This window comes from Sandaracinaceae bacterium (assembly GCA_020633055.1).
GTDB lineage: Bacteria > Myxococcota_A > Polyangia > Polyangiales > Houyiibacteriaceae > JADJJE01.
Map to the genome: position 1 here is coordinate 1 of JACKEJ010000014.1, position 56,940 is coordinate 56,940.

The 56,940-nt window shown below is 69.4% G+C and carries 49 protein-coding genes, 3 tRNA genes and 1 other RNA gene (1 of these 53 only partly in view); 18 read left to right on the plus strand and 35 right to left on the minus strand.

The window, feature by feature from the left end:
- Positions 1-294: 294 nt before the first annotated feature.
- From H6726_29040 to H6726_29075, 8 genes are all read right to left on the minus strand, one after another.
- Positions 295-900 carry a hypothetical protein gene (locus tag H6726_29040; GenBank protein ID MCB9661726.1) on the minus strand — a complete coding sequence of 202 codons (606 nt, stop codon included), beginning with the start codon at positions 898-900 and terminating at the stop codon, positions 295-297.
- Positions 901-996: 96 nt separating this feature from the next.
- Entirely contained in the window at positions 997-2,478 is a 1,482-nt protein-coding gene (locus H6726_29045) for a TonB family protein (GenBank protein MCB9661727.1), read from the minus strand.
- 147 nt (positions 2,479-2,625) lie between these two features.
- The gene (locus tag H6726_29050; GenBank protein MCB9661728.1) at positions 2,626-3,144 is read right to left on the minus strand and encodes a hypothetical protein; all 519 of its coding nucleotides are present in this window, start codon (positions 3,142-3,144) and stop codon (positions 2,626-2,628) included.
- Positions 3,145-3,149: 5 nt separating this feature from the next.
- Entirely contained in the window at positions 3,150-3,419 is a 270-nt protein-coding gene (locus H6726_29055; GenBank protein ID MCB9661729.1) for a hypothetical protein, read from the minus strand.
- A complete protein-coding gene (locus H6726_29060) occupies positions 3,416-4,927 on the minus strand; it encodes a tetratricopeptide repeat protein (GenBank protein ID MCB9661730.1) in 1,512 nt (503 codons plus the stop codon). The genes H6726_29055 and H6726_29060 overlap by 4 nt, the downstream gene beginning before the upstream one ends.
- Before the next feature lie 5 nt (positions 4,928-4,932).
- Positions 4,933-8,907 carry a tetratricopeptide repeat protein gene (locus H6726_29065; GenBank protein ID MCB9661731.1) on the minus strand — a complete coding sequence of 1,325 codons (3,975 nt, stop codon included), beginning with the start codon at positions 8,905-8,907 and terminating at the stop codon, positions 4,933-4,935.
- Positions 8,904-11,207 carry a tetratricopeptide repeat protein gene (locus H6726_29070; protein ID MCB9661732.1) on the minus strand — a complete coding sequence of 768 codons (2,304 nt, stop codon included), beginning with the start codon at positions 11,205-11,207 and terminating at the stop codon, positions 8,904-8,906. The genes H6726_29065 and H6726_29070 overlap by 4 nt, the downstream gene beginning before the upstream one ends.
- A 119-nt stretch (positions 11,208-11,326) precedes the next feature.
- The gene (locus tag H6726_29075; GenBank protein ID MCB9661733.1) at positions 11,327-12,064 is read right to left on the minus strand and encodes a hypothetical protein; all 738 of its coding nucleotides are present in this window, start codon (positions 12,062-12,064) and stop codon (positions 11,327-11,329) included.
- Positions 12,065-12,463: 399 nt separating this feature from the next.
- Between H6726_29075 and H6726_29080 the strand changes: the two genes are divergently transcribed.
- Both H6726_29080 and H6726_29085 read left to right on the plus strand, forming a co-directional pair.
- Positions 12,464-13,081 (plus strand): RNA polymerase sigma factor, encoded by a 618-nt coding sequence (locus H6726_29080; protein MCB9661734.1) that lies wholly within the window; start codon positions 12,464-12,466, stop codon positions 13,079-13,081.
- A gap of 4 nt (positions 13,082-13,085) precedes the next feature.
- Complete coding sequence (locus H6726_29085; protein ID MCB9661735.1) at positions 13,086-14,102, plus strand: hypothetical protein; 1,017 nt, start codon at positions 13,086-13,088, stop codon at positions 14,100-14,102.
- A gap of 93 nt (positions 14,103-14,195) precedes the next feature.
- Here H6726_29085 and H6726_29090 read toward each other — a convergent pair whose 3' ends face one another.
- The gene (locus tag H6726_29090; GenBank protein ID MCB9661736.1) at positions 14,196-15,026 is read right to left on the minus strand and encodes a hypothetical protein; all 831 of its coding nucleotides are present in this window, start codon (positions 15,024-15,026) and stop codon (positions 14,196-14,198) included.
- Positions 15,027-15,101: 75 nt separating this feature from the next.
- On the opposite strand from H6726_29090, the gene H6726_29095 reads away from it, so the two are divergent.
- Together H6726_29095 and H6726_29100 are read left to right on the plus strand one after the other, a co-directional pair.
- On the plus strand, positions 15,102-16,286 hold the full coding sequence (locus tag H6726_29095) for an aspartate kinase (GenBank protein MCB9661737.1): 1,185 nt from the start codon (positions 15,102-15,104) through the stop codon (positions 16,284-16,286).
- A 33-nt stretch (positions 16,287-16,319) separates the two neighbouring features.
- The gene (locus H6726_29100) at positions 16,320-16,868 is read left to right on the plus strand and encodes a hypothetical protein (protein ID MCB9661738.1); all 549 of its coding nucleotides are present in this window, start codon (positions 16,320-16,322) and stop codon (positions 16,866-16,868) included.
- Between the two features lie 75 nt (positions 16,869-16,943).
- Here H6726_29100 and H6726_29105 read toward each other — a convergent pair whose 3' ends face one another.
- Together H6726_29105 and tyrA are read right to left on the minus strand one after the other, a co-directional pair.
- A complete protein-coding gene (locus H6726_29105) occupies positions 16,944-18,377 on the minus strand; it encodes a hypothetical protein (GenBank protein ID MCB9661739.1) in 1,434 nt (477 codons plus the stop codon).
- Complete coding sequence (tyrA, locus tag H6726_29110; protein ID MCB9661740.1) at positions 18,374-19,543, minus strand: bifunctional chorismate mutase/prephenate dehydrogenase; 1,170 nt, start codon at positions 19,541-19,543, stop codon at positions 18,374-18,376. Before tyrA ends, H6726_29105 begins: the two co-directional genes overlap by 4 nt.
- On the opposite strand from tyrA, the gene H6726_29115 reads away from it, so the two are divergent.
- Both H6726_29115 and H6726_29120 read left to right on the plus strand, forming a co-directional pair.
- Complete coding sequence (locus H6726_29115; protein MCB9661741.1) at positions 19,532-20,881, plus strand: dicarboxylate/amino acid:cation symporter; 1,350 nt, start codon at positions 19,532-19,534, stop codon at positions 20,879-20,881. The genes tyrA and H6726_29115 overlap by 12 nt on opposite strands.
- Before the next feature lie 63 nt (positions 20,882-20,944).
- Positions 20,945-21,589 (plus strand): ComF family protein, encoded by a 645-nt coding sequence (locus tag H6726_29120; GenBank protein MCB9661742.1) that lies wholly within the window; start codon positions 20,945-20,947, stop codon positions 21,587-21,589.
- A 2-nt stretch (positions 21,590-21,591) separates the two neighbouring features.
- Here H6726_29120 and H6726_29125 read toward each other — a convergent pair.
- The 4 genes from H6726_29125 to H6726_29140 form a co-directional block, all read right to left on the minus strand.
- Positions 21,592-21,668 (minus strand) — tRNA-Arg (locus tag H6726_29125).
- Between the two features lie 120 nt (positions 21,669-21,788).
- On the minus strand, positions 21,789-22,511 hold the full coding sequence (locus H6726_29130; protein MCB9661743.1) for a serine/threonine protein kinase: 723 nt from the start codon (positions 22,509-22,511) through the stop codon (positions 21,789-21,791).
- Positions 22,512-22,543: 32 nt separating this feature from the next.
- Positions 22,544-22,747 (minus strand): dodecin domain-containing protein, encoded by a 204-nt coding sequence (locus tag H6726_29135; protein ID MCB9661744.1) that lies wholly within the window; start codon positions 22,745-22,747, stop codon positions 22,544-22,546.
- Positions 22,748-22,800: 53 nt separating this feature from the next.
- Entirely contained in the window at positions 22,801-23,787 is a 987-nt protein-coding gene (locus H6726_29140) for a hypothetical protein (GenBank protein MCB9661745.1), read from the minus strand.
- Positions 23,788-23,940: 153 nt separating this feature from the next.
- Here H6726_29140 and H6726_29145 point away from each other — a divergent pair.
- Positions 23,941-24,014 (plus strand) — tRNA-Pro (locus H6726_29145).
- 100 nt (positions 24,015-24,114) lie between these two features.
- A tRNA-Arg gene (locus H6726_29150) sits at positions 24,115-24,191 on the plus strand.
- A gap of 7 nt (positions 24,192-24,198) precedes the next feature.
- Here H6726_29150 and H6726_29155 read toward each other — a convergent pair.
- On the minus strand, positions 24,199-24,717 hold the full coding sequence (locus tag H6726_29155) for a cupin domain-containing protein (GenBank protein MCB9661746.1): 519 nt from the start codon (positions 24,715-24,717) through the stop codon (positions 24,199-24,201).
- 170 nt (positions 24,718-24,887) lie between these two features.
- Between H6726_29155 and H6726_29160 the strand changes: the two genes are divergently transcribed.
- Positions 24,888-25,784: a class I SAM-dependent methyltransferase gene (locus tag H6726_29160; GenBank protein MCB9661747.1), complete on the plus strand. Its 897-nt coding sequence runs from the start codon at positions 24,888-24,890 to the stop codon at positions 25,782-25,784.
- Between the two features lie 39 nt (positions 25,785-25,823).
- Positions 25,824-26,771: an alpha/beta fold hydrolase gene (locus H6726_29165; protein ID MCB9661748.1), complete on the plus strand. Its 948-nt coding sequence runs from the start codon at positions 25,824-25,826 to the stop codon at positions 26,769-26,771.
- A 30-nt stretch (positions 26,772-26,801) separates the two neighbouring features.
- On the opposite strand, the gene H6726_29170 is transcribed toward H6726_29165, so the two are convergent.
- Positions 26,802-27,692: a hypothetical protein gene (locus H6726_29170; GenBank protein ID MCB9661749.1), complete on the minus strand. Its 891-nt coding sequence runs from the start codon at positions 27,690-27,692 to the stop codon at positions 26,802-26,804.
- A 39-nt stretch (positions 27,693-27,731) separates the two neighbouring features.
- Here H6726_29170 and H6726_29175 point away from each other — a divergent pair, with 39 nt between their 5' ends.
- Positions 27,732-28,520 carry a crotonase/enoyl-CoA hydratase family protein gene (locus H6726_29175; GenBank protein MCB9661750.1) on the plus strand — a complete coding sequence of 263 codons (789 nt, stop codon included), beginning with the start codon at positions 27,732-27,734 and terminating at the stop codon, positions 28,518-28,520.
- A 113-nt stretch (positions 28,521-28,633) separates the two neighbouring features.
- Here H6726_29175 and H6726_29180 read toward each other — a convergent pair whose 3' ends face one another.
- The 13 genes from H6726_29180 to H6726_29240 all read right to left on the minus strand — a co-directional run bounded on the left by H6726_29180 (position 28,634) and on the right by H6726_29240 (position 42,014).
- Positions 28,634-29,299: a nitroreductase gene (locus tag H6726_29180; protein ID MCB9661751.1), complete on the minus strand. Its 666-nt coding sequence runs from the start codon at positions 29,297-29,299 to the stop codon at positions 28,634-28,636.
- Positions 29,296-30,069 (minus strand): enoyl-CoA hydratase/isomerase family protein, encoded by a 774-nt coding sequence (locus H6726_29185; protein ID MCB9661752.1) that lies wholly within the window; start codon positions 30,067-30,069, stop codon positions 29,296-29,298. Before H6726_29185 ends, H6726_29180 begins: the two co-directional genes overlap by 4 nt.
- A 52-nt stretch (positions 30,070-30,121) precedes the next feature.
- Positions 30,122-30,442, minus strand: coding sequence for a NifU family protein (locus H6726_29190; GenBank protein MCB9661753.1), 321 nt, complete (start codon positions 30,440-30,442; stop codon positions 30,122-30,124).
- A 49-nt stretch (positions 30,443-30,491) separates the two neighbouring features.
- Positions 30,492-33,854, minus strand: a complete 3,363-nt coding sequence (gene carB, locus H6726_29195; GenBank protein ID MCB9661754.1) for a carbamoyl-phosphate synthase large subunit — start codon at positions 33,852-33,854, stop codon at positions 30,492-30,494.
- A 119-nt stretch (positions 33,855-33,973) separates the two neighbouring features.
- Positions 33,974-34,492, minus strand: coding sequence for a TlpA family protein disulfide reductase (locus H6726_29200; protein ID MCB9661755.1), 519 nt, complete (start codon positions 34,490-34,492; stop codon positions 33,974-33,976).
- Positions 34,493-34,536: 44 nt separating this feature from the next.
- Positions 34,537-35,508, minus strand: a complete 972-nt coding sequence (locus tag H6726_29205; protein ID MCB9661756.1) for a thioredoxin domain-containing protein — start codon at positions 35,506-35,508, stop codon at positions 34,537-34,539.
- Between the two features lie 78 nt (positions 35,509-35,586).
- A complete protein-coding gene (locus tag H6726_29210; protein MCB9661757.1) occupies positions 35,587-35,841 on the minus strand; it encodes a hypothetical protein in 255 nt (84 codons plus the stop codon).
- A gap of 158 nt (positions 35,842-35,999) precedes the next feature.
- Positions 36,000-36,764 (minus strand): proteasome-type protease, encoded by a 765-nt coding sequence (locus H6726_29215; GenBank protein MCB9661758.1) that lies wholly within the window; start codon positions 36,762-36,764, stop codon positions 36,000-36,002.
- Between the two features lie 107 nt (positions 36,765-36,871).
- Positions 36,872-37,675, minus strand: a complete 804-nt coding sequence (locus H6726_29220; GenBank protein ID MCB9661759.1) for a transglutaminase family protein — start codon at positions 37,673-37,675, stop codon at positions 36,872-36,874.
- A 4-nt stretch (positions 37,676-37,679) separates the two neighbouring features.
- Positions 37,680-38,621: an alpha-E domain-containing protein gene (locus H6726_29225; protein ID MCB9661760.1), complete on the minus strand. Its 942-nt coding sequence runs from the start codon at positions 38,619-38,621 to the stop codon at positions 37,680-37,682.
- Between the two features lie 5 nt (positions 38,622-38,626).
- Positions 38,627-40,051 (minus strand): circularly permuted type 2 ATP-grasp protein, encoded by a 1,425-nt coding sequence (locus H6726_29230; GenBank protein ID MCB9661761.1) that lies wholly within the window; start codon positions 40,049-40,051, stop codon positions 38,627-38,629.
- 146 nt (positions 40,052-40,197) lie between these two features.
- Positions 40,198-41,196, minus strand: a complete 999-nt coding sequence (locus H6726_29235) for a hypothetical protein (protein ID MCB9661762.1) — start codon at positions 41,194-41,196, stop codon at positions 40,198-40,200.
- Positions 41,196-42,014 (minus strand): hypothetical protein, encoded by an 819-nt coding sequence (locus tag H6726_29240; protein ID MCB9661763.1) that lies wholly within the window; start codon positions 42,012-42,014, stop codon positions 41,196-41,198. Before H6726_29240 ends, H6726_29235 begins: the two co-directional genes overlap by 1 nt.
- Before the next feature lie 131 nt (positions 42,015-42,145).
- On the opposite strand from H6726_29240, the gene H6726_29245 reads away from it, so the two are divergent.
- From H6726_29245 to H6726_29255, 3 genes are all read left to right on the plus strand, one after another.
- Positions 42,146-43,975 (plus strand): hypothetical protein, encoded by a 1,830-nt coding sequence (locus H6726_29245; GenBank protein ID MCB9661764.1) that lies wholly within the window; start codon positions 42,146-42,148, stop codon positions 43,973-43,975.
- Between the two features lie 7 nt (positions 43,976-43,982).
- The gene (locus tag H6726_29250; protein ID MCB9661765.1) at positions 43,983-45,383 is read left to right on the plus strand and encodes a DUF1501 domain-containing protein; all 1,401 of its coding nucleotides are present in this window, start codon (positions 43,983-43,985) and stop codon (positions 45,381-45,383) included.
- Between the two features lie 197 nt (positions 45,384-45,580).
- Positions 45,581-46,789 carry a hypothetical protein gene (locus H6726_29255; protein ID MCB9661766.1) on the plus strand — a complete coding sequence of 403 codons (1,209 nt, stop codon included), beginning with the start codon at positions 45,581-45,583 and terminating at the stop codon, positions 46,787-46,789.
- 73 nt (positions 46,790-46,862) lie between these two features.
- Here the strand turns inward: H6726_29255 and rnpB are convergent.
- Positions 46,863-47,279: RNase P RNA component class A (gene rnpB, locus H6726_29260), an RNA gene on the minus strand.
- 145 nt (positions 47,280-47,424) lie between these two features.
- On the opposite strand from rnpB, the gene H6726_29265 reads away from it, so the two are divergent.
- Positions 47,425-48,705, plus strand: coding sequence for a hypothetical protein (locus H6726_29265; protein ID MCB9661767.1), 1,281 nt, complete (start codon positions 47,425-47,427; stop codon positions 48,703-48,705).
- A 29-nt stretch (positions 48,706-48,734) separates the two neighbouring features.
- On the opposite strand, the gene glpD is transcribed toward H6726_29265, so the two are convergent.
- From glpD to H6726_29285, 4 genes are all read right to left on the minus strand, one after another.
- Positions 48,735-50,432 (minus strand): glycerol-3-phosphate dehydrogenase, encoded by a 1,698-nt coding sequence (gene glpD / locus H6726_29270; GenBank protein ID MCB9661768.1) that lies wholly within the window; start codon positions 50,430-50,432, stop codon positions 48,735-48,737.
- Between the two features lie 69 nt (positions 50,433-50,501).
- On the minus strand, positions 50,502-52,175 hold the full coding sequence (gene lnt, locus H6726_29275) for an apolipoprotein N-acyltransferase (protein MCB9661769.1): 1,674 nt from the start codon (positions 52,173-52,175) through the stop codon (positions 50,502-50,504).
- Between the two features lie 19 nt (positions 52,176-52,194).
- Positions 52,195-52,530, minus strand: coding sequence for a DNA-binding protein (locus H6726_29280; GenBank protein MCB9661770.1), 336 nt, complete (start codon positions 52,528-52,530; stop codon positions 52,195-52,197).
- 330 nt (positions 52,531-52,860) lie between these two features.
- The gene (locus H6726_29285; GenBank protein ID MCB9661771.1) at positions 52,861-53,433 is read right to left on the minus strand and encodes a MerR family transcriptional regulator; all 573 of its coding nucleotides are present in this window, start codon (positions 53,431-53,433) and stop codon (positions 52,861-52,863) included.
- Positions 53,434-53,806: 373 nt separating this feature from the next.
- Between H6726_29285 and H6726_29290 the strand changes: the two genes are divergently transcribed.
- The 3 genes in view from H6726_29290 to H6726_29300 are tightly spaced (each overlapping or abutting the next) and all read left to right on the plus strand, a layout consistent with a single transcriptional unit that may run on beyond the window.
- A complete protein-coding gene (locus H6726_29290) occupies positions 53,807-54,679 on the plus strand; it encodes an ABC transporter permease (GenBank protein ID MCB9661772.1) in 873 nt (290 codons plus the stop codon).
- Positions 54,657-56,423, plus strand: coding sequence for an ABC transporter substrate-binding protein (locus H6726_29295; protein ID MCB9661773.1), 1,767 nt, complete (start codon positions 54,657-54,659; stop codon positions 56,421-56,423). Before H6726_29290 ends, H6726_29295 begins: the two co-directional genes overlap by 23 nt.
- Positions 56,420-56,940: the 5' portion of an ABC transporter permease gene (locus tag H6726_29300; GenBank protein ID MCB9661774.1), read on the plus strand. The gene runs 478 nt beyond the window's last position; 521 of the gene's 999 nt are visible here — the first part of the coding sequence; it begins with the start codon at positions 56,420-56,422; its stop codon lies off the right edge, out of view. Before H6726_29295 ends, H6726_29300 begins: the two co-directional genes overlap by 4 nt.

A 56,940-nucleotide genomic window follows, 5' to 3' on the forward strand; every position in this document is an offset into this window, starting at 1 on the left:
GCTGTCGTTCCGGTTCCGGTCCTCCAGGTAGATGTTGTTGTCGTACCCGAACTCAGCCCCGAAACCCATGTGGAGGGTCAACGGACCGGTCTGGAAGCCGGGACCTTGGCTCACCTGGCGATCACCGAGCCACCCCTGTGCGGCAGCACCGCTGGGCAAACCCGCCAACCCGAGCAACATCGTAAGTAAGGTGATCTTCGCGCTGTGGCGCATAACTCAGCTCTTTTCCCCCGGGGCCACCAAGCGCGACGACCCGGACTGGGCGGCGCGAGCGGTGCGTCGCCCCCTACTCAGTCACATGGTGCCGCTAGCGGGCGGTGGAATATAGGGCACGGGAAGCGCCTGCTCGTCGGGAATGTCGGAGATGTCTTCTTCGGGCGAGCCGTCGTCGATGACGGTCACGACCTGTGTCTGACCCGTGTTGAATGCGTCGGCCCCGATGCACTGGTTGGCATCGCGCTCGTGCTGGCTGACATTCCGGTCCAGCACCACGAGCACCGTGTAGTGGTGATCGCGCTGACCGCGATCGCCCGACTCCGTGGCCTCGCGCAGTTGAACGACGCGAGCCTGGATGGAGCCTTCGGTGGCGTGGGTCTCGGTGAGGCGACCGTTCAGGCAGGTGACACGGATGATGTCCCGGTCCTGACGCGACTCGTCGAGCATCGTCATCATGCGGCGGGAGACCCGAGCGGCCCGAGACTCGATGGTCTCCGCCTGCTCCAGCATCTCCGCGTCGCTGAGCTCGGCGATCCGCCGCACCTCGAGCTCGGCGCTACCTGCCTCTTCTGGCTCGTCGTCAGCCGACTGAGCCAGCGAAACACCGGCGCCGAGACCGACCACGCAGGCCAAGAGCAGGGCTTTTTTCAAGTATTTTTCGCTATGACGCATGGATACCCACATCTGCCCAATCGCCCGTCCGAGTATACAGAGCACTGGGATGGTGTCAATCGAGACCTAGCTGGAGAGTCCGTTGCGCCCAGCTGCGCTGCCGTTCATTCAGCCACCCGGCTCGAACACGAACGGGAAGCGATAGCGCACGCTACCACCAGTGGGTCCCGGCGAGAAGCGCAGACGCCCGATGACGCCCGTCACGCACGACCCCACGGCAGGGCTGACCGAATTTTCCGTGGCGGTGGCACCCGAGACTGCACCGCTGGTCTGGATGGTGAACTCCACGCGCACGGTGCCGCGCAGCGTCGGATTTCGGGCGAGCTCGCGCTCGTAGCAGCGCTTGATGGCGCTTGCCTGTCCGCGGATGCGCGACGCGACGATGCGCGAGTCGAACTCACCCGAGCCACCGACGTCGCCGCCACCCGACATGCGCATGCGACCGACGACGCGCTCTTGGACCGGCCCGCCTTCGCCCGTGGCCATGCCACCGCCGCCCGTCTGGGCGAGACCACCGATACCCTCGCCGCCGCCAGCCCCTCGGCCCCCGCCACCACGCTCTCGGAGGCCGCCAGCCTCGCCCGTGGCCACGCCCACGCCGTTCGCCTGGGCGATGACGTCGGCCGCGTCGCCCGTCGGCGCACCGCCTGCCATGAGGTTCGCGAACGATCCGTCTGCCCCCCCGACGCCACCCAGCGCGAGCGCCATGGCTTGGGCGCGGGCCTCCTCACGCAAGCGAGCGTTGCGATCTGCGGAGGACTCTCCGCCGGCCGAGCTGTTGTCGTTGCTGGCAGAGCGGCCGCCGCTGCTGTTGCTGTTGGACGCCTGACGCGGAGTCTCTGCGGGCGTCTCTTCCGCCGGAGTGTCGCCCTCTTCGACCACCACTTCGCCTTCGGTGACAGGCTCGGGAATGGGCGGCTCCTCGAAGATCATGCGCGCCAGCCCCTCGGGCAGCTGCGCGACCCCTTGGGCGATCTCCCAGTCCGCTTCCTCGAGCCAAATGATGAAACCGAAGAAGAGCATGAACGACAGCGCCACGAACGTGGTGAACAGCCAGTCGATGCTCTTGACGAACCCGCCGCGGGCCGAAGCCGGGAGCTGCGGCTTGGGTGTGACGGGTGGCGCCACCACGAACTGGAACAGGAGCGTGGTCGCGCCGATGACGACCTTGCCACGCGAGTTGTCGGTCAGCTTGACCTGCCAGTACTTGCCCGCGTTGCGCGCGCCGCCCGACGTCCGCAGCACGCTCAGCTCGTGGACGCCGCCCGCCAGACCGACGCGGCCGGTCATGTCGTCCGTGAAGTTCAGGATGTAGTCGTCTCCGACGAGCTGGAAGAGGTCGAAACGCGACGCCAGCCCCTCGGCCGAAATGATGAAGTGGTTCTTCTCTGCCGTGCCCACCGACACCGTCTCGCGGCGGCGGATGATGCGCTCCTCGACGATCTTTCCGTTTTGGATGAGACCGATGCGGAGGACCTTCGGCCCAGCGCTGGGCACGTTGACGGCCTGCATGGCCTGGGTCATCGCGCCTGCGCGGCCACCGGACTGGGGGTTACCGCCTTGATTCGGGCCTTGTGGAGAAGTGCTCATGGGGTTTCGTCTCTCTCGAAGCAGCGCGCCGCTGCGGCTCAGGCAACCCCGCGGGCGCAAGAGTCCCGCAGGTCTGAACGTTGGAGGCCAGCGGAACGCGGAAGTTCCCAGGCCTCCCCAGTCTCGTCAATGGTCTTCGGCAGGGTATCACTCTTCGGTTCCGGTGGTCCACTGCTCCGGCCGCCTGGCGGCAGCTTCCAGCTGGTCCCCGAACGACGCGATCTCGTCGAGCCGAATCAGCACCTTGCGCCTGATTACCCGCGACACGGCGAACAGGCTCAACGCGGTGCTCAGGCCGATCGCCATGCTGACGAGCGCCCCTTGGTTCGCGTCGTCCTCCGCCACTGCCAACGATGCGGCGCTCCGCCCAGCGTCCCCGTGGAGGAGTACGAAGTAGTGGAGCATCGCGGCCAGGAGACCGACCGCACCGGCGACGCTGGCCATACCCCGGATCACGCGCACCCCCGCCACGGCGTGGTGCCTCGCATCGAGCGCCGCGGTATCCACGAAAGCCCCGACATCCCCTCCCCCTTGGAGCGCGTCGTCCGCCGCATCCACCATCTGGGTCTGATAGTCCGCGACAGCCAGTTGACGGAGCTTGCGCACCACCAAGCGTGCGCAGAGCAGCGCGAACAGGATCTGCGCGGCGTGTACCGCCAGGAGCATTCGCTCTAGAACGGTTCGCGACGAACGCTCTCGACGATCTCACGCACGAAACTCGTGCGGAGATCCAACACCTCGTACCCCAGGTTGCTGCGGTTCAAGATGTAGAAGGCGTTGGGCTTCTGGACACGCCCCTCGATCTCGATCTCTTCGAGCTCGATGACCGCTGGCTGTCGTCGGGGGGGCTGCGCCTGCGCCGCATCGGCCAGCGCGGCGTCCAACGCCCACAGAGAGAGGGCGCCGAGGGACAGCTTCATGAACGTCTTGAACGGGGTCATAGCCACTCCTCCTCTTCGGGCGGTGTCTCCGCTTCCTCGGGAGGCGGGTTGGCGGCACGCTCGGCCTCGCGCGCAGCCTCTTCGGCGGCGCGCTGCGCGCGACCGATGAGTCGGTCGAGCTCGCTCAGGTACTGCTCGGACGGGTCGTCGCGCGTGAGCCGTGGACCCATCAGGTTGCGGTAGCGGGCGAACGACTCGCGGGCGCGCTGCAGCGCCTGGATCTGGTCGAGGCCCGGGAAGTCCGCCTGCGCCGTCCGGTACATCAGACCGAGGTTGAAGTACACCTCGGGCATGTTGGGCGAAGACGCCAGCACCCGGTCGTAGGCAGCCTTCGCCTCCTGCCAGCGCCGCAGCGAACGATAGGCGTCGCCGAGGTTCAGATGCACCGCGGGGAGCGTGGGGTTCAGGCGCGACACCGCCTCGAACTGGGCCAACGCTCCAGCGTAGTTGCCGCTGCGGAGCAGGAGCGTCCCAAGCTGCATGCGTGCTTCCGAATAGCTGGGCCGCAGCTCGACCGCGCGTTCGAGCTCAGAGACGACCTCACGTGCACGCCCGGTCTCGCGACCCAGGACCTGGGCGTTCAGGTAGTGCAGCTCCGCGTCGTTGGGGGCAGCGCTGAGCGCGTTGGTCAAGATGGACTGCGCCAGCTCTTTGCGGTCCTGGGCCAGGCTGGCCTTGATGAGCGCACGCAGCGCGGGCACGTACCGCTCGTCACAGCGGAGCGCACGACGCGCGGCGTCCCACGCCTGCTCGTAGCGTTGGTTGTCCACCAAGACCTCGGCGTGGATCGCCTGGAGCTCGAGGTTGGATGGGAAGCGCCGCGCGAGAGGCTCGACGACGGCGAGCGCACCCGTGCGATCGTTGCGTCGCATGGCGATGGCGATCAGGCCGCGAACGGCTGGCTCGTAGTCCTCCTGGATGCGGAGGGCCTGCCGGTAATACTCGGTGGCCTGCGTCTCGTTGCCCGCGCGGTCGGCGAGGACTCCCAGGTTGAACGCTGCATGGTAGGAGCGCGGATCCTGCGCGAGAGCGGCCATGAACGCCGTCCGAGCGCCCTCCGGGTTGTTGTTGGCGGCCGCCGACACCCCCTGACGGATGTGGGACTGCGCGGCCGCGCTCATCGGCGGTCGGGCTGGCGGGCGACACGCCTCGCTGTCACGCGCCCCCCAACGGTTGGCCGCTGGCGCAGCCTGTGTGCCGGACCCTCCCGCAGTGGCGGTCCCGCCCGGCGCTGGTGCCGGCTGCGGGTTCGGGTCCGACATCGGATCGTCTGGGTCGACGGGCTGTTCCTGGGGCCCGACGCTCCCAGGAGGCCGCTCGAGGTCGGTCGCGGTGCCGCCGGCGGTCTCGCCGCCAGCGGTTCCCTCGCCAGAGCCGGCGGTTTCTTCGGACTCGCCCTTGTTGCAGCCAGTGGAGACGCACGCGGGGCCGAGCAGGAGCGCGACCAGCGCGCTGCTGCGCAGCCACCGAGGGCAGCGCGAGGACACAGCGATTACCTGGGTTGCCATGGTCATCAATCCTCCGAGACCAGCGCGGGGGGCGAAACGCCCGGCGGGATGGACTGCACCTGCCCGGCGGGCGACCGTGCGAACTCGCCGGGGCGCGCTGCCTCGAGGTCGGGAATGTTCGCCTGCTCCGAGACCAGACACTCCGCGATACGCTCCTCACCGTACGCCTGGAGGCGATCGGCGGCGATGCGCGTGAACTCGTTGTCGATGTTTCCTGCGAGACCGGCGCGCGCGGCGAGCGCGTAGTTCGCGATGGCCTTGCACTCGAACGGACGCACGCGCTCGGCGAGGACCCCGCGCACCGTGCCCTCGAACTCCAGCTGCACCGACTCGCGGTCGTAACGGTCGAGCTGACGCCAGACGCGCTGCACGTCCGCAGGCGCGACGATCTCGGCCTCGAGGATGCCGCGCGTGAGCAGCTCGTACAGGCGCCCGTTGCGCACCAGCGCGCCGATGGTCCACGTCGGGCGACGGTACGGCGGCACCGTGTCGTAGCCGTCGCGCAGACCCGTCACGAGGTCGGCGCCACGCGTGATCTCGCTCTGCATCCGGGCTTGGAACTCGGCGCCCGTGGCGGGACGGCCGAAGGTCATGGTGTAGCGCTCCATCTGGGCCATGCCGCGGTCCACGATGAGGAAGCGCGCGTTGGCCGCGTACTCGGCGGCGATCGAGCCCGGCTCCTGACCGGATGCCGAGAACGCTCGAACGACGTCGGCCAGCGCCGTCTGGTATTCGTTCTGCTGGTTCAGGGCCAGGCGAATCTGCGCGATGCGCCAGTACGCCTGCACCACCAGCTCGCCCGCCGCTGCATCCCGCTGGTACGTCGAGATGAACGCCCGGTACTCGCGCACCGCGTCGTTGTAGGACCGCTGGTTGTAGGCCATCTCGGCGATGGCGTAGCGCGCGTTGCGGCGCACCTCTTCGTCGGACGTCGATTGCGCCACGCGCGTGTAGTACGCGACGGCCTCGCGGTAGCGACCGAGCTGCTGGAGCAGGATGGCCGAGTTGACCAGCCCGTCCTCGCGCCACTGACGCACGTCGTCGTTGTTGGTGTTCGCGAAGCGCGGCGAGTCCGCCAAGATGCGGAAGTTCTCGAGGGCGGCCTCGAACTCGAACGCGGCCTTCGCGGCGATGGCCAACCGGAAGAACGCCTCGGCCATGATCTTGTCGAGCTCCACCTGCTCGTCGTCATCGGCGCCGCGACGGTCCCCGACGTCTCGGATCACGCGGCGGTAGAGGTCCTGCGCGCTGCTGGGACGGCCAGCGCGCGCGAGGGCGGTGGCGGCGAAGATCAGCGCCTTGGGGGCCTCGGGGTTGGCCGGGTTGCGGTCGACGGCGTCGACGAGCATTCCGGCGGCCTCCTCGTACAGGGTGATCTGCTGGGCACCCGCGGGGGCCCGCTCCGCCTCACGGAATTTCGCGATGGCCCGACGGTACTCGATGGCCGTGAGGTCGTTGTCCGCGGTACACGCGGGCTCCTCGCGGTTCTCGGGATCCTCACAGTCGACCGGCTCGTCCGCGCCGAAGGTGCAGCGACGCTCCTGGAAGTCGCGTGCGAGGCGCTCCACCTCGTCCGTGTTGTTCAGCTGCAGCGCCATGTTGCGCAGGCTCTGATAGGCGATGCGTCCCTCGGGAGCCCCGAGCGCTCCGGTGCAGCGCTCGTCGTAGATGCGCTGGAAGCGCTCGCCCGCTTGGCGCCAGTACCCGTACTGGTAGAGCAACACGGCGTTGTTGTAGTCGTAGGCCGGGCGCAGACGCTCCGCGTCGTGGTCTTCATCGACGCGCGCCAAGAAGAGCTCACGCGCCTGCGCCATGCGCTGTAGCAGCATGGGCATCTGGAGCGGTCGCACTTGCGGGGGCTCCCCCGTCGCCTCGGGAGGCTCGTCGCGCACGGACAGTCGTCCCGCCCTGACCTCCTCGTCGATCAGGCGCTTGATGGACTCCACCACCATCCGAGCCGCTTCGTGAAGGTGGCGATCGTCGAGGTTGGAGTCGCGCACCTCGGCGTACGTGGTGGCCGCCTGCTCGTACGAGCCAGACCAGAACAGCGCGTCCGCCAGATTGAAGTGCAGCTCGTAGGCTTCCTGAGTGTTCGGATACCGCTCCAGGTAGGAGCCGTAGGCCTCCGCAGCCGCCTGGTACTGACGGGTGGCCTCGTTGCAGAGTTCCATGTCGCGATTGACGACGCACTCCTGGCGCGTCCGTTGCGCCGTTTGGTGCGTCTCGACCGCCGCGCGAATGAGAGACATCTCCGCCAGACGCTCTGCCTCACGGAGCTCGCTGGGGTGGTCCATGTTCTCGCTGTACCACTCGCTCCCTGGACCGTAGTCACGCAGGGACACCAGCGCGGCCAGCTCCGCGTCACGGCGGGCCATGTCGCGGTTCGCCGTGGCGATGCGGTCGATGTAGTGCGGCACGAGGCGATGGTTCGGCCAGTGCGTGATGGCGTAGCGCCAGATGTCGATGGCGTCCTGATACTTGGCCTCCTCGTAGAAGACCTCACCCGTGGCGAAGTAGACGTCCGGCGTCCACTCACGGTCCTGCGGGAGCAGCTGGGGGTTCTGTAGACGCTGGAACCCGCTCGGCCCGCCCTCCTCGAGATCGGGCACCATGTTGTCGTTCCAGTCACCGTACGCGAACGTGATGCCCAGGTACTGCATCGCCTCCGGACGTAGATCCGAGCCAGCGCGACCGGTCGCGGCCATCTGGTCGTCCGACCATTGCACCAACATGCCGAAGTGACGCACCGCCTGCTCGAAGCGGTTGGCGCGGTAGTACGCCCAAGCGACCTTGTAGAGCGCCAGTCCGTAGTTCCGGTCTTCGGGGTCGCGCAGGATGACGTTGTAGGCCGCGATGGCCTTGTCGACCGCGAACGTGTCGACGTAGTCGTCGAAGTGGTACTCGCCGATGCGGAACCACGTCTCGCTCACGAAGCGAGCGTCGGCCATCACGGGCGTGCACTCGGTGTAGGGGTTGACGAACACCTGCGCCTGGACGTCCTCCACCGCAGCGCCGAGCTGCAATGACGGATGGTCGGCGTCTGCTGCGTCCGCAGGCGCCTCTTCGCCCGCAGCGGCGGCGGCGGCCCGCCGGTACGCGGCCTGGTCGGGGTCGTAGGCGTAACGATTGGCGCACACCAGCGCGAGCCACGCGTCACGCGCCTCCTCCAGACGCCCCATTTCGTTGAGGCAGTACCCGATGAGGTAGTACACGCCATCGATGCGTCGGTAGTCCGGGAACTGGCGCACGATGCGCTGGTACAACTCCACCGTGGGGTTGAGGTCCGGTGTGGTGGGGAGGCGGTCCATCGCTCCCTCGTCACCGTTGGCCCGAGCCAGCGCTGCCTCGTCGTACTGCTCCTGAAACTGCACGGCGCTGCGCTCGAAATACAGCTCGCCAAGGCGGAACATGGCGTCCGGTGTGTAGTTCGGATCGGCCGGATAGCGCCGAATGAAGCGCTCGAAGAGCGCGATGGCGCGCTCCCGAGCCTCGTTCGTCAGCCGCTCTTCCTCGCGAATCTGGCGGGCGAACCACTGATCACGCGAGCGTCGCTGCCGCAGGTACTCGCGACGCACCAGCGACACGACCGTGTCCCGGTACGTCGAACCCGAGTTGGTGAAGCGCCCGACCTCGGCCTCGAGCAGGCGAAGCGCCTCGATCTGTTCTGCTGTCGGGGCCGGACGCGTGTCCTGCACGCGACTGTCCGTGGTGTCGAGGAAGCTCGGCAGCTCGACGTCACTGGCGCTGCCCCACGGCGAATCGGCTGGCGCGCCGTCCTCCCGTGGCGTGTCGCGGTCGCCCGCGGCGTCCGCTGGGGGCGCGGCTCCCGTGTCCGCTTCGGGCGCCGCCCCGGTGTCACCGGTGGGGGCGGGGGCCGCAGTGGGCCCCTGCGCGAGCGCCGTGGAGCCGTGGGCGAGCGCGAGCCAGAGCGCGACGGCCTGAACCGACGACCCCCTCGCAAGCGTGGAGAGGCGACTCATTGCGCGCCCTCCTCTTCGTCCTCGACCGTGTCCATGATGTCCGAGAACTCGTCGTCGAGCACTTGCATCTCCCGCTGCCGCTCCCGCGTCAGCATGTCCACACGCAGGCGGTGCTCTTCGCGTTCCGCCCACGCCACGTCCACGCGCCCGACGTCTGCCCGCAGCACCATGTCGTAGAAGCGATCGCGGACGTCCATGAAGTTCTGATGGGCAATCACGCCGATGACCTCTTCAGTCTCTCCCTCGAGCGCCGCGAGGCTCTCACGGTAGGTGACGACGTGCGCCGCCTCCTCGTCGACCACCACGCGAATCTCGGCGATGCGCTCCGCCGAGATGGCGGCCACCGCGCGCTTACGCTCTACGAGCCGACGCTCGAGATCGCTGATGCGCTGCAGCGCGGCGTCCACGTCGCTGCGTCCACCGCCGGTGAGCTGTCGCTCGCGAGCGACCAGCGCCGCATACTCCGTCCGGAGTTGCTCGTCGCGCTCGTAGCGCGCGTCACCGACGCCCACCTGCAGCTCGGCGATCTCGATGTCGCGGCGCAGCTGGTTGATGCGTGTCCGATAGTCCTCGACGGCGGTCCGCTGCTGCGCGAGCTCCGTCTCGACTCCCTCGGGCTCGGCCTGACGAGAGCCCTCGGTGTCCGCCATGAAGCGCTCGGTGGCCACGATCTGCGCTTCGAGACCCATCACCTGGACCTCGAGCTCGCGCAGCTCCCGGCGCAGGCGGCGGTACCGGTTGTGATAGACGTCATCGGCGGCGATGAAGTCGTCGGCCGAGACGGGCATGCGGCCCAGGTCTTCCTCGATCCGACGCCGCTGCGCGCGCACTTCCTGCACCTCGGGGCTCGCGCTCCCGCTGCGCGCCTCGGCCTCGATCAGCCCCTGGCGAGCACGGGAGAGGCGCGTCTGCAGCGCCGAGATGGCCTGCAGGTGGTCACGCAGATCGCTGAAGATCGCCGCGCCATTGGGGGCCGCGAGCGCCCCGTTCAGACGCACGATGAGGTCTTCGGTCTCGCGGATGAGGCGGCGTGAGGTGTTCAGGTCACTCACGACCGTGATGGCGCGCTCGTATTCGTCACCCAGCTCGACCCACTGCTGGGCGCTTCGTGGGAGGAAGTCCGTCGCGTCGAAGTCGTCCAGGTTCTCACGCACGATTTGCCGGAAGTAGCCCGGGAGATCGGCGTGGGTGGAGCGAATGTCCTCCAACTCGCGGAGCACCGGCGCGAACGTGCCACGGACCTCGAGGAACACGGCGTTGGCGTCATCGAAACGACCGTTGCGAAGCAGGAGGTTGCCTCGCAGGACCTGTGCGTCGGGGATGAGGTGGCTGTTGGGAGCGGCCACGGCGAGCACCTCCAGCGCGCGCTCCGCGCGGATGGAGTCTCCCATGCGGATGTAGGCCCACGCGATCTCGTACAGCGCGTACTCGAAGTGCTCGGACGTTCGCGGCACGGACTGGTACGCCTCGACCGACTGCTGGATCTGGTCCGTCTCGTAGTACAAGCGGCCCAACGCGAGGTAGGTGAGGTCGACCACGGACCGCTGCTCGCGCGTCGTCGCTTCGGAACGCAGCACCTGGCGGAACGCCTCGATGGCCTGCGGGTACTCCGCGCGGAGAGCGTGAATGACGCCGATGAAATACTGGCTCTGGAGGCGGTAGGGGCTGTTCGGCTGGGACTGCGCGAACGCCAGGCGCGCCTCTTCGAGACGCCCCGTGTCCACGCGCGCGCCGCTCCCTTCGACCAGCACCGCGGACGAGGGCACCGCCATGCTGTAAAGGTACTTCGCCCTGAAGTAGAGGGAATGCGCGGCCAGCTCGCTGCTCGGCATCTGGCTCAGGCGTTGGAAGTAGGCATCGACGCCCTCGAAATCCTGGACGTGGATGGCGATCTCGATCAGGCGGCCGAGACTCTGCTGCGTGTACGCTTGGAAGCCCGACTCGTTCGCGCGCGTGAGGACCTCACGGAAGCGCGTGCGTGCCCCGAAGTAGTCTCCGAGGTGAAACAGCGACTCGCCCAGTTGGAACAGCGCGTCTGGATACGCGCGGTGTTGTGGGTAGTTGTCGACGATGTCGGAGAAGATGATGCTGGCTTGGAGGTAGTCCTCCATGCGGAAGTAGAGTTCACCGTTGGTGAGGCGCTCTTCCACGTACGTGGGGCTCCGAAGCGCGCTCCGACGCAATGGTTGCTGGAGCAAGGCCGCCGCGCGGCCCTCGATGTCCCCGATCTCCCGCGTCACGCGCTCGACGGATTGCGCCCCCGCGACGGACGGCGCCCCCTGGGCCGCGATGCAGCTCAAGAGGCTGAGAAGGCGCAGCGCCCGCGCTCCTCGTGACACATGCCCGCGTTTACGCTCTGTTCGCGCGGGGACGGCCAGGAGGACCGAGGACGACGCCGAGCACGTCGCCCCCTGCGGCATCATTCAGCCGCCTCTTCCGCGGCTGCGCGCGCCGCCGCCCGATCCTGGACGCGCTCGATGTAACGAACCGCAGGACGCTCCTCGAGGGGAGCGGTGGGCCCGCCCTTCTCGTATGCGACGACTCGCAGCGCCACCATGCGCCCCTCGGGCGCCGTGAAGGAGTAGCTGGAGCGGACCTTGAAACGATAGCCCTTCAGGTAGGAGAAGATGCCGTATCCGTGACCGCGGTACTCCAGGTTCACGCTGAGGCTGTGCTCACCAGGCACGATGTTTCCGTCGTAGACGGCGAACTCGTCCTGCGACGCGAGGGAGCCCTCTTCGTCGGCGCGGTTGAAGACGGGCGCGCCATCGAGCGCGTATACCGCCTTGACCAGCCGGTAGCTCGACGACATCTCGTTCTCGTGGGTGATGACCACCTGCGAACCTGCGACGACCACGCCAAGGACCGTCTCCGCGAGCAGCGACAGACGCGTCTTGGAGCGGAAGATCTGCTCCTTCAGCTCATTGATACGCTGTTCGAGGTCCCGCAGACGAACCGCGTAGGACCCGGCGTCGAGCGGCCGGTCGGCCTCCGCCGAGGTCGTCGTAGCCGTGACGGCGGACTGATCGACGTCCCCGATGGTGTCGGTCGCGTCCACCCCGGTCGGGGCGGGCTGGGCCAGGGTCTGGGTTACGGGAGCGAGCGTCAGGAGGAGCGCTGCGACAAGGCTTAGGGCACGAATTCCGCGCATGGTCATGAGTCCCCTCATCTAGAGGCGTGGGGCGGGGTATTCCCCCCAGAACTACGTTTCGGGCTTATAGCAATCGGCATTTCTTAGGTCAACGACGGCTAGCACGCGCTTGCGCCACCCACCCACCGATGATTTGTAGGGAACTGTAGCACGCAAGCCCGTTCGGATACCATCCTCCTTCTGAGCGTTTGCCGCTCCCCCCTCCCCCCTCCCGTCCAGACCGTCCCGCCGGCTCGTGCGTCTCCCCCTCCACGCCCCTCGTCCCCCCTCCCTCAGTCTGCCCACCCAGGCAGCCGGACCGGAGGGGCGCAACGCGCACGCTCCCCGTTCATGGCCACTACAGTCCTCGACATCGGCGACGTTCCGTCGTGGCCCAGCGCGCTGCGCCCCGGCCGGAGAGCACCGGTGAGCCCCCTGACGCACGATCCCGCGACCGACGAGCGCCTGCTCGCCGCCTTCCTTGGAGGAGACGCCCAAGCGTTCGAGGAGATCGTCCACCGCTACCGCGGCCCCCTCTACAACTTCCTGCTGCGTTCGGTGCGCGACCCTCAGGTGGCGGCCGATCTGCTCCAGGAGGTCTTCCTGCGTGTCATCCAACGGGCCGACAAGTTCCACGGAGCCGCCAAGTTCTCGACCTGGGTCTACACGATCGCTCGCAACCTGACGATCGACCACGCACGGCGGATGCAGCACCGCCGACATCGCTCGCTGGACGCGCCGGTCGAGATCGACGGCGACGGCCGCAGCACGCTCGGAGAGCGCGTGTCGGGCACCGACCTCGGAGGCGAGCGAGCCGTCGACTCGCTGGCGATCCAGCGCCGCGTAGCGTCCGCCGTCGAGGCGCTCCCCTCCGAACAACGCGAGGTGTTCCTCATGCGCCAGCTCCAGGGGCTGCCCTTCCAGGACATCGCAGACGTCGTGGGCGTCCCTGTGAACACGGTGAAGAGCCGCATGCGCTACGCGCTGGAGCGCCTGCAGGAGGCGCTGTCCGAGTACGAGCACCACCTCGAGGAGACCCGGTGAGGCCATGAGCGCGTGCGATGTGTGCCAGGAGCAGCTGCTCGACTTCGTGACTGGCGAGTTGGACCGCGCAGAGCAGCGGGCCGTGGCCGAGCACCTGGCCGACTGCGACCTCTGCCCCGCGGTGGAAGCAGACCTGCGGCGTGGCTTGGCGCTCGCGTCGGCGCTCCCCCTCGAGGCTCCTCCCGAGGCGGCGATGCGCTCGGTCATGCGCGCCGCGCGCGTCCGCAGCGGTGAGGCGTCCACCTCGACGTCGGCCTCCGCGTCCGCATCGACCTCGATGCTCCCGATGGCGCTGACGGGCCGCTGGGGTCGCGTGCGCGCTTTCCTCGTGCGTCCGCAGTTCGTCATGGCGACGGTCATGCTCCTGGCGGTGGCGTTCGGTGCTTGGTACGTGCCGCGGCGCGCCGAGCAGCGCCGCCTCGCGGATCTCGCCGCACCCTCGACGCCCGTCATCGCCGATACGGGGGATGTCGTGTCGCCCGACGACGAGCTTCCCCCGAGCGAGACCACTCCCGTGACTCCACTGGAGCCGAGCGTCGTCGCCCTCGGCCCGGCCGCGCGCCTCGAGCGCGGGCTCCAAGCGTACGGTCGCAGCGACTACGTCGCCGCCATCGACGAGCTCAACGCGGTCGTCTCCGCGCCCGCGGTGAGCGAGGCCTCGTGGACCACGGCCATGCACCACCTTGCCCGCAGCTACCAACAGAACGGGGACTGCCCCTCGGCCACACGACGCTACGAGCAGCTGTTCCGCCGCAGCCCCGCCTACAACCAGGCAAGCCAAGCGATGCTGGAGGCGGGCACATGCTACCGAGCGCTGGGGAACGAGCTGCGCGCGCGCGAGCTCCTCGAGCTCGCCGCCGAAGACCCGGCCACCCGCGACGCGGCGCGCAGCGAACTCTCGGAGCTCGGGCCTCCCCGAAACCGCAGGCCCACGCGGGCGCCCGCCCCCAATCGACTCGGCGCGCCAGCGAGCGACGAGCCGTCGTCCCACCCGAGCCGCTCCTACGACTCCCCGTACTGAAGCGAGCCGAGCGCCCCGCCACGTCGCGCCGAGCAACACGGTCCGCACACGACCGCGGGGGCGAGCGCGGTCATCCCCGTGCGCACCGGGCCGTCAACGCAAGAGGCCACGCAGGGCGGTCGGGAGGCGACTCGTGGGAGCGATCCGTGAGCCCGCCGCCGCGAGCGCCAGGGCGGTGGCCTCTGCGAAGTTCCCGGCCAGCGTGAGCGCGCTCAGGTCGACACCTGCCAGCTCCGCGCGCCAGCGGGCGTCCAGGCCGGAGTACACACAACGGACTCCGAGCGTGCGGCACACCTCCTCCGCCGCGAGCAGGGCCCGCGCACGCCGGGCGGTCGGGGCGGCGAGCGGATTCACATCGACGACGCACGCTCGCGCCTCGGCGCGGAAGAGCGCCCGACCCAGCTCCTCGATCAGCGCCGTCACGGCGTCGGGCGAGAGGTCCCCGACGAGCCGCAACGCGACCACTCCATCCGCGAGCGCGAACGGCGCGATGGCCTGCTCGTGTCCGCGACGCACGCGCCGCTCGACCGCCTCCTCACGGCCACGGACGAAGCCCTCGAGACACACGGCCTGCAGCGCCTCCTCGAACGCCTGGGTGGGCTCGGCGCCCTCGTCGCGGAACGCGCGTAGGAGAGCCGGGACCACCCGCAGCACGGGCGTCGGCGTGGCACCGGACAGCGCCAGCGCACGTCCGAGCAACGTGACCATCGCGAGGCTCTCGTGGTGCTCGAGGGAGGTCGCGTCTCCTGCGCGGTCCGTTCCGAGACCGAAGAGGAGCGCGTGCACCGCCGGCCGGGCCTCGAGGACGAGCTCTGCCTTGACCTCGGGGCGCAACGAGATGGCCCCCAGTCCCTGGCTCTCGAAGCGGGCGAGGATCCGCTCGGCCAGCGCTTCGGGGTCTTCGTCCGTGGGGAGCGGGCTCACGCCGTCGAGTGTATCGGGCCCCCACGCGAAAGCCGAAAACTTCGACATGGCGAGGCGCTGACGTACACCTCGGGGATGAGCGTGATCGTCCAGAAGTACGGTGGCAGCTCGGTCTCCGACGTCGAGAAGATTGGGCTCGTGGCGGACCGCATCTGCGCCGCGCGGGACGAAGGCTACGGGGTGGTGGTGGTGGTCTCCGCGATGGGCAAGACCACGGACGAGCTGCTCGGACTCGCCCGCAGCATCGACCCCAACCCGCCGCGGCGCGAGCTGGACCTGCTGCTCTCGACCGGCGAGCGGGTGTCGATGACGCTGCTCTCCATGGCACTGCAGCGCCGCGGCTGCGACGCCATCTCCTTCACCGGCAGCCAGAGCGGCATCCTGACGAACGACTGGCACTTCGACGCGAAGATCCTCGAGGTGCGCCCCGTGCGCGTGCTCGACGAGCTCGCGCGCGGACGTGTCGTGATCGTCGCTGGCTACCAGGGCATGAGCTACAAGCGCGAGGTGACCACGCTCGGTCGCGGCGGTAGCGACACCACCGCTTTGGCGATGGCAGCCGCTCTCTCTGCGGAGCGGGCCGAGATCTACTCGGATGTGGACGGCGTGTACTCGGCCGACCCGCGCGTCGTGCCGGACGCACGGCACCTCCCGGAGCTGACCTACGTGGAGATGCAGTCCATGAGTGACGCCGGCGCCAAGGTGCTGCACGCCCCAGCTGTGGAGTTCGCGCGGGGTCGAGAGGTCCCCATCCACTGCCGCGCCACGTTCGCGCCCGGCCGGGAGACCCGCATCTCGAACCACGCGCTGGCCCACCGCCGTCCCTTCGCCGTGGTCGGCCAGCCCGGCATCGCGCGGCTGTGGGTCGCCGGCAGCGACCGGGAGCGGCGCCTGGCGCTGCAGACCACACGGGCGCACTCGGTGCTGCCGTTCTTCGACGAGCGCGGGGAGGACACGACGGAGCTGCGCATCGCCACGGCGCACGTACCCGACTGGGGGCGCACCCGCGACGTCCTGCTCGCGCACCCGCACATCCGTCTCGAGGAGGGCGTGTCGCGTGTCAGCCTGGTGGGCGGCTCGGCCGAGGTGCAGCGCGCGTCGCTGCGGGCGGAGCTGGCGGAGGCAGGTGTAGGCGTGCTGGCCGTCGACGTGGATCCGCACGGCGAGCGCGTCTCCGCGCTGGTGCCGAGCGCCCAGACGGACGTGGCCGTGCGCGCGCTCCACGAGCGCGTGGTGCTCGACCCCGAAGCGAACGATTGAATGCGCGCGCTGGGTGGGTAGTCTGACGGGACCATGCGCCGCCCTGCCCTCGCCCTCCGCGCCGTGATCGCGCTCGCGTCCCTCCTGACCGCTGCGACCGCGGTGTCCCTCGCGCCGGACACCGCGTCCGCCGAGGCTGGCACCAAGATCCGACGTGCCCCGCGCCCGGGAGTGCGCGTGCGCTTCGCATCTCTGGATGGTCAGTCGGGCATGCAGGGCAACGCGTTCCTGCTGTTTTCGTCACGCCGCATCTCGCTGGACTCACCGGCGAGCCCATGTGGAGGGAGCCACGTGGTGCGGGCGGAGGCGCGCGGGTCGAGCGGGCTCATTCGCAAGATCGAGCTGACGCTGCACCTGGGCCGATCCGGGCAGCTGGCGGTCCAGCAGGGAGGCTGCCCACGCGCGGAGCTGCGCGCCGAGCTCGAAGACGGGACCATCCTGACCGGCGGCGAGGGGACCGTGGACGTGCAGCGGGCAGAGCTCCAGAGCGGAGGGCAGGTGATGGGGACCTACTCGTGGACGGCCACCCGAGCGGGCGCGCCTTTCCCCACGCGCGGAGAGTTCAGCTTCACGCTGCCGTGACCCCTGGCCCTCCACGTCTGCGTGGGATCGAACGGCGCAGCAGCGGGTCTGGGCTCCCAGCTGGCGCGGCGGGTCTCAGCTCGCGAGCGAACGCACGAGCGGCGCCAGCTCGGCCGCGCTCGGCGCACGCGTCAGGGTGAACACGACGCAGCAACCGACGGCGCTCAGATCGACGTCGGTATGACTGTGGGGCACGGCCGCGCGCAAGGCGTCCAGCTGCGCTGCCTCCGACGCGCTGGGCGGGCGCTCGACCCGGAACCAACGCCGCAGGCGAGGAAACGACAGCGGCTCGGCTGGCGCGCCGGAGCCCCAGCTGACCTCCAGCTCGTCCGCCGCGGGGGTCGCCCGCACGCGCACGGTCACCCACGGCGCGCTTCCGCCATCTCGAGCTGGCCCACGCATGTGCAGCGTGTCCCCTTCCACGTGGACCCCTGCGCCGTCCGCCCCGCTCGACCGATAGTCCACGCCCCGCAGCTCACCGGCCAGCGCGCGCAGTCGCTCCATGAGCCCTCGCAGGCGCAGCCGCGCGGAGGCGCCCTCTGGCCACACGGAGCAGCTCAGCGTCTGCGCGCCGCCCCCGTCCACGCCCACGGAGCGCAGCTGGAGTGTCGCGTCGTCCGGCGACTCGACGATGCGCGCGAAGTAATAGCGCTGCGCAAAGTACACCGCGTCCAGAGGCCCTGACGCGCCCTCCACCACGATCTCGGGCTCGGCAGACCCGCCGACGGGCAAGACGCGCACGGCGTCGTCGGAGGTGCATGGCACGGCGACCTTGAACCCCCTCTCCGCCCACAGGATACGGGGGGTGAGGCCGTCCCTGCGCTGGCTCAGCACGGCGTAAGGCTTGACGCGCGTCGAGCCCCGCGCATCGAGCACGCACGCCATGGACTCTCCCGTCTCGAGCTGCAGCGCGACTCCCACCTGCTCACCGACCCACTCGACGTCGACGTGGGCCACTGGCGCGGGCAGACGCAGCCGCACGTCGCGTGAGTCGCCAGGCGCCATGAAGAGCACGCCGAGCACGGGATCCGGGAGCGCGTACAGAACCGCCAGACGGTCTCCCGAGAGCGCCGCCTCGAGCGCCCGCACGTCCCCTCGTGTCACCGACGTTCGCTCGAGCGTGGGCCCCTCGGCGCGTTCGTTTCCCCGCGCTGGCGCAGCGGACGGCCAAGCCCCGTGGACGATACCCGTGGCGTCCGCGAGGACCACCCGTGCCCGTGCGCCGTCCACGCCCAACGCGACATGCCGCGCGGGCCCCAGCGGCACGGGCTCGTGGCCGTCGAACGCGAACGCGCCCGCAGCAGCCGTGTACACCGCGCGGCCCTCCCCCGCCGCGAACCGCACGCGCGGCTCGGCGCCGACGTGCCGGTCGTCCGGCCCCACGAAGTCGAGCGTGCGCGCGCGCAACGCGCTGGCGGCAGGCGCCGCGGCCACGACTGGACCGGCCGACAGGCGCGTTCCCAGCACCCACCCCGAGGCCCCGAGCCGAAACGAGCAGCCGGCGCTCATGTCTCGATGGAGCGCCCCGCCGTCAGCTCGATCAAACGGTCGATGAGGAACGAGCTCTGCTCCTGCGCCTCCTCCGTGAACTCACCGAAGAACGCGCGCACCTCGTCGAACACGGCGTCGAAGCGCGGCTGATCACGCTGCGCCAGGATGTCCGCGATCTCACCGGCGCTCGCTTGGAACGCTCGGGTGACCTCGGCCGTGCTCGGGTTCAGCATCTCGATGGCGCCGTACAGCGCCGGGGACTGCGCGAAGTGGCGCGCGGCAACGTAGGTCTCGAGCAGGTACGCCGGCGACGTGAACGCCAACGAGTCCTCGAGCGGGATGCCCAGACGGCTCAGCGTGAGCCCCAGCACCTGCGTCTGATAGTGGTTCAGCACCTGCACCACGGACATCATGCGATCGTGGTGCTCGGCGGTGGCCTCCGAGACCGTGAATCCGCGCGAGCGCAGCGTCTGCGTGAGCCATTCCCACCAGGCGTCGCCGCGGCCACGGCAGACCACCACGCGCTGCCCTTGGAAGGTGTGCACGGCGGGGCCGAACATGGGGTGCGTGCCGATCACGCTGGCAGAGGTCGAGGCCAGCATGACGTCCAGCGGCAGCTGCTTGATGGAGGTGACGTCCATCAGGAGTCCGTCGGGGCGGACGTGCGGGCCGACCGCTCGGATGACCCCCTCGGTCTCGCGGATGGGGACGCTGACGATGACGACGTCCGCGTTGCGGGCTGCGTCCTCGACGGACAGCGCCGTGCCGATGTCGCTGATGAGCACGGTGTGCCCGAGGTCGGCGAACATGCGGTGCAGCAGGCGGCCCATCCCACCGAGCCCACCCAGGATGGCCACGGTCTTCGGCTCGACGTTGAGCGGGACCTCGGCCCGCAAGCTGGCCTGGTGGTCGCGGCTGGCGAGCATCAGCAGCCGCCAGATGGACTCGATGACCGAAGGGGGCAGGCCCAGCTGCGCGGCTCGGTCCTTGACGGATACGAGGATGGCGCGCTCACGAGCGAGGTCCCGGATGCGGACGCCGTGATGGCGCTTGTGCGCGGCGATCTCCGCCACCACACCCATGCGGCGCGAGAGCAGCTGCAGGACGTCGCGGTCGAGGGCGTCCAGCATGGCGCGCAGCACCGAGAGAGGCCGTTCGTTGGAATCGGGAGGATGGTTCGACATGGCGCGCTGGGGGTGACCATAATCCCCCGCGTGCGCCGGCTCAAACTGCATCATCAAATCGCCCTCGCCATGCTGCTCGGGGCGGCGCTCGGCGCCTCCGTGCGTGCCCTCGCGGGCACGGAAGCGCTGGACCCGGACGCCGCGCTGACGGCAGCCGCGGTCGGACAAGGGCTCGGGACGGTGTTCCTGCGGCTGCTGCAGATGCTGGTCGTGCCGCTGATCGTCTCGTCCCTTGTGAGCGGCGTCGCAGGGCTCGGCGATCTGCGCAGGCTGGGGCCCATGGGCGCGCGCACCATCGCGTTCTACCTGGGCAGCAGTGCCATCGCGATCCTCACGGGGATCGCGGCCGTGCAGCTGGTCGAGCCTGGCGTGGGTGTGGACCGCGCGCTGCTGGAGTCGGGCGCCGAGGGGCACGCCCTCCCAGCGGCGGTCTCGGCCCCCGCGCAGAGCGCGCTGGACGTGCTTTACGATCAGCTGCTGCGGATGATCCCGACGAACCCCATCGCGGCCGCCGCGGAGGGGGCGATGCTGCCGCTGATCTTCTTCTCGCTGCTGCTCGGGGTGTTCCTCAACCTGAGCGAGCACGACCCCGACGCAGGGCCCACCCAGAGCGCGGTGGTGCGCCTGCGCGAGCTGTTCGAGGGGCTGTTCGCCGTGATGATGCGCATGACCCTCGCGGTCATCGCGCTCGCGCCCTTGGGGGTGTTCGGGTTCATGTTGAGCAGCACCGCAGCGCATGGGGCCGAGGCCTTCGTCGCGCTCGGAGGCTACGCGGCGACGGTGGCCATCGCCCTGGTCGTTCACGCGGGCTTCACGCTACCGCTGCTGCTGATCGGTCTGACGCGCCGCAACCCCCTCGAGCACGTGCGCGCGATGTTGCCAGCGCTCATGACCGCCTTCGGGACGGCCAGCAGCAACGGCACGCTGCCGCTGACCCTCGAGTGCGCGGAGAAGGCGGGGGTGCCGGGACGGGTTGGCGCGTTCGTGCTGCCCCTCGGCGCGACCATCAACATGGACGGCACCGCGCTCTACGAGGCTGTCGCGGTGCTCTTCATCGCGCAGGTGTACGGACTGGACCTGAGCCTCACGCAGCAAGGGGTGGTCGCGCTCACTGCGCTCCTCGCGAGCGTGGGCGCGGCGGGCATCCCGCACGCGGGGACGGTGATGATGGTGGTCGTGCTGAGCGCGGTCGGACTGCCGACCACCGCCGTGGGACTCATCCTCGCGGTCGACCGGGTGCTCGACATGTGCCGCACCGCCGTCAACGTGTACAGCGACTCGGTCGCCGCCGCGGTCGTGGCCCACTTCGAGGCTCGGCGCGACGCCGACAGCGTCTGACATTCGTCCTGGCGGGCGCTGGCCACGCGCAAGGCAGCGGACGCTCGCGCCGACAACCCCCGCATGACACCGCGCGCCCTAGTCCTCGGTCTGCTCGACCTCCTGGCGCCAGTGCGTTGCCCCGGGTGCGACGAGGCCCTCGACCCCGACCCGAACGACCTCCCACCCATCGACCCGTTCACCGACGGGTTCTGCGTCGTGTGCGCCGCGCTAGTCGAGCCCTTCGAGGGCGAGCAGGCCCTCTATCAGTACGGTGGTCCGCTGGCCGAGGCCATCAAGCGCTTCAAGTACGAGGGACGACTGGACGCGCTGCCCGCCCTGACACGCCTCGTCGCGCGCGCGGCTCCCGACCTCTCGGGCGAGGTCGACGCCGTCGTCCCGGTGCCCCTGTTCCCCCGTCGCCGGCACACGCGTGGCTTCGACCAGGCCGCGCTGCTGGCGCGTCCTCTGGCCCGCGCGCTGGGCGTCCCTCTCTCGCGCGCGGTGCTGCGGCGCGTCCGCGACACGCCCCCACAGGCACGGCTGGATGCGGCCGGGCGGGAGCGGAACGTGCAAGGCGCCTTCCTCGCGCGGCGCATCGAGGGGCAGCGCCTGTTGCTCTTCGACGACGTGCACACCACTGGGGCGACCCTCGTGGCGGCGCAGGACGCGCTCTTCGACGCGGGCGCGTCCACCGTCATCTCGCTGAGCCTGGCGGGACGAAGTTGAAGTGGCGCCCCCGGCACGATTCGAACGTGCGACCTTCGGCTTAGGAAGCCGCTGCTCTATCCTGCTGAGCTACGAAGGCGAGGGCGCGTGTGTACCACGCAGCCAGGACACGTGCACTCGAAGACCGGCATGATGGAAGGCCGCCCGGCGCAGACGACGACTGGGCACGTCGGTCCCGGCGGGGGGATGAGCGCGCCGCTCACGTGGGCCACTCGAAGGACTCGAGGTGATTGCGCAGGGCGCTGATGTCCGGGAAGCGATGCAGGATGAGCGACGCCTGCATCCCCGCGCAGATGTAGCGGATGTGATCGCCTGCGCGCGCGTAGTGCTTGCGACCGCCCACGCACTGATAGAGCACACGCACGGCGTCCACCAGGTCGTTGTTGCGGAGGCGCTTGCTGGGACGGCCACGATCGTAGAAGTCCAGCAAGCGGATGTTCAGGTGGATGCCCGTCGGCTGGACGAGGATGTTCTGGGTGTGGACGTCGCCGTGATACTCGCCCACCGCGTGGATCTTTTCGAGCCCGCGCACGAGGCTGTGCAGCAGCGTCAGGGCCATGAACGGGTGCAGTCGTCGCCCGCGCTGCTCGTAGGTGAAGTCCTCGAGGCGCACGCCATCGAAGAGGTCGGAGATGAGGCAGAGCACGCTCTGCCCACGCACGTCCACCCGCATGGTGTGGTGGTAGTGCAGCACGATGGGACAGTGCTGCAGCTTGTCGAGCTTGCGCGCACTCCACACCACCTGCTTGTCGGCGTCCACCGGCGCCTGGAAGTAGAGCTTGGCCGCGCGGTGCACCCCGGTGGAGCGCTCCTTGATTTGGTAGACCTCGCCCTCGCTCCCGGCGCCCAACTTCTGGACGACGCTGTAGCGGTCTCCGAAGACCCGGCCTGGCGTCAGATCGAACCCTCGGCGCGTCGGCATGGCGTGCGTACCCGGTGGAGGCCCACGAGGGGTCAGTCTTCGAGGACGAACGTCACCTTGAGGTTGACCCGGTAGGAGACGATCTTGCCGTTGTCGATGTGGACCTTTTGGTCCTGGACCCACGCGCTACGCACGTTCTTGAGGGTCTTCACCGCGCGCGCGACCCCCTGCTGGACCGCGTCGTCGAAGCTGGTCTCGGAGGAAGCGATGATTTCGGTGACTCGAGCGACGGACATGCGGGACTCCTCGAAGCGCGGGGTCTCTCCCCGACGAGTGGCGAGTGCGCACCCTACCGGAGTCTCGACGGGTCCTCAATATCCAACGACGTGCAGCCTGGCGGCGCCGTGATCGGGTTGCACCGCGAAGGCGTCCCCCCGGGGATCTCCACGAAGTAGTCCATGTCGGGCCGGGGCGCCGGCACGTCGGTGCTGATCATGTGGGCGCCGGACGCCAGGGCGGCTTCGAGGTCGTTGCTGCCATCGGCGAGCAGGTCGGAGATGCCGTCCGCGAACGTCCGCACCAAGTAACCGGCCTCGACCGCGGCACGGGCGTCGGCGTTCGGCGTGTTCTGGATGCGCACGGCAGACCAGCTGTCCCCCTCCTCGGAGTCTGCGAAGATGAGCCGCCCGTCCAGGCCCGAGCCTTCGTTGGCGTACGCCACGCAGTCCTCGCGCGAGCAGTTGAGGAAGAACAGGACCCGCCCGCGGGTCTGCCCGAGCGTGGGCCAGCCGTCCTCGGTCACAGCTTGGTCGAGCGTGTCGCGCGCCCCCTGGACCTCGTCGGGCGTGATGACCTCCTCGGGCGCGAACACGCTGAGGATCTCCGCATCCAGCGCGGAGAGGGCGGCCAGGCGGTCGGGCGTGTCGGCGGCCGGCAGCGTCTTGGGTTCGATCTGGATGAAGATCGGGTGGTGGCCCGGGTGGTCCCTCGACCAGTCACGCACGCCCGTGATGCAGTCGACGAAGGTTGGACAGGTGGACACCTGGTCGAAGCGCGGCAGATGGTACACCTGGAAGGCGCGCAGGTCCGCGTCCCAGTGTACGTCGATCTCGAGCTTCCGGACGCCCTGCGTGTCCAGCTGCTCGGCCATGGGCGCCATCGTGTAGCTCCACGAGGGCGCGGTCATCTCGTTCGGCTGCACGTGGTAGCTGTTGTGGGTGCCTTCACACTGCAGGTGGTTGAGCCGTAGCGTGTCGTCCAGCGGATGCACCGTGTCCTTGCCTTCCCCGCACGAGCTCAGGAGGACCCCCACGAGCAGAAGACAAAAGGTGCGCATCTTGCCGACGTGAGAACCACCACCGCGCGGCAGATGTGACGAAAGAGTGCGGTTCGTGACCTTCGCGTGAAACGACATGCGCGCACTCTGCCACGAATCCGATGCGAAGTGGTTGAGCGCAGCGACGCGCTCGGCTATGGTGCCGCCTCCTTTCGGGGTGTAGCACAGCCTGGTAGTGCGCTAGCTTTGGGAGCTAGAAGTCGTGGGTTCGAATCCCGCCGCCCCGACCCCACCGAGACCCCCGCCCGTCCGCGGCGCGGAGGTCTCGTCCGAGCCCTCCCCCGGGGCTCCACCAGACCCCGCCGCGCTCGGTCGTGTCGCGGGTTTGGGCCCATAGCTCAGTCGGATAGAGCGGCGGCCTTCTAAGCCGATGGTCGGTGGTTCGATTCCACCTGGGCCCGCCATTGTCAGCTATTTCTTGCCGGGTGTGGCACCGGGCGCCGCTTTCGGGTCGACGATGTGCGCCAGATCCACCAGGTCCCACGCCTCGCCGTTGCGGTAGAGGCGCTTCCCCAGACGCGGGTAGTCGCCCACGTCGTGGGTCAGACGTTGGCCCACCACGAGGCACCGCAGCGGCTCGGGCCCGGGGTTGGAGAACACGTGCGCGGGACCGCCGGCTGGCAGACCGATGAAGTCCCCTTCGCCGACCTCGAAGGTCTCCTCGTCGAGGGTCACGTGGGCTCGACCAGACAGGACGTACACGCACTCGTCCTCGAAGAGGTGTCTGTGGTGCTCCGTGGACTCCGCGCCGACCGGGACCTCGATCAGATGGAACCCGAGGCCGGTCAGGCCCGTGGCGTCGCCCAGCGACTTGTTCAGCCGCCTGCCGTTGGGGTTCAGGAAGTGGACCTTGGCGGTCCCGGGCATGGCCTCGATCGCGTCGCGCGACAAGATGTAGGGACTCTGCGTGGTGGACGGAGTGTGGCTCATGGAGGATCCGTAACGCGTCGCCTGGCCCGTGACGAGGCCGATCGCGCGAGACGCGGCCGCCCGGACCACGCGCGTAGGACCGAGCCCGCCGCTCCGAGAGACGCTCGCCACGCCGCGACCGCTCTACCCCTTGGCCTGTAACGCGGCGGGCGGTGCCACGACCCGGCCACATGCCTCACTTCGCCCTCCGCGCTGCGCGCGCGCTCTCTCTCCTCTTGCTCGTCGGCTGCGGCGGGGCCACGGCCACCGTCGAGGCGCCCGCGGCGGCCCGCTACGATGTCCTCACCGGGGACCTGGACGCCGCGCTGGCAGGCGCGTGGCGCGCTGACGACCGTGCCCGTGACGCCGCACGTCATCCGCGCGAGACGCTCACGTTCTTCGGCGTCACCCCGGACATGACCGTCGTGGAGTGCTGGCCAGGCGGTGGCTGGTACACACGTATCCTCGCGCCGCTGCTACGCGACCATGGCCAGCTCATCAGCGGTGGACTGCCGGTGGACGACGAGCGCCGCGGACAGTACGAGCGCGACTTCCGCGCCATGGTCGCGGCGCACCCCGAGCTCTACGATCAGGTGCGCTTGGCGACGCTGCACCCAGGGGACTTCCTGACGGACATCCCTGACGGAAGCGTGGACGCGGTGCTGACGTTCCGCAGCGTGCACAACTGGATCCGCTCCGAGGGGCACGACCCGAACGACTACTTCCGCGCGGCCGCCAGGGTGCTGCGTCCAGGGGGGGTGCTCGGGGTGGTGCAGCACCGGGCCCCCGAGGGGACCCCGGCCGCCGAGGACCCGAACACGGGCTACGTGACCGAGGCCCGCGTCATCGCGCTCGCCGAGGCCGCTGGCCTGGTGCTGGACGCGCGATCCGAAGTCAACGCGAACGCACGCGACGACCACGACCACCCGGAGGGCGTGTGGTCGCTCCCCCCCGTGCGCCGCGGCGAGGGGATGACCGACCAAGAGCGGGACGCCATCGGCGAGAGCGACCGGATGACGCTGCGCTTCCGCAAGCCCCTCGGCGCGCCCCGCGGGGACGAAGCCGACACCGCCCAGGGCGGCGCCTGAACGTTGAATCCGCGGGCCAGGGCGCGTAGCGTCTGGCCCATGCGACGCTGCCTCAGCCCGTCCGGCACGGACAGGATGCCTCTCCGTTCGACGCCCCGCCACGCACGCCGCCAGGTGGGCCTGTGGCTATCGCTGTGCGCGCTCGGCGCCGTCGGCTGCGGCGACGACACGCTGCCTCCCCTGCCGGATCGTCCGTCGTACGTGCTCACCGAGGCGGAGGGCCGCCCAACCTACGTGTACGTGCCGAGGGACTACGATCCATCCATCTCGTACCCCCTCGTGGTGCTCCTGCATGGCTACGGCGCCGGCGGCGGCGCCCAGAACCTGTACTTCGGGCTGAGCAACCAGACCACGGCCCTGCAGTTCATCTTGTTGTTGCCCAACGGGACGCGCGACGAGCAGGGCAGCACGCACTGGAACTCCGAGGCGGACCCGGACGACGTGGACGACGTGGCCTACCTGCGACGGTTGATCGACGAGGCCAAGGCGAACTTCCGGATCGACGCCCACCGTGTGTATCTCTTCGGCCACAGCAACGGGGGCTTCATGAGCTACCGCATGGCGTGCGACGCTTCGGACGCCATCACCGCCATCGCGAGCCTGAACGGGATGCCTCCAGAGGACCCCGCGGCGTGCGCGCCCGAGCGCGCCGTGAGCGTGTTGCAGATCCACGGCACCGCCGACGAGGACGTGCTCTACGACGGTCGCCCGACGTCCGACGGAAGTGGCTACCCGAGCGCACCGGAGGCGGTCGCCCGCTTTGCCGAGGCTGCCGGGTGCGACACCGAGCGCTCGGAGATGGGCGCCAACCTGGACCTGGACGAGGAGCTCCCCGGGGACGAGACCACGGTGCTGGAGTATCGGCGCGGTTGCCGGCGCGGTCTCGACGCGGCCTTGTGGACCATCGTGGATGGTGAGCACCTACCGGCCCGGTCGGACTCGTTCGTGCCCAACGTGATCACGTGGCTGGTGAGTCACCGACTCTGACGGGGCGCGCCGTCGGCACCGTGGGCGGCGTCACTCGAGCACGAACGCGCGCACACCCCCCAGCTCCATCGCTGCGCTCATGTAGTCGCAGCCGCCGTCTGGGCGCGGCGACAGGTCCGCGATGCCGCGCAGCACGGACCTGACGAGGTTCGTGAGCCCCTCGTCCATCCCCGAGGCGATGTAGATGTCTTCGACCAGCTCGTTCATCGCGCTGATGGGCACATAGCCCCCGAAGCGACCGTCGAGCGTGTACTCACCTTCGTCCAGTCGGAACTCACCTCGCCCGCGCAGCATGGGGAAGTCCAGGTCCACGCCCAGGATCTGGATGGGGAGCGTCACCTCGGCAGCCTCGACGTACAGGACCCCGTCGCGGATGGACGCTTCGCGCGTGGCCTCGAACTGATACCCCGGACGTGGGTCGAAGCTCTGCCCCGGAACCAAGAGCGAGTCGGTGCCCACGTCCACCGGGCCCATGCCCAAGCGGAAGCGCAGCGTGACGTGTGGGTCGTTCCGCCAGTCGTGCAGGTCCCCCACCTCCGCGATGAGCAGCAGCGTGCCGTCGTTCACCATGCTCTGCACGATGGTCGACACGTTCTCGGCCCCGAACACGACGAGCGCCGCGCCCAGACCGGAGAGCTGGTTGTCGACGCCGGACTCGCCCTCGGGGCTGACGAAGTCGGGCTTGAAGCACCCAGAGGCGTCGGAGCCGGCGGTGTGATCCACGTGGTCGAGGTCGAAGCCCCGCACGGTTCCATCGGGCTCTGGCTGGGTGATGAACTCGAGCCGCGCCATGACGAACGTCGCGGTCTCCCCTGGCTCCTGGTCGTCCTCGCACCCTGGCGGCGACGCGAGCCCCACCGCCCCCGCGAGGGTGACGCTGGTCAGCGCTCTCACGAGCGACCGGGGCAAATGCGACGGCATGCCGCACAGCGTACGCCCATTCGGGGGTAAAGTGTCCACGTGACAGATTTCCAACGCCTCACCCTCTCCCGTCAACACGATCACGTGCTCCTCATCGGCCTGAACCGCGCCGAGAAGCGCAACGCGTTCGACCTGCGCATGCTCAACGAGCTGGGCCAGGCCATCACGCTGTACGAAGACGACCCGGCGCTGCGCTGCGCGGTGCTGTATGCCGCCGGCGACCACTTCACGGCGGGCCTCGACCTGGCCGAGGTCGGTCCCGCGGTGGAGGCGGGCGCGGCCCTCTTCCCCGACGGCGGCGTGGACCCCCTCGGGATGCGCGGGCGGGTGCGTAGCAAGCCGCTGGTGATGGCCGTGCAGGGCTACTGCCTGACCATCGGCATCGAGCTGCTGTTGGCCAGCGACATCCGCATCGCGGCATCGGACACGCGCTTCGGACAGATCGAGATCAACCGCGGCATCTTCCCCTTCGGGGGCGCGACGCTGCGCCTGCCGCAGGTCGCGGGCTGGGGCAACGCCATGCGCTGGCTGCTCACGGGCGACATGTTCGACGCCCAGGAGGCGCTGCGGATCGGCCTCGTGCAAGAGGTCGTCCCCCCGGGCGAACAGCTGGCGGCGGCCACCCGTACGGCCAAGACCATCGCCATGCGCGCGCCGCTGGGGGTGCAGGCCACGCTCGAGTCTTCGCGCGTGATGCTGCACCAAGGGCCGGACGCGGCGGCCGAGCTGCTCCTGTCCCAGGCCCGCAAGCTGATGGCCACCGAGGACGCGGCGGAAGGCCTGCGCTCGTTCGTGGAGCGGCGCGAGGGCATCTTCAAGGGCAAGTGAGCAAGGACGCCCGCCACGCGGGTCGGAGGAGCACGGCGCGGTGCCGGATCCGGGTCCGCTCGGGACGTGCCGTCAACGCCACGCGCCACGCCCCGGCCGCCCGCCGAGGGCGCCTACGCGCGCCGCTTGACGTTCACGTCCACCGGGTCACGTGGCTGGCGCGTGGCGTTCACGGGCACGCTCTCGTCCTCGTAGCCGAAGGAGACACCGCACAGCATCAGCTCATCGTCGGGGATGGCGAGCTCCCGCGCGAGCAAGCCCGCGTAGGCCCGCAGCGCCGCCTGCGGGCATGAGCCGACGCCACGCGACGTGAGCGCCAGCATGAAGGTCTGGACCCACATGCCCACGTCGAGCGCCACGCCGAGCCCGAACGAGCGGTGCATGCAGACCACCGCGACGTGCGGCGCGTCGAACAGCGCGAAGTTGCGCGCGTGGGCGTCCAACCGCCCCTGCATGTCGTCGCGCCCGACGCCCATCTTCCCGTACATCTCCACGGCGCACGCCACCTGACGCTTGCGGTAGTCGCCGGGGAACGTGTCGATGGGGTGCTCCATCTGCTCGAAGCGCCCCGCCGCGAACTCCTCCAGCATGGCGCTCCGCACGCGATCGCGGGCAGCGCCGGAGGCCAGGTACACGCGCCAGGGCTGCACGTTGCAGTTGCTGGGTGTGTGCTGCGCCAGCTCGAGGCACGCCGCGATGACCTCCTCCGGGACCGGGTCCGGCTTGAAGCCCCGCACGCTGCGCCGCGCCCTCACCGCCTCGTCGAAGTCCATGCTCATGCGCGCTTCCCCTTGTTCAAGATGGCCGTGACGGCCGACACGTTCTCCGCCGACCCGTAGCAACTGCTCAGCGCTTCGTTCTCCGCGGCCGTCGCAGCCGCGAGCGAGGCCTCTTCCCCGGCTATGAGGAGGCGCTTGCAGGCCGCCGCGGCGCCGGGGGAAACCGACGCCACGTCGCTGGCGATGGCGAGGACCTCCTCGTCCAGCTGCTCGTCCGCGAACACGCGCGTGACGAGGCCCCAGTCGGCGGCGGTGCGTGCGCTGATGGGCTTGCCGCGCAGCACCAGTTCGTTCGCGCGCTGACGCCCGATGAGCCGCGGGAGCGTGAACGAGCTGCCGTACTCGAGCACGAGCCCGAGGTGCACGAAAGGTGTGCTGAAGGTCGCGCGCTCGGCCGCGTAGACCATGTCGAAGTAGGGCAGGATGGTGACGCCCATGCCCACGGTGGGACCCTGCACCGACGCGATCAGCGGCTTCTCGAAGGCACGCAGGTGACGTGCGATGTGCACCAACGCGTCGGGTGGCGCCTTCCCCTCCGCGATCTGCAGGAAGACGTTCACGTCCACCCCGGCGGTCCACATGTCGCCGGTCGACGCGAGCACCACGGCGCCCACGCTCGGGTCGGCGTTGGCCTCGGCGAGGGCGGCAACCAGGGCCCCGGCGAGCTCGCCCGAGAGGGCGTTCTTCTTCGCGGGGCGGTTGAGGATCAGCCGCCGGACGCGACCTTGGTCTTCGCGCGCGAGGACCGGGACAGGGGCATCGTGAGACATCGTGCCGCGCACTGTAGCAGCCTCTCGCTGCGCGGCCCGGCGGGCACGCAGCTCAGGACTGCTGAGCGCGGTCGCGCGCTTCCTGTTCCTCGATCTCGCGCATCACCTCACTGGCGTCCATCTCCATGGAGCGCGGCCGCGAGACCTCGTCCTCGAGCAGCACCTCGAGCGTGGGCACGCCGGTGGCCTTCCGCAGCAAGGGCTCGATGACCAGCGTACGGATGTAGCGGCCTCCTACGCTGTAGGCCGCCTTACCGCTCAGGCGCAGGCTGACGCGCTTGGGTGACACGTCGAGCAGCTCGACGCCGCCGCCGTCCGCTTCGAGGAGCGGACGCAGCACCTGATCGACGGCAGCCTGAACACGCTCCTTCATGACGGGACACAATCACCAAAATCGGACGCAGTCAACGTCTTGCGCGACGTCAGCCCGCCGGGGGCACCAGGGTCTTGGCCCGAGGCGCCGTCTGCTCGTGGTACTCCTGAATGGAGCGCACCGTGATGGGGGTGGTGCGCCGGGCCGCGATGGCGGTCACCACGGCGCTCGCCGCGGCGAGGGTGGTGAAGTACGGCACCTCGCTCATGAGCGTCTGGCGACGCAGCGAGCGGCTGTCCCGGATGGCCTGGGCGCCCTCGGTGGTGTTGAACACCATCGCGATCTCACCGTTGCGCAGGCGGTCCACGCCGTTCGGCCGGGCCTCGCCCACCTTGGCGACCAGCTCGGAGGGCACACCGTCCCGGGTCAGCACCTCACGCGTGCCCGCGGTGGCGAGCACCTCGAAGCCCAGGTCCACCAGCTGACGCGCCAGCTTGCTGGCGGCGGCCTTGTCGGCATCGCGCACGCTGATGAACACCTTGCCGGCGTCGGGGAGCACGGTCTTCGCGCTCATGAGCGCCTTCAGGAAGGCCTCGGGGAAGGTCTTGGCGATGCCCATGACCTCGCCCGTGCTGCGCATCTCGGGGGTGAGGATGGTGTCCACGCCTGGGAACTTCACGAACGGGAAGACCGACTCCTTGACGGCCACGTACTCGGGCACGATCTCGCGGGTGAAGCCCAGCTCGTCCAGCGTGGCCCCGGCCATGACCTTGGCGGCCACCTGCGCGAGGGGCACGCCGATGGCCTTCGAGATGAAGGGCACGGTGCGCGACGCGCGCGGGTTGACCTCGATGATGTAGACCTCCGTTCCCTGCACGGCGAACTGCACGTTCATCAGGCCGACCACGCCGATCTCGAGCGCGAGGGCGCTGGTGGACGCGCGGATGACCGCGAGCACGTCCGCCGGGAGCGAGTGTGCGGGCAGCACCTGCGACGAGTCGCCGGAGTGCACGCCGGCCTCTTCGATGTGCTGCATCACACCGCCGATGACGACGCGCTTGCCGTCGCACACCGCGTCGACGTCCACCTCGATGGCGTCGCGCAGGAAGCGGTCCACCAGGATGGTCTGGGTGTCAGCGTCGCGCACCGCCTCGAGGGCCACCTGGAAGTAGCGCCGCAGCTCGGTGGGCGAGTGGCAGATCTCCATGGCGCGGCCGCCGAGCACGTAGCTGGGGCGCACCACGACCGGGTAGCCGATGCGCTCGGCCACGTCGAAGGCCTCCTGCATGCCGGTCGCGATGCCGCCCTCGGGGCGCTTCAGGTTGAGCTTGGTGAGCAGCTCCTCGAAGCGCTCGCGATCCTCGGCCCGGTCGATGGCGTCCGCCGAGGTGCCGAGGATGGGCACGCCCGCCTTCGAGAGAGGCACGGCGAGCTTGAGCGGCGTCTGGCCGCCGAACTGCACGATGACCCCGTCGGGCTTCTCCTCTTCGATGATGTGCATCACGTCCTCGAACGTGAGCGGCTCGAAGTAGAGGCGGTCGGAGGTGTCGTAGTCGGTCGAGACCGTCTCGGGGTTGCAGTTGACCATGATGGTCTCGCAGCCGACGGACTTCAGCGCGAACGACGCGTGCACGCAGCAGTAGTCGAACTCGATGCCCTGCCCGATGCGGTTGGGTCCGCCACCGAGGATCATGATCTTGCGCTGCGTGGTCGGCGCGGCCTCCGAGTCACGCCCGTACGTGGAGTACAGGTAGGGCGTGAGCGACGCGAACTCGGCCGCGCAGGTGTCGACGCGCGCGAACACCGGGCGAGCGCCGGCGGCCTTGCGCTTCTCACGCACGTCCGGCGTGGCCTCGCCACGCAGCGCCGCGATGCGCGAGTCGGTGAAGCCGAGGGTCTTCCAGGCGGCCCAGGTGTCCGCGCCAACCTCGGTGCCGGCGCTGGCCGTGATGGCCTCCTCGCCGTCGATGATCTCCCGCAGCTGCTGCAGGAACCAGATGTCGATCTTGGTGGCCGCGTGGATCGCGTCGAGGGTCAGCCCCACGCGCATCGCGTCGGCCACGTACCAGAGGCGCTCGCCGAGGGGCGTGCGAATGACCTCGAGGATCGCCTCGCGCAGCTCGTCCTCGGTCGCCGGAGGCAGCTCGTCGCGGACGGCGTTCGGGTTCGCGCTGCGGGCCTCACCCGCGTTGGCCAGCTCGCGTAGCTCCGCGGCCAGGTCGCGGTAGTCCAGCTTGCCGATCATCGAGTCGAGGCCATCGTGACCGGTCTCGAGCGAGCGCGTGGCCTTCTGGAGCGACTCCTTGAAGGTCTTGCCCACCGACATGGCCTCGCCCACCGACTTCATCTGCGTGGTGAGGCGCGGGTCGGCCCCCGCGAACTTCTCGAACGCGAAGCGCGGCACCTTGGTGACGACGTAGTCGATGGTGGGCTCGAACGCGGCGCTGGTGCCCGTGATGTCGTTGCGCAGCTCGTCCAAGCGGTAGCCCACGGCCAGCTTGGCGGCGATCTTCGCGATGGGGTAGCCGGTGGCCTTCGAGGCCAGCGCCGAGCTGCGCGACACGCGCGGGTTCATCTCGATCACGATCAGGCGCCCGTCGGCCGGGTTCAGCGCGAACTGGATGTTGCTGCCGCCCGTCTCGACCCCGATCTCGCGGATGATGTCGCGCCCCGCGTTGCGCATGCGCTGGTACTCGCGGTCGGTCAGCGTCATGGCGGGAGCCACGGTGATGGAGTCGCCCGTGTGGACGCCCATCGGGTCGAAGTTCTCGATGGTGCACACGACGATGAAGTTGTCGGCCGTGTCGCGGATGACCTCGAGCTCGAACTCCTTCCAGCCCAGCAGGCTCTCCTCGATGAGGCACTCGTGCACGGGGCTCATCTGGAACGCCCAGTGGATGGCGCGGTCGAACTCCTCGCGGTTGTACGCGATGCCGCCGCCGGTGCCGCCCATGGTGAGCGAGGGGCGCAGGACGACCGGGAAGCCGAGCTGCTCGACGGCCGCGACCGCCTGCTCGTAGGTCTTGGCGGTCCAGGCGCGCGCGCACTCCACGCCGATCTTGGCCATGGCCTGCTTGAACAGGTCGCGCTCCTCACCCTTGCGGATGGCCTCGGTCTTGGCGCCGATCAGCTCCACGCCGTGCTTCTTCAGGATGCCGAGGTCGTCCAGCTCGAGCGCGAGGTTGAGCGCGGTCTGGCCACCCAACGTGGGCAGCAGCGCGTCGGGCTTCTCGCGCACGATGATGGCCTCGAGGACGGAGGGCACGAGCGGCTCGATGTACGTGCGCGTCGCGAACTCGGGGTCCGTCATGATGGTGGCCGGGTTCGAGTTCACCAGGATGACCTCGTAGCCCTCCTCCATGAGCGCCTTGGCGCCCTGGGTCCCGGAGTAGTCGAACTCACAGGCCTGGCCGATGACGATCGGGCCGGAGCCAATGAGGAGGATCTTCTTGATGTCGTCGCGGCGCGGCATAGGCTCGATCGGCTAGAGGTCTTGGCCGCGATCTGCCTCGATTCGAGAGCGACGCTCACGACCGGGGCCGCTTTATCAGAGGGTCAGCGGGGCGGCAAGGCGCTGCGGCCCGAGAAGCGTCACTGCGCTTCGAGGAGAGCGCGAATCTCGGCCTCCAGGGGCGCCGCGTCCGCTGCGCGAAAGCCGCGATGGACGCTGTGCACCACGCCGGCGCGATCGATGAGGTAGGACGACGGCATGGTGGTGGGGCCATAGCGCTCGGCCACCGCGTGCTGCGCGTCGTGCACGACCGGGAACGTGAGCGGCTGCCGCTGCAGGAAACGCGTCATGTTGGCCACGTCCTGATCGACGTTGACGCCGACCACGACCAGGCCTCGCTCGCGGTAGGTCTGGTAGAAGCGCTCGAGCACCGGCAACTCTTCGCGGCAGGGCCCGCACCAGGAGGCCCAGAAGTCCACCAGCACCACCTTGCCCCGCAGGCTGGCGAGGTCCACGCGCTGCCCGGCGAGGTCGGTCAGGCCGATCTCGGGGGCGCGCTGCCCGCCGCGCAGCGCGAGGGCCGTCTGTGGTCCGAGGGGGAAAAAGACCGAAGCCGCCGAGAAGGCCACGATCGCACAAGCCGCGAGGGTGCGTCGCATGAAGCCCTCGGACGCCTCGCGTCGGCGAACATTCACGTGGCCGTTCATCGCGCCGCGATCTCCTCGCGCAGATAGTCGATCAGCTCGTCCAGCTGAGCGGGGGGGAGCTCGCGGTTGTTCACGTAGATGGTGGGCGTGCTGTTCACGCCGATGCGCTGTCCCTCGGCCCGCGAGCGGTCCACCCGCGCGCGCAGGGCCTCGTCCTCGAAGTCGGCGCGGAAGCGGTCCATGTCGAGCCCGAGCGACTGCGCGTAGCGGGCGATGTCGGTGGGCTCGAGGTTCGTCTGGTTCTCGAAGAGCAGGTCGTGCATCTCCCAGAACTTGCCCTGCGCGCCAGCGGCTTCGGCCGCCACGGCGGCGGCGGCCGCATGCTGATGCATGGAGAGGGGATAGTGCCGGAACACCAGGCGCACCTGACCGGGGAACTCCTCGACGGCACGACCGAGCGGCCGGTGAGCTCGCGAACAGAACGGGCACTCGAAGTCGCTGAACTCCACGATGGTCACAGGCGCCATGACGGCGCCCCGCACGGGCGCATCGTCGAGGTCGATCTCGACGCGCGTGTCGGCCCCGTAGCGCACGCGGAAGTGCTCCCGCAGCTCGTCGCGCTCGAGGCCCCCGGCGGCGAGGCGCGCGAGGTAGCGCGCAGCGGGCACGCACGAGCGACACGCCACGTTGGTGGTGATGCACTCGGCGACGCTCACGGGCTCGCCACAGGGCGAGGTGAGGTCGCTGACCTGCGACCACCAGACCCGGCGCGCCGCACCATCCAGCTCGGAGATGTCGACCCCTGCGAGCTCTTGCACTGGCGTCGCAGGTGCCCGGTCGGGTCCGGCCGCTGGAGTGACTGGCCGGGCCTCCGTGGCGCTCGCGTCGCTCTCGCTTCCGCACCCCGCCATGGCCAGCAGCGCCGCGACGACTGCGACGTCCGCGAGGCGGACGAGCCATCGGCGCCCTCCTCGCCCCAACGAGCTCTCGTGATTCGACGCGTGCGACCCTTGTTTCGACCACTGCATGGCGGCGGGATGGTAGCAGCCTGGTCGACGATTGCGAGCGCCCCATCGCCGCGCTCGCGTGCCCACCAGGGCGACTGCTCAGGCCTGGCTGTAGGAGGCGAGCTGCCCCCGCACCACCTCTTCGTTGATGCCGGAGCGGATGAAGTCCTTGAGGCAGTCGGCGATGGTCAACATGAGCGCATCGACCCCATCGTCGTCGATGAGCTTGGACAAGAGCGCGCGAGACTCGCGGCTGTCTTCCGTGCGGAGAAACCCTCTGACTTGATCAATCGTGATGCCGCCTTTGAAGTCGATGATGGCGTTCTCGACCAGGTAGCGTGCAAGCTCGTTCACGCGAGGGCCTCCTAGGTGGAAAGAAATCTACGTTCTTCCTCATCTAATCGCGCGGTCCCTCAAATGGCAAGTATTGCGCCCGGGCTGAACTGCCCTGCGGAGCTGCCGCGTTCGATGCCCGTCCGGCGTGGCGACCGCGGCAACCCTTCCCCGATGGCTCAGTGCCCCAGGTCCGGGGGCCCGTCCATCTCGGGGAACTCGTAGTTCGGCAGTGACAAGAACGCCTGCTTCAGCGCCTCGCCCCACCCTCGGGAGATCGTCTGGAAGTAGGGAGCGTCTCGGCCGATGCGCAGCTGGCGCTCGACCCGCAGCGTGTCGCGCTCGTAGACCTGCACGTCGAGAGGCATCCCCACGGAGAGGTTGGCCTTGATGGTCGAGTCGAACGAGACCAGCAGCAGCTTGATCGCGTCCTCGAAGCTCATGGCGGGGTCGTAGGCGCGGATCAGGATCGGCCGCCCATACTTGGTCTCGCCGATCTGGAAGAACGGGGTGTCGTTCGACGCCTCCAGGAAATTGCCCTCGGGGTAGACCATGAAGAGGCGCGGCTCGGTGTCGCCGATCTGTCCGCCCACGATCACGGTGGCGGAGAAGGTCGAGTCGGCCCGCTGCCCGCCGCCGCTCGCGTCGCTGATGATCTCACGCAGGGTCTCCCCGACGATGCGGGCCACCTGGAACATGGAGGGCGCGCCGAGGATGGTGGGGTTTCGCTCCGCCGGGGCCTTGGCGCGCTCGTCCAGGAGGCTCACCAGCGCCTGCGTGGTCGCGAGGTTGCCCGCTGTGAGCAGCGTGATGACGCGCTCTCCCTCCGTGGTCCACGTGAACATCTTGCGGAACACCGAGATGTTGTCCACGCCGGCGTTCGTGCGGGTGTCCGACATGAAGACGAGCCCGCGGTTCATACGGAGCCCAACGCAGTAAGTCATAGGCGCGTAGCATATCCCGAAATCGGGGCGCGTGGGCGAGCGGGACGTGCGCTGTGAGCACGGAATCTCCGTGGCCAGGCCCTGCCGCGTGCCCAGTGCGGCGCGACCTACTGTTCGCTGACCTGAACGGCCACGACCATGGACTCCGAAGCGCTCCCCACGCGCAGCCCGGAGATGGGCGCGGCGTCTTGGTAGTCGAGCCCCGTCGCGACCCGCACGTAGCGCTCGTCCGGGCAGACCTCGTTGGACACGTCGAAGCCGACCCACCCGAGCCCCTGGACGTACGCCTCACCCCAGGCGTGCGTGGCGTCCTGGTCCACCTGCTCGTCCATCATCAGGTAGCCGCTGACGTACCTCGCGGGCAACCCGAGGACGCGCGCCGCGCTGACGAAGACGTGCGCGTGGTCCTGGCAAACCCCCTTCCCTGCGGCCAGGACGTCCTCCACGGACGAGGCCGCCGTCGTCGCGCCCTTGTGGTACGCGACCCGCTCGCCGATGGCCCTCGAGAGCGCGTGCAGCGACGACAGCGGGTCCTTGCGCGTGTCGCCGAGGGAGCGGGCCAGGTCCGACACCTGCGCCCCTGGGGCGGTGAGGTCCGTCTCGCGACAGAAGAGCCACAGCGGCGCGAAGCCCGCGTGCTCCCCAGCGACTCCGGCGCAGTCACGGGTGTCGACTTGCCCCTCGCTGCGCACACGAATCTCGTGCGCTTCGGGCAGTAGGCTGACGAGCTCGACCTTGTTGTGGAAGTGGTCGAAGTAGCTGACCTGCTTCTGCCCACCCTCGACCTCCGTCTTCCAGGACAGCACGGTCTGCGTGGCGTCGCTCCCTGGCGTGAGGCGCAGGCGCGAGAGCCCGTAGCGGACGGGCGCGTCGTACGTGTACAGCGTGGTGTGGGAGATGGTGAGGCGCATCGCGTTACTCGTAGAAGCGGAAGTCGTGCTCGATCTGCAGCCCGAGGGCGTTGTTGAGCTCGATGAAGCGCTCGATGAACTCGTGCAGGCCGGCCTCGATGATGGCCTCGATGCGCTGACCCTTGAGCTTCTTGCGGGTGTGTTGTGCCGCGGTGAGGCTCGCGAACTCCTGCTGGTACTCGTCGGCGAGCAGGCCGAGGTTGTCCGCCAGGCGGTCGTAGCAGAACGCGAGGGAGCGCGGCATGCGCCGGTCGAGGATGAGGAAGTCGGCGATGCTCTGAGGGTTCACGTCGCCCTGGTTGAGCCAGTGGTACGCACGCTGCGCCGAAACACAGCGGAGGATGGTCTCCCACTGCACGTTGTCCAGCGACGAGCCGACCTGCGCGGCGGACGGCAGGAGCACGTAGTACTTCACGTCGAGGATGCGCGCGGTGTTATCCGCCCTCTCGAGGTAGGTGCCGATGCGCGCGAAGTCGTAGATGTCGTTGCGCAGCATGGTGCCGTGCATGGTCCCGCGCACCAGGGCGGTCTGCTGCCGGATGACGTCGAGGATGCGCGGCAGGTCGCGGCTGGCCGGGCGCTGCGACAGCAGGTCACGCAGGGTCATCCAACCCTCGTTCGTGGCCTCCCAGACCTCGCGCGTCAACGCCGTACGCACCAGCCGCGCGTTGGTGCGCGCGCCCTCCATGGTGGACAGCACGCTCGAGGGGTTCTCGCGGTCGCGAAGCAGGAAATCCACCACGCTGTCCGCGTCATAGGCCTGGTGGCGCTCGAGATAGGCGTCGCGCACCCCCGAGGTGGCCACGATGGACGCCCACTCGTCCTCCTCCGCGGAGGAGCGGGTGAGCGCGATGCGCAGGCCTGCGTCGACCAGGCGCGCTGTGTTCTCGGCGCGTTCCAAGTAGCGGAACATCCAGAACAAGCCTCCAGCTGTCTTGCCAAGCATCCGCCCTATTCCTCCAGCACCCAGGTGTCTTTGGTCCCGCCGCCCTGGCTCGAGTTCACGACCAGCGAGCCCTTCTTGAGCGCGACGCGCGTGAGCCCGCCCGGGGTGATGTAGATCTTGTTCGGCGACATGAGGACGAAGGGGCGCAAGTCGACGTGCCTCGGCGCGAGACCCGAGCGCTTGAGGATGGGCACCGTCGAGAGCGACAGCGTGGGCTGCGCGATGTAGTTCCCCGGGTTGGCGCGCAGCTTCGCGCCGAAAGACGCGAGCTCCTTGCGGCTGGCCGCGGGGCCGACGAGCATGCCGTAGCCACCCGAGCCGTGCACTTCCTTGACCACCAGCTCGGCGAGGTGCTCGAGCACGTACGTGAGCGACTGGGGCTCCGAGCAGCGCCAGGTGGGCACGTTCTTGAGGATGGCTTGTTCGCCCGTGTAGAACTCGACGATGTCCGGCATGTAGGAGTAGATGGCCTTGTCGTCGGCGATGCCGGTGCCTGGCGCGTTCGCGATGGTGATGCCGCCAGCCCGATACACGTCCATGATGCCCGACACGCCGATGACCGAGTCGGCGCGGAAGGTGAGCGGATCCAGGAAGGCGTCGTCCACGCGCCTGTAGAGGACGTCGATGGGCTGGTAACCGCGCGTGGTGCGCATGGCGACGCGTCCGTCGACGACGCGCAGGTCGTGCCCCTCGACGAGCTCCGCGCCCATCTGGTCCGCCAGGAACGAATGCTCGAAGTAGGCCGAGTTGTGAATGCCCGGCGTGAGCACCGCGACCACAGGCCGCCCCTTGCAGCCGGCCGGCGCGCAGGCCGCCAACGAGCGTCGCAGGTGCTTGGGGTAGTCTCCCACCGGACGCACCTTCTGCCGCGCGAAGAGCTCCGGGAACATCCGCAGCATCGTCTCGCGGTTCTCGAGCATGTAGGACACGCCCGAGGGCGTGCGGGCGTTGTCCTCGAGCACGAAGAACTCGTCCTCGCCCGTGCGCACGATGTCGACGCCGACGATGTGCGTGTAGACGTTCGCCGGGGGCGTGGCGCCCACCATCTCCGGCAGGAACGCGTCGTTCTGCTGGATGAGGCGCGCTGGGATGCGCCCCGCCCGGAGGATCTCCTGGCGATGATAGATGTCGTGCAGGAACGCGTTGATGGCGCGCACGCGCTGCTCGATGCCACGCGAGAGGCGGCTCCACTCACGGTCGGCGATGATGCGCGGGATGATGTCAAACGGGATGAGGCGCTCCGCAGCATCCTCGTCACCGTACACATTAAAGGTGATTCCGGTCCGCCGGAACATGGCCTCCGCGTCGAGCGAGCGCTGGAGCAGACGCGCGTTCTCCTCCCCGTCGAACCAGGCCTTGTAGCCTTCGTACGGCGCGCGCACCGCGTCCCCTCCACCGAGCATTTCGTCGAACCCTGGCGCTGCGTCCATGCTGTGCAAACTAGAGTCCATCGAGCCCCCACGCAAGCTTTCTCACCGCCACTCGGAGGTCACATGTTCCCGACTGCTGCCCGTTTGTTTCGCGGTCATTTCAAGGGGATTTCACCAGAAGAACAACGAATGAAACGGGACGCGGATCACGGCGCAGGCGGCGGCGCCCCCGCCTCGATCCACGCGCGGACCGAGGCCGTGCCGCGCGTGAGGTAGGGCTGGCCGCTGGGCATGACCTTGCCGCAGATGACGCGCTCGGTCTCTGGGATGGTGATGTCGCCCAGCTTGTGCAGGAGATACGATCGCGACGCGTCCGCCGTGTCGACCATGGCGTTCGCGATGGTCACGTCGCACTCGTCGTCGATGGTGGGGTCCTGCGTCGTCAGCGCCATGTAGGCGAGGGCTGGAGTGGAGAGGTCGAGCTCGGGGTTGGTCCCGCCCGAGGTGTGACAGCCGATGACGCAGCTCCGCGCCAAGACGTCGTCGAACACGCGCGTGAAGAGGTCCCCTGTGCCGTTGGAGTCGTCCTCGCAGACGGGCGTGCGCAGCCCGATGGCCCCCTCCTCGATGCGCGCGAGCGCGGGGTCGGAGGCCTCGACCACGGGCGCGCCACACGCCAGCCAGGAGCGCAGCGCGGTCCGCCCGGCGGACGTATCGACCGCTTCGAGGGCGCCGCCGAAGCTGCAGCGTCCGAGCTCGAACTCGACGTACCGGTAGCCTCCCGGGGCGTCCCCGCCGACGTTCTCGTCGTAGGGGGGCATCGTCCCGCGGTGGACCTCGCGCCAGATGTCGCTGCGATGTCCGGTCACCGTGCTGTAGTTCGCGCCGAGCCGCTCCAGGAAGTCCGCCTCTGGGCGCCCCAGCGGGTTCACCGTGCCTACGGGCAGCGCGAGGTCGAAGCCCAAGGGGACTCCCACGCGGTCGTCCCCCTCGGCGGACTCGCTGTGGCAACGCCCTGCGCCGCACGAGCCGTTGAGGAGCGCCTGGCCGGCGTACATGATCCGCCCCTCACCGTCCACGACCAGCCGCTCGCCCACGCCTTCGTCGCACTCGCCGAGCGCGGGCGTGCACGCACCTGTGAGGAGCGCCCCAGCGCCGAGGACGACCCGAATCCACCGATGGCCGGCGGTGCCGCAGAGGCGCATCAGAAAGTCACCTCGGCGCCGATGGCGATGCGCAAGCGGTGCGTCGTGAGCGTTCGGTCGCGCTCGGACTTCGCGAACTCCGAAGAGGCCGAGGAGCGCAGCAGGGGGGACCACGACCACGCGTAGCCCAGCGTGCCGCGCAACGCGAACCAGCTCGCGGCTTCCCAGCGGACGCCTGCGTCGGCGCCCGCGAGGATCCCCAGCCGCGGACCCCGCCATGTGTTGAAGCCCTGACCGCGGCTCTGGTTGATGAGCTGACGCAGATCCTCGCCGGGAGCGATGATGGACGCTCCGACGCGCGGCGTCAGGAGCACGGAGATGCCGTGCTTCACGGGGAGGAGGATGTCCAAGCGCACGTCCAGCAAGAGCAGCTGACCCAGGCCCACCGTGTCCCCTTGATCGGGGTCGACCTCTAGGGCGCCCCCCCAGCCGAAGCCCCCGCCCAGCCTCAGGTTGTCGCGGAGGCCGAACATGAGCCCGAGGTACAGCGACCCCCCGAGGGCGCGGGCGGACGTGCTCTCGTCGAGCACCTGGCGGTTGGCGCGGTCGTAGCGGTCGTAGCGCTGGACGTCGACGCGCATGGCGCCCTCCAGGATGAACGCGTTCGGCGCGTCCTCCTCGACCGCGGCACGTCGCGCACGAGGCGCGGGTCGATCGCCTGCCTCGTCGCCCCCACCGTCGTCTTGGGCAGCAGCCGTGGGCGCGAGCGACGAGCCCCACAGGCCGAGGAGGACTGCCAGGAGCAGCGTCCAGCGTCGCTCGGTCGTGTCCGAAATTGCGCGAGCGCGTATGGAGGAAGGCGCGAAGGGGGAGCTCATCCGGCGAGCATACCCAATCTGTTGGCTCGCCGACACGTATTGCGAAACCGGCAGGACCTCTCTAGTCTGTCTAGTGGCACGGTAACCCAGCCGTCACCCCCACCCCCAGCGGCCGCCCCAAAGGAGCACGCATGGCCTCCTCTCCGCATCGCAGCGTACGCTGCCTCCCTGGTCGTCCTGCGCTCACGACGCTGGCCGCCTTCTGCAGCTCGCTCCTCGTTTCATGTGCCGGGAGCGATGGCTTCAACGCCGCGACCCCCGCGCGCGGTCCCGGAGAGTTCGTCGGACGTAGCACCCCGCTGAACGACACGTTTGCGGGAGGCGTGGGCGCCGACTACGCGGCACGGTCGCTCCCAATGGGTGAAATCGCGGACTGGCGCGCATGTGGCACCGAGTGCCAGGCGCACTGCGCGGCCCAGACCTTCAACAACCCCCTCGACGAGGCGATGTGCCCACACCTGTGGGGCGCAGGGCTCGACACGCGCCCGGTGGACGAGCACGAGGCTTGCCGGCGCATGTACGTGGACCTTGCGGGCTACTTCCCCACCCTCTTCGAGATCGAGCGCAGCTGTCTGGGACGGCCCGCGGACGAGGTCGCGCTGCGGCTCATTGCGAGCGACGAGTTCGTGAGGGTCAACCAGCTGCGCTGGTCCGACCGCCTCCGCTACGACAACATCAGCGTGAACTTCGAGCGGATCTTCGACGCCGACGAGACCGTGGGCAAAGCCTACCGAGGGCTGATCCGCTATGACGAGCTGGTCGAGGTGATGAGCGCGCACCCCGTGCTCACGCGCCGCTTCGACAACGCGGGCGACCGGGCCGAGGCGCTGTTCACGCTCTTCCTGGGTCGGCCGCCTTTCGACAACGAGCGCGCCGACATGGCCAAGCTCTACCGGCTCTGGAACAACCACTACGTGGACCACCCACAGCTGGGCCTGCGCCTGCCGGACGCGTTCATCCAGCACGCCTGCGTGGACGAGCGGGGCGAGATCGACCCGAACACACAGGGGCAGTGCACGAGCCTCCTCTGGGGCTACAACCAGGTGATCATCGAGCCGGACTTCCGCGCCATCGACGGTCGCACGTGGTCCGAGAACCTCACCGAGGCCGAGTGGCGCGTGCTGCAGACACCAGGCCGCATCCTCTCCGTTCGCAGCGAAGCGTGGGAGTACGCCGTGGCGGACGTCCTCGAGCAATACCTCGGGTACAACCTCTCTTTCTACGCTCCTTCCGTGCTGCAGCCCCTCGTCGAGTACCTCTTCGCTCACGGCGGGGACATCCGCAGCATCCACTACGTCGTCGCCACGTCGCAGCTCTACCGGCAGTCGACGACGTGCCCGGACGACGTGTGCGGGGACGACCTGAACCCGCCCGCGTGGACCTACGGCGCCCTCAAGCAAGTGGACTCCCAGGTGTGGCTCGACACGCTGAGCCGGTTCGGAAGCAGCGACATCGGCCGCTGCGACAGGCGCCTGCCCAGCACCCGTGACTTCATGCAGGCAGGTGTCTATGGCATCGACGTCCTCGCCAATTCGGAGTGGACGTTCAACGACGAGGGCGTCGTGGACGAGCGCTATCGAAACGTCGCCCGCACGTTGGGCGGCTGCCCCGACAACCAGGTCACGACACGCTTCCAGACCATCAGCATCCTGAACACCGCCACACAGGAGTCGTTCGTGGCCGAGATGTGCAACCCCGGCGGTGCGTCCACGAGCGCGGTCGAGTCGGCGCGCATCCTCCCCGAGACCATCGCGGCCAACCGCGCGCTGGACGACACCGTCGCCGAGGAGGTGGTCGAGTACCAGGTGCGCACCTACTTCGGCCGGCCAGCCAGCACCGAGGAGCGCGACATGGCGCGCGTCGGCGGCGCAGCCTGCGTGCCCCAACCATGCGACGCCGAGACCTTTGCCCGGGTGCTCTGCTACGCGCTCCTCTCCAGCGGCGAGATGCTCTTCTACTGAGGTGGTCATGACGCGACGCAAGCCAACAGCATCCCAGCACAGCCTCGGCCTCAGCCGGCGGGGCTTCCTGAAAGTCGGCGCCGCAGGCCTCGCTGCCAGCTCCATGCCGCACTTGTTCATCCCGAACCGCGCCGTCGCGCAGTCCGGCGGGCGAGGAACGATCAAGCACCTGCTGTACGTGCGTCTGTCGGGAGGCTTCCGCTTCCCGACCGCGTTCAACGCGGACGTCTCGGGAGCCTACAACCCGTTCGGCACGGCCTCGGGCGTCCCCGACGGTGTGCAGTGGGGCGTCAGCTCGCTGCTCCAGCGGGCTGGCTGGCTCGACGCGAACCGGACGGCGGCGGGCATGCAGGCCGTCCACCAGCTGGCGGACCGCATCACGGTCATGCCTACGGTCGACCACGAGCCCCTGGCCGGATACGCCGACGGAAACCACACCACGGGCCTCGAGCGCTACTACACCGGGTACGTGAACGGCTCGGCGGGCTTCTTCACGCGCATCAACCTTGGGCTGGCCGACCGCTACGCCGACGCGTTGGCCGAGGGGCGTGTGCTGCTGCCGCCGTTCGTCATGGGCGGCGCCGCCATGGCCCGGGGCCTCGGCGAGTACGCACCCCACCGCCCGCCCGTGCTCAGCGGCGGGTCGTTCGATCGCTTCGCCGCCACTGCATCCGGGAGCATCCCGGAGTGGGGTCGGCCCATGGTGACCGCCACGGACGCGCGGATGCGCGATCGTCAGCACCTGCGCCAACGCGACCGGGTGGACGCATACGTCCAGTCGCGCGCCGCGACGGCGGCGTACTCGCAGATCTTCGCGGACCCGCTGCTGGCCACCGACCGCGCCTCGGCAGACATCGTGGATGGCGTGTCCAACACCGAGCTCGCGATGCTGTTCGGAGACAGCTCGACCGCCCGTGAGATGCGGCTGGCCCTTCGTCTGTTCCACTTCGGCTGCCCCGCGGTGTACCTGGACCAAGGGGGCTACGACTACCACTCGGGCGAGCAGGACCGTCTCCCAGGTTCGATCGAGGCACTGAATCAGCTGACCTCGGCCCTGATCAACGTCCTCCCGCGCATGTCCCACCCGGACGGCGGAACGTACTGGGACCACACTCTCGTCGTCTACGGGAGCGAGTTCTCGCGCACCGCGCGCGGCGACCGCTTCAACTCCGCGCGAGGCTCGGACCACACGGGGGACAACTCCACGCGGTGGATGTCCATGCCGTTCTTCGGTGGCCCCGTGCCCGGCGGCCGCGTCGTGGGAGCCACGACAGAGCGCAACGAGCTGCGCGCGCAAGGCACCGTGTATTCGTACCGCAGCATGCTCAACACCCTCTTGGACGGACTCGAGTGCGACCCGTCCGTGTTCTTCCCGGCCGACGAGGTCGTCCCGGGGCTCTTCGGATGAGGCACGGAACCATGCAGAAGCCACGTCTCGCCGCCGTCGTGCTCTTGGTGGCGCCCGTCCTCGGTTGCCAGGGAGGCGGTTTCCAACACGCCGATCCGGGCGAGGCTCCGCCCGGTCTCGAGTGGGGTCCGGACAGCGGCGCACCGTTCTTCGGACCCACGCGCACCGTCACCCCCTACACCGGCAGCGAAGCCGCGGTGCTGGAGGCCCAACGAGAGCTCCCCACGGGCAGCGAGCTGCAGGCGGAGGTCATCATCCGCAGCTGCGGTCCGATCAACGGCGTGTGCCACAACGAGAAGGAGTACCCGGACCTCCACACGCCCGCGAACTTCGCGGCCACCATCGGCGCGCCCTGCAACGTCCAGTCGGGGACGCCCGAGGGCGTGTTCGATCGCTGCGAGCGCACGGGCGACAGGTTCACCTTCGACGACGACCGCGAGGTGGAGATCGGCTGGGTGGAATACGTCCCGCCCCCGAGCGACGGAACGTCGGAGGTGGGCCCCGACATGCCTGGTCTGCACCTGCACTTCGCGGACCCCGTCGCCACCTCGTACGAGGGGCGCTACACGTCGGGACGCTTCGTACGGACGTTCGTGCGAGCCGGCAACACGGTGGAAGACCTCACGTACTTCCGCTACGAGCAGCGCTACCACGTCTTCGAAGACGGACACCACGTGGTCGCCGAGGTGCCCGAGTACCTGGCCAACGCGGTGCAGAGCTTCATGACCTCGGGCATCGAGCAGGGGGACCTGAACCGCAATGGAACCTATGGCGCGCGACCGAACGTCATGGGCGAACGGCGTGGGCCAGTGTCGATGCTGACCGCCGGAGACCCAGAGACCAGCTACCTCATCGGGCGTCTGCGAGGGCACATGGAGGGTGAGGCCGTGCCCGGATCACGCATGCCGCTCGCCAACGAGCCGTTCTCCGTGCCGGAGATGCTCGCGCTCTTCTGCTTCGTCGAGGGGCTCGACCCGGCGGTGCGCACCATCAACCTGTTCGACCCAATCGACTACAACGGCTGTTCCTACGCCCAGAACCCCGCCTTGTTGGATGGGCTCGCGGTCGAAGGGTCGGGCACGGGGTTCGCCACGCGTATCCGCCCGCTGATCGAGGCCAACTGCGCGGGATGCCACGACGACGTCGACCCGGAGGAGGATCTCACGCTCATGGGCAGTGGGCTGTACGAACGTTTGATGATGCCGAGCGCTCAGGACCCAATGGGCCGGCCGCTGATCGATCCGGGCAACCTCGCCAACAGCTACCTCTGGCTGAAGCTCATCGGCGACCCGACCATCGAGGGCTTCCGCATGCCCGTCAACCCGATCTCCGGTGGCGGAGCGCTCGACATGGACAAGCTGGACGACATCCGCATGTGGATCGAGAACGGCGCGCCCAACGACTGAGCGCGACGCGGGGGCGGTGCCTTGCTCGACGCGTGACGCACGAAAAAGCGACACCCCCGCAGAGCGGGGGTGCCGGTCGGAGAGCTCGTAAGCCGAGTTCTGTTCCCACGTCCGTCGCCGGCGCGTGGGTGGTGGTCATTCATCTAGGGCGTACGTCACCGCACGCCTCGAGCGACACTACCCGGAAGCATCAGGCGGGCAGCCCTCGAACGCTTCCCTATTTGGTCTTGCTCCGAATGGGGTTTACCTAGCGACCGACGTTACCGCCGGCCCGGTGCGCTCTTACCGCACCCTTTCACCCTTACCCCGAGGCCCGACCCCTCCGTGGAGGCGCCGCGCGTCGTGGCGGTCTTCTCTCTGTGGCACTGTCCTCGGGGTCGCCCCCACCAGGCGTTACCTGGCATTCTGCCCTGCGGAGCTCGGACTTTCCTCCCGTGGCGCCCGCATGCAGGACATGCGAACGACACCGACGATCACCCGAGCCGCTCCGACGCAGGGGTCATACGCAAGGCTGCGCCCGCGTGCAAGCGGTACCACGGCGCGCGCGCCGGGCTGGTCCCAGCGGCGCGCGCTGCACGAGCGCGCAGCGCACCCGGAAAAGTGGACCATGGGGACGCGGCAGATAGTCTCCGCCCATGCGTCTGCTCCGCTCTCTGTCGCTCTTGCTGCTGCTCGCAAGCCCCGCTGGGGCGACCGTCGGATGCGGTGACGCCGACGCGCGGGAAGAGGTCGCGGCACCCACCGCGGGTGCACGAACCGTGACACCGGCCACGCCCGAGCGGGCGGCGACCACCGAGTCCGATCCAACCGAAGCGACCCACAGCGCTCCCGAGCGCGAGCCCGCGAGCAACACCGCGGAGCGCCCCCGCTTCGACCCACCCGTGGCGGGCGAGCGCGTGAGCGTCCCCGCGGGAACGCTGCTGGTGGGCAGCCGGCCGGGTCTCCAGCACCGCAGCCCTCTGCGCGAGGCGGACCTGGTCCCGGTGGAGATCCCGGCGTTCACGATCGACCGCCTGCCCTACCCCAACGACCCCGCTCAGCCCGCGCGGACACAAGTGTCGCGCCCGCAGGCCCAAGCACTCTGCGAAGAGCGTGGGCAGCGCCTGTGCGACGAGCTCGAGTGGGAGCGCGCCTGCAAGGGGGACCGGGCGGACGACTTCGTGACCGGTGCCACGCTTCAGCCGAACACATGCGGTGACGCCTACGTGGGCTGCACGTCCCCCGTGGGGGTCTCGGCCCTTGGCGTGGGCGTCAGCGAGTGGACCGCGACGACGGCCCCGCGGGCACTGCGGGCCGACGCCGCCACGTGGATGGTGAGGGGGGCGTCGAGCGAGGCCGACGACGCACAGCACCGCTGCGGCGCGCGCCACGTGGTCGACCCGAGCGCGCCCAGCCTGCGAATTGGCTTCCGCTGCTGCGGGGGTGAGGCCCCCGACCTGCGCTACCCGAGCCATGACCCCCATGCCCTCCACGAGTTGGTCGAGGCCGACAGCGACACCCTGGCCGGGTACTTGCGTCAGATGCCGGAGGTCGCGCGCTTCGCCGAAGGCTTCGTAGGGACGGGCGCGAGCGCCGCCGGTGAGGTGCTCGAGCGGGGCCACAAGACCGAGGAAGACCTGGCCGGCTGGCGTCCCATCACGGGCCTCCTACGCTGGAGCCCGACGGAGGGCGAGCACGTGTGGGTGTTCTCCGGCGCAGGCGCCGGCGCGTCGCTGATCGTCGTCGCGCACCCCATGCCTGATGGAACGCTGGTGCACGGCGCCAGCTTCGTGTTCGAGGGGGAGACCCCGCCCGTCATCGTGGCCTACAGCCCGGGGACACCGAACGCGCTCAAGTGGAGCACGTGCTGGGACTGCGCCGGCGAGGGCGGCGTCATCATGATGCGCGACGGGCGCGTCACCATCGCCCAGCGCTAGCAGCAACTGTAGTCGAACGCCGCGACCGCTCAGACCGCTTCGCGCCACGCGCGCGAGCGAGCGACGTCCGCGCGGTAGCCGGCCAGCTCGGCCTCCGTCCGCGCCTCGTCCCAGCCGAGGCGAGCGGCCATGTGCGCCGCCACCGCCTCGGCGCAGCCGAGCCCCTGGTCGAGGTCCTTGTAGAACAGCTGCGTGCGCCGGGTGAGCACGTCGCTCAGTGAGTGCGCCAGCTCCTCGTCGATGGCCCAATCCACCTGGGCCAGCAGCTCGTGCCGGCCCGCCACCAGGGGCTGGGCCTGGGCGGCGTCGGCGGCGCAGCGCTTCGCCAGCTCCAGCGCGCGCATGCCGTACGTGTCCGCCAGGAAGCGCGCGGTGTCCGCGCCGAGCGTGCCGCGCGCGGCTTGGACCACCAGCGCGGTCACCTTCGCGTGGTCGTCGTCGGCTGGCCAACCCACGCCGCCGGGCAGCGGGTGCTTGTCGGTCTCGCTCGCGGTGAGCTTGCCCGGCAGCTTGCCCATCAGACGCAGGAGGTCCACGGCGGTATCGACCAGCTCGCCAGCCATCTTGCGGTAGGTGGTGAGCTTGCCGCCGGCGATGGTGATCAGTCCGTCCTGCCCCACGAGGATCTGGTGCTCGCGGCTGACCTTGGACTCGCTGACCTCTCCTCCGCCCTCGGCGTCCCCGTCGCCGTCGGCCGACGGTGGGGCGATCAACGGGCGCAGCCCGGCCCACGTGGCGATGACGTCGTCGCGCTCGATGGTGTGGTCCGGGAAGTACGAGTTGCTGGCCTCGATCAGGTAGTCGACGTCCTCGAGCGTCGCGGCGACCTCGGCTTCGTCACCCTGGTAGTCGGTGTCGGTCGTGCCGACGTACGTGCGGTCGCCCCACGGCAGGGCGAAGAGCACGCGCTCGTCGGTCGGGTGGAAGCACACCACCGCGTGGTGGATGGGCAGCTTGTCGTACTCGACGACGATGTGGACACCCTTGGTCGGTCGCAGCAGGTGCCCCTTGCGGGTGCCGCTCATGGCCATGGTCTTGTCCGTCCAGGGCCCCGTGGCGTTGACCACCACGCTCGCCCGCACCTCCTTGAGCTGCCCTGTGGTCTGGCACTTCACGACGGCGCCCTGAATGCGCCCGTTCTCGTCCTTGAGGAACGACTCGACCCGCGCGTACGTGGCCACCACCGCGCCGTGGGCGACGGCGTCGAGCGCCGTCTCCACCGTGAGCCGGGCGTCGTCCGTGGAGCAGTCGTAGTACAGCGGCGCGCCCTTCAGCCCGTCCTGCTTCACGGCGGGCTCGATCTCGGCGACCTCCTTGGGCTTCAGCTTGCGGTGGATCTTGGGCGAGCGGAACAGGGACAGGCCGTCGTAGAGCCACATGCCCGCGTTGATGACGAAGAGGCTCTGCCGCGCGCCCTTGAACACGGGGAACAGGAAGCCGAGGGGGTTCACCAGGTGTGGCGCCAGATCCATCAGCACGCGCCGCTCGCTGACCGACTCGAACACCAGGCTGAACTCGTAGCTCTCGAGGTAGCGCAGCCCGCCGTGCACCAGCTTGCTGGAGCGTGAGCTCGTGCCGAACGCGAGGTCACGTTGCTCCACGACCGCGACCTTGAGGCCGCGCCGCGCGGCGTCCCGCGCGATGCCTGCCCCGGTGATGCCGCCGCCGATGACGAGCACGTCCATCGGCTCGTCCAGTCGTCCCCACATGTCTTCGCGCTTCGCCATGATGCCAGTGTTCCGTTTCCCGGCGCCCGGGCGCCGCGCGTCGCTCATAGGGCCGCTCGCCGCCCAGCTTCAAGCCGTGTCGTGACTTTGCCGCGCCAAGCGACGGCGCGCCAGACCCACGCGCTCCGCCACGCACGCCACCAGCAGCACGAGTGCGAGCGGGGGGACCCAGTCGCCGAGCCGCACCGAGAGCGTCTCGTGCGCGAGGAGCCGAGCCCGCACCACCGTCGCCTGCGCCTGATGACGCGTCAGGACCACCCGCTCCTCGCCCGTCGCTGCGATGTGGCCGCTGCGGCCGGTGTTCACGACCCGCACCAAGTCGCGGCGGGTCTCGATGGCCCGGAAGCGGGCGACGATGCGGTGCAGCTCGGGCTGCACGGAAGCCCCGAACCACGCGTCGTTGGAGAAGTTGAGCAGCACCCGCGCCCCGGCGAGCGTCGCCTCCCGCGCGCGGCCCGGGCGCACGTCCTCGTGGCAGTTGAGCAGCCCGACGCGCGCCCCGGCGACGTCGACGACGGGCTCTCCTGTGCCCACCTGCTCGCTCCCGCAGGGGAAGCGTGCCTGCAGACCCTCCGACCACGCCCACAACGGGATCCACTCGGCGAACGGAAACAGCTCGCGCTTGTCGACGTGGGCCATGGGTGCACCCGCGCCGTCCACGACCACCAACGAGTTCCAGCGTGTGCAGGGTCCCGTGCCGGTCATCGCGCCCAGCACCCTCGGGGCGCGGCCACGGGCGCCCACCCTGGCCGCCTCCGCTGACTCCCCCGAGCCGAGGCCTCCGATCGCCCGCGTGTCGTCCTGACCACCAGGTCGCACGTCGGACGGGGGGCGCTGCGCGTCGACGCCCTGGCCCCTCCAAGCGGCGAGCCCCGCGAGCGCGCTCGGGTGGCGTTGCTCCAGCGCGTCGCGCGACACGCGCAGCGGATAGGCGGCTTCGGGCCACAGCGTCAGCTCGGCCCCCTGGGCGTCGGCCTCGGCGCTGAGTCGCTCGAGGATCGCGAGACGCGCTGCGGGGGACAGCCCTGCACGCACTTCGGCGACCGTGATGTTTGGCTGCACCAAGCCGACTGGGAGCTGGGGGGCGGTCGAGCGACCTGCGCTCACCGCCGAGAGGCGCAGGTGCCCGAACGTGGCCATCCCGACCACCCACATCGCGGTGAGCGCCCCCAGCCGACGTGAGCGAGACTGCAGCGCCACGAGCCCACAGCAACCCACCATCGCGGTGAGCAGGTCCACCAGGGGCAGCCCGCCGAGCTCGGCGACCTGCGCCCAGCCGAGCCATGGCAGCGTGAAGTGCCCGAGGTGCCACGGGAACAACATGGGCACCACCCCGAAGCTCCCGGCGAGCGCGAGGGGCAGCGTGAGGTGCAGCCGTGAGGAGTGTGGGGTATCGGCCAGGCGCGCGAGGCCCAGGGCGAGGGCCAGGGGCAGCGCCTGCAGCACGACCAGCAGCAGGAACGTGGGCCACGCGAGGGCGGGCCCGAACCCCGCGAAGCGCGCCAGCACGTCCAGCGCGAAGCGCAGCGCCCAGAGGCCGAACCCGATTCCCGCGCAGAGACCCGTCAGGGCGGCGCGCGTGGGGCGTTGCTCGCGAATGAGCGTAAGGAGCAGCGGCGAGAAGAAGAACGCCGGCAACGCGGCGAGCGCGTGCTGCGGCAGCGGGGGACCCGAGAGCGCCAGCATCCCGCCGACCCCGCCCGCGAGGAGCAGCGTACGCGGCAAGGCGCGAGGAGACGTCACGGGCACCCCGCGTGACGGCTCAGAAGACGTAGTCCTTGAGCCGCTCGATGTCCTTGACCGCCTCGAGCTTGGCGAGCCCGGTGGTCTCCACCTGGCGCACGCGCTCGCGCGTCAGGTTCATGATCTCACCGACCTCCTCGAGCGTGATGCCGCCGCGGTCCGCGATGTCCAGCGAGCACGTCTCGGTCATCTCCCACACGTCCACGTCCGGGAAGTTGAGCTTGATGCTGCCACGCACGGGGTGGACGTCGATGTACAGGTGGTACTTGCACGACACGAAGGGGCACGGGCGCTCCATGTCGACGCACTCGGTGCGCGTCTTGGGCCGCCAGTAGTCCTCTTCGGGGTAGAGCATGCGGCCGCGGTTGAGCTCCGCCTTGCTGAGCCGCCGGATGCTGATGGTGCGCGCTCGCGTCCGGTTGCGACGACGCCGACGACCCGGACGGTCGCCGTCCTCACCGTCGATGTCGCCGTCGAGGTCGTCGCCCGCGTCCTCGTCGAGGCCCGTGTCGCCCAGACCTGGCGCCACGGCGCCGCCCACGGCCAGGTGACGCACCGCGCCCGAAAGAGACGGCTTGTCGCCCTCCGCCTCACCCGCGAGGGCCAGGAGGCCCTCCACTTGCTTGATCGCTGCTTCACTCATCGTCGTTGCTCCTTCGAACCCGCCGCATCGCCCCGCGGTGGGTCAAACTGCTGCTCTCGCCATGCGCGCCCGCATCGTCAGGCGCGCCTCGATGGCCTCGATCTCGGACACCCACTCCGTCCCCAACCGGCTGGCGCGGGTCAGCGCCTCCCGTGAGCTCGTGTGGTCCTCGCCGGCGGCCACGCGCTCCTCGAGGGCGCGCTCGATGGCCTCGTAGACGCGGTTCATCTGGCGGGTCAGCGCCTCGATGTCGCCGCGCACGAAGAGGAACTCCTTCTGGATCTCCTCGATGGTGTAGCCCTGGCGCATCAAGCGCCGGATGTGGTCGATCTGGCGCACGGCCGTGGCCGGGTAGAGCCCCTGGCTACCGCGCGCCTTGCCCTCACGACCGACCCGCACGCTGCGCGGGAGCAGCCCGAGCTGGACGTACTTGCGGAAGGTGGCCTCCGTGATGCCGCGCCCCTGCGACGCGAACACGTCCACGATCTGCTGAACGTTCATCCCCGTCGGGTGACTCTGCTCCACGTCGTCGAGCTCCGCTTCGGAGAAGCTCGAGTCCGCGTCTGCGGAGGTCTGCCCGCGTCGGGCTCGGTCGTATCGGGTGAGAGTAGTCATCTCGTTGAAGGCGCTCGAATGTATTCCTTTCAAGAGAATGTGGTCAACTATTTTCATCAGATTTCTTGACCCTAGGGGATGCGATCAGATCGAGCTGAAATTATTGACTTTTGGTCGCAGCGACCGCGGGGCGACGATGGGCTGAACGATAAAAATATCGATCTCATGCTCTCGCTGATGATCGCGTCGTTGTTCCACCGAGGCCGATCTCTCACGTTCGACCCCGATCCCGCGCGAGACGGCCCCATGCAGCGCCCGTCGCCCCCCTGCCGTTCCCGGCGCTTGGTGTGCGACAAGGCGGACGACCTCCCACCGTCGCTCGCCTTCTGGGATTGACCCCCGGACGCGACCGGGATACTCGTCAGCGAACCCGATGGACCCCCGTGCGTGGCGACGATTCAGGCGGAACAAGGGCGCGCTCGTGGGGGCTGCGCTGGTCACCGCCATCACCCTCACGGGCCTCCTCGGTCCTTTCCTCGCCCCCCACGACCCCGCCGAACAGTTCCGTGACGCGCTGATCGACACGGACACGGGCCTTCCGCGGGGGCCCTTCGAGGTGGCTGGGCACCCGCTCGGCGGTGATGGCCCGTTGGGTCGGGACGAGCTCAGCCGCTTGCTCCACGGCGCGTCCGTGTCGATGGCGGTGGCGTACCTCGCGACGGGCCTCGCGCTCCTGATCGGCGTCGCCGTGGGGCTCCTCTCGGGCTACTTCCAGGGGTGGCTCGACTTGGTGTCGATGCGCTTCGTGGACCTCGTCCTGTGCATGCCCTTCCTGCTGATCGCCATCGTGCTGCAGAAGGTGTGGGTCGTGGAGGGCACGCTCGCGCCGCTGATGGTGCTGTGTGTCATCCTCGGTGGCCTGTCGTGGACCACCCTGGCGCGCGTCACCCGGGCCAAGACCATGGAGGCACGCAGTCAGGAGTACGTCCAGGCGGCGCAGGCGCTCGGGATCTCGCACGCGCGCATTCTGGTGCGGCACATCCTGCCGAACATCGCAGGCCCCATCATCGCGCTCGCGACCCTCATGGTGGCACGCATGATCATCGCAGAGAGCGCGCTCAGCTTCCTCGGCCTGGGCGTACGGCCGCCCACCGCCAGCTGGGGCTCCATGCTGAGCGAGAGCGAGAGCCTGAAGATCGCCTCGCCACATCTTCTGCTGGTGCCCGCCGCGCTCATCGCCACGGCAGTGTTCGGTTTCAACCTGTTCGGGGAGGGGCTGCGCGATGCCTTCGACCCCAAGGAGTGACGGAGCGCGCGCGCGTCCACCGGGGCGCCTGATCCCCGGCGCGATCCTCGCGTTCGTCGCGCTCGGAGGCGCGGGCTTCGCTCTCTCACGCCTCCCGGACAGGCCCCAGGGGCCGCGCTACGTCGGGGCGGGGAACACGACACCGCGCTCGGGCGGCACGTTCGTGTTCGGCGCGGGGTCGGACGTGCACTCGCTCGATCCCCACATCGCCTACGACGCCAATTCGTACATGGGCATCCGGCTCGTGTTCGACGGGCTGCTCGACTACGACGAGCAAGGCCAGATGGTGCCCAGCCTGGCCACGGCCATGCCCGCGGTCAGCGAGGACGGGCGCACCTTCACGTTCCACCTGCGCGAGGGCGTGTACTTCCACGAGAGCCCCATCTTCGACGGTCCGCGGGAGTTGGTGGCCGAAGACGTCCGCTGGAGCCTCGAGCGGCTGCTGCACCCCGAGACGGGGTCGCCGGGGGTGAGCTTCTTCGCGCGGCTGCGAGGGTTCGAGGACTACCGCGCCGGGCGCGCGCCACACGTGGCGGGCATCGAGGTGCGCGGGCGCTACGAGGTGGCGTTCACGCTCGACCAGCCCGATCAGACGTTCCTCAATGCGCTCGCCATGGTGTTCGCGTATCCGGTGCCCCACGAGAACTACGAGCACTACATCGCGGCGGGCGACCCGGGCGCCGTCGAGCGCAACCCCGTGGGCACGGGTCCATTCGTGTTCGAGGCTTGGGAGCGAGGCGTGCAGCTCACGTTCACGCGCAACACACGCTACTGGGAGCCGAACCGCGCCAACCCGGACCGCATGGTGATGATCGAGCAGCTGGCGGGCGAGACCGCGGTCGGGCGCTTCAGCAATGGGGACCTCGACGTGCTCAGCAGCCTGCCCGCCGTACACTACCTGTTCTTCAAGCACGCGCCTGCGTGGGCCCCGTACATGGCCGAGGAGCCGGAGGCGACGATCCGTGGTCTGTGCATGAACACCGGCATGGCGCCGTTCGACAACGTCCACGTGCGGCGCGCCGTGGCGGCCGCCATCGACCGCGACGCGATGCGCGTCATGTACCAAGGCCGCGCCCTCCCGGCGGGGCAGATCCTGCCCCCGATGATCCCGGGGTACGACCCCGAGCTCCCCTCGCTGCAACACCTCGACTTGGAGCGCGCCCGTGAGGAGATGCGCCTGGCGGGGTATCCCGATGGCATCGCAGAGCCGGTCACGGCATGGATCGGCGAGGGGCAGGGATCGCTGGTGGCGGCGCAGCTGTGGGGCGCCAACCTCGAGCGCATCGGCATCCACGTCGAGTACCGTCAGGTCGCGTTCTCCGTGTACTTGGAAGAGACGGGCAAGCCTGGGCAGGCGCAGCTGTTCCCGTCCGCTTGGAACATGGATTTCCCAGACCCGAGCAACTTCCTCGAGATCCTCTTCCACAGCCAGAACATCCACCCCACCGCCAGCGAGAACCGCTCGTTCTACCGCAACCCGGAGCTGGACGCGCTGCTCGACCAGGCGCGGGGTGAACCAGACCACGAGCGCCGGCTCGCGCTGTATCGGCAGGCCAACGAGATCGTCTCGGCCGACGCGCCCTGGGCATTCCTCAGCAACGACCTCGGCGCCGAGCTGTGGCAGCCCTACGTGATGAACTACCGACCGCACCCGGTGTGGTCCAACGACTACCGCAACGTGTGGCTCGACCTGCCGCGTGAGCGCGTCCCCGACAGCCGCTATACGGAGGGCACCTCGCGATGACGCGCTACCTGATGAAGCGGCTGCTGTGGGCGCTCTTCGTGTTGTCCACCGTGGTGTCCACCGTCTTCCTGCTGGTCCACGTCGCTGGCGACCCAGCTGCGGTGGCGCTCGGGCCGCGCGCTTCGGCCGAGGCGCGCCGCGACTTCCGACGCATCAAAGGGCTGGACCAGCCGACGCTCGCACAATTCGGGTCGTACCTGGGGGTGTCTGCGTGCGTGCGCCGAGACTCCCCGGACTACCGAGACGGGCGCGGGCGCTGCGGTTTGCTCCAGGGCTCGCTCGGGACCAGCTACACCCACCGGGAAGATGTCGCGGCCGTCATCGCGCACCGCATGCCCCGCACGCTGCTGCTGGGCGTGATGGCCATGCTGTTCGAGCTGCTGTTCGGCATCACGGCGGGTATCGTGGCCGCCCTACGCCGGAACACGTGGGCCGACACGGGCATCATGGTGCTCACGTTCGCGGGCATCAGCGTGCCCACGTTCGTCACCGGGCCCATCGCCCTCTTCGTGTTGGC

What these genes read in the sequence shown, in the direction of transcription:
- H6726_29040 (MCB9661726.1), bottom strand. Translation starts at nt 900, where the DNA reads ATGTGGGTATCCATGCGTCATAGCGAAAAATACTTGAAAAAAGCCCTG.
- H6726_29045 (MCB9661727.1), bottom strand. Translation starts at nt 2,478, where the DNA reads ATGAGCACTTCTCCACAAGGCCCGAATCAAGGCGGTAACCCCCAGTCC.
- H6726_29050 (MCB9661728.1), bottom strand. Translation starts at nt 3,144, where the DNA reads ATGCTCCTGGCGGTACACGCCGCGCAGATCCTGTTCGCGCTGCTCTGC.
- H6726_29055 (MCB9661729.1), bottom strand. Translation starts at nt 3,419, where the DNA reads ATGACCCCGTTCAAGACGTTCATGAAGCTGTCCCTCGGCGCCCTCTCT.
- H6726_29060 (MCB9661730.1), bottom strand. Translation starts at nt 4,927, where the DNA reads ATGGCAACCCAGGTAATCGCTGTGTCCTCGCGCTGCCCTCGGTGGCTG.
- H6726_29065 (MCB9661731.1), bottom strand. Translation starts at nt 8,907, where the DNA reads ATGAGTCGCCTCTCCACGCTTGCGAGGGGGTCGTCGGTTCAGGCCGTC.
- H6726_29075 (MCB9661733.1), bottom strand. Translation starts at nt 12,064, where the DNA reads ATGACCATGCGCGGAATTCGTGCCCTAAGCCTTGTCGCAGCGCTCCTC.
- H6726_29085 (MCB9661735.1), top strand. Translation starts at nt 13,086, where the DNA reads ATGAGCGCGTGCGATGTGTGCCAGGAGCAGCTGCTCGACTTCGTGACT.
- H6726_29095 (MCB9661737.1), top strand. Translation starts at nt 15,102, where the DNA reads ATGAGCGTGATCGTCCAGAAGTACGGTGGCAGCTCGGTCTCCGACGTC.
- H6726_29100 (MCB9661738.1), top strand. Translation starts at nt 16,320, where the DNA reads ATGCGCCGCCCTGCCCTCGCCCTCCGCGCCGTGATCGCGCTCGCGTCC.
- H6726_29105 (MCB9661739.1), bottom strand. Translation starts at nt 18,377, where the DNA reads ATGAGCGCCGGCTGCTCGTTTCGGCTCGGGGCCTCGGGGTGGGTGCTG.
- H6726_29115 (MCB9661741.1), top strand. Translation starts at nt 19,532, where the DNA reads ATGGTTCGACATGGCGCGCTGGGGGTGACCATAATCCCCCGCGTGCGC.
- tyrA (MCB9661740.1), bottom strand. Translation starts at nt 19,543, where the DNA reads ATGTCGAACCATCCTCCCGATTCCAACGAACGGCCTCTCTCGGTGCTG.
- H6726_29120 (MCB9661742.1), top strand. Translation starts at nt 20,945, where the DNA reads ATGACACCGCGCGCCCTAGTCCTCGGTCTGCTCGACCTCCTGGCGCCA.
- H6726_29130 (MCB9661743.1), bottom strand. Translation starts at nt 22,511, where the DNA reads ATGCCGACGCGCCGAGGGTTCGATCTGACGCCAGGCCGGGTCTTCGGA.
- H6726_29135 (MCB9661744.1), bottom strand. Translation starts at nt 22,747, where the DNA reads ATGTCCGTCGCTCGAGTCACCGAAATCATCGCTTCCTCCGAGACCAGC.
- H6726_29140 (MCB9661745.1), bottom strand. Translation starts at nt 23,787, where the DNA reads ATGCGCACCTTTTGTCTTCTGCTCGTGGGGGTCCTCCTGAGCTCGTGC.
- H6726_29155 (MCB9661746.1), bottom strand. Translation starts at nt 24,717, where the DNA reads ATGAGCCACACTCCGTCCACCACGCAGAGTCCCTACATCTTGTCGCGC.
- H6726_29160 (MCB9661747.1), top strand. Translation starts at nt 24,888, where the DNA reads ATGCCTCACTTCGCCCTCCGCGCTGCGCGCGCGCTCTCTCTCCTCTTG.
- H6726_29165 (MCB9661748.1), top strand. Translation starts at nt 25,824, where the DNA reads ATGCGACGCTGCCTCAGCCCGTCCGGCACGGACAGGATGCCTCTCCGT.
- H6726_29170 (MCB9661749.1), bottom strand. Translation starts at nt 27,692, where the DNA reads ATGCCGTCGCATTTGCCCCGGTCGCTCGTGAGAGCGCTGACCAGCGTC.
- H6726_29180 (MCB9661751.1), bottom strand. Translation starts at nt 29,299, where the DNA reads ATGAGCATGGACTTCGACGAGGCGGTGAGGGCGCGGCGCAGCGTGCGG.
- H6726_29185 (MCB9661752.1), bottom strand. Translation starts at nt 30,069, where the DNA reads ATGTCTCACGATGCCCCTGTCCCGGTCCTCGCGCGCGAAGACCAAGGT.
- H6726_29190 (MCB9661753.1), bottom strand. Translation starts at nt 30,442, where the DNA reads ATGAAGGAGCGTGTTCAGGCTGCCGTCGATCAGGTGCTGCGTCCGCTC.
- carB (MCB9661754.1), bottom strand. Translation starts at nt 33,854, where the DNA reads ATGCCGCGCCGCGACGACATCAAGAAGATCCTCCTCATTGGCTCCGGC.
- H6726_29200 (MCB9661755.1), bottom strand. Translation starts at nt 34,492, where the DNA reads ATGCGACGCACCCTCGCGGCTTGTGCGATCGTGGCCTTCTCGGCGGCT.
- H6726_29205 (MCB9661756.1), bottom strand. Translation starts at nt 35,508, where the DNA reads ATGCAGTGGTCGAAACAAGGGTCGCACGCGTCGAATCACGAGAGCTCG.
- H6726_29215 (MCB9661758.1), bottom strand. Translation starts at nt 36,764, where the DNA reads ATGACTTACTGCGTTGGGCTCCGTATGAACCGCGGGCTCGTCTTCATG.
- H6726_29220 (MCB9661759.1), bottom strand. Translation starts at nt 37,675, where the DNA reads ATGCGCCTCACCATCTCCCACACCACGCTGTACACGTACGACGCGCCC.
- H6726_29225 (MCB9661760.1), bottom strand. Translation starts at nt 38,621, where the DNA reads ATGCTTGGCAAGACAGCTGGAGGCTTGTTCTGGATGTTCCGCTACTTG.
- H6726_29230 (MCB9661761.1), bottom strand. Translation starts at nt 40,051, where the DNA reads ATGGACGCAGCGCCAGGGTTCGACGAAATGCTCGGTGGAGGGGACGCG.
- H6726_29235 (MCB9661762.1), bottom strand. Translation starts at nt 41,196, where the DNA reads ATGCGCCTCTGCGGCACCGCCGGCCATCGGTGGATTCGGGTCGTCCTC.
- H6726_29240 (MCB9661763.1), bottom strand. Translation starts at nt 42,014, where the DNA reads ATGAGCTCCCCCTTCGCGCCTTCCTCCATACGCGCTCGCGCAATTTCG.
- H6726_29245 (MCB9661764.1), top strand. Translation starts at nt 42,146, where the DNA reads ATGGCCTCCTCTCCGCATCGCAGCGTACGCTGCCTCCCTGGTCGTCCT.
- H6726_29250 (MCB9661765.1), top strand. Translation starts at nt 43,983, where the DNA reads ATGACGCGACGCAAGCCAACAGCATCCCAGCACAGCCTCGGCCTCAGC.
- H6726_29265 (MCB9661767.1), top strand. Translation starts at nt 47,425, where the DNA reads ATGCGTCTGCTCCGCTCTCTGTCGCTCTTGCTGCTGCTCGCAAGCCCC.
- glpD (MCB9661768.1), bottom strand. Translation starts at nt 50,432, where the DNA reads ATGGCGAAGCGCGAAGACATGTGGGGACGACTGGACGAGCCGATGGAC.
- H6726_29280 (MCB9661770.1), bottom strand. Translation starts at nt 52,530, where the DNA reads ATGCTCTACCCCGAAGAGGACTACTGGCGGCCCAAGACGCGCACCGAG.
- H6726_29285 (MCB9661771.1), bottom strand. Translation starts at nt 53,433, where the DNA reads ATGACTACTCTCACCCGATACGACCGAGCCCGACGCGGGCAGACCTCC.
- H6726_29290 (MCB9661772.1), top strand. Translation starts at nt 53,807, where the DNA reads ATGGACCCCCGTGCGTGGCGACGATTCAGGCGGAACAAGGGCGCGCTC.
- H6726_29295 (MCB9661773.1), top strand. Translation starts at nt 54,657, where the DNA reads ATGCCTTCGACCCCAAGGAGTGACGGAGCGCGCGCGCGTCCACCGGGG.